Genomic DNA, 57671 nt, shown 5'->3' on the forward strand with positions numbered 1-57671 from the left:
GCCGGCCAGCAACGTGAGCCGAATTTCCAAAGGTGCGGCACAGGCTTTGCTCGGTAAGGTTTACCTGCAAATGGGCGGTTGGCCCCTGAAGGAAACCGACAAGTACGCCGCGGCCGCCGACCAGTTCGGGGCGGTGATCGCCAGTAACGAGTACGCCCTGCTCGACGATTTCCAGCAAGTGTTCGACTACGAAAACGAGCTCAACGATGAGATGGTCTGGGTGGTCCAGCACGACGGACCCGGCGTAAACATCGACGGCACCCAGAACTCTAACCTCGGCACCTTTATGGGTCCGGCGGGCAGGCTCGAGGAAGGAGCCGGCTGGGGTACCGCCTGGCTGGCGACCAAACTGGAAAATACCTTCGAACGCGAAGACCTGCGCCGTCGGGTAAGTGTAGCCTACGCTCCGGCTCCCCGGGTGATGGAGGGCGACAGCACCGAGGGCCCCAACCAGTGGAAGCCCTGGAAGTGGCAGAAGCCCAACCCCAACAACTGGGGCAACGATACGCCCTTCGACTACCCGTACATCCGCTACGCCAACGTGCTGCTCGGCTTTGCCGAAGCGGATGCCCGCGCCAACGGAACGGTTACCCAGGAAGCCGTGAATGCCATCAACCTGGTACGTGCCCGCGCCCGCGGCGATGCCGATCCCACCAAAGTGTTGATCCCCTACACCACGGCCATGCCCCTGGAAGAATTCGTCGACGCCGTACTCGAGGAACGCTACCTCGAACTCGCCTTCGAGGGTCACCGCAAGGGCGACCTGATCCGCACCGAACGGGCGGTGGAAGTGATGTCGAACCTGGAGAAACAAACCGCCGTCTGGCCCGGCCCCCCGGAGCCGGCGGAATACAAACTGCTATGGCCCATCCCACAGTCGGTCCTGGACCTCAATCCGGCCCTGGAGCAAAACCCCGGCTGGTAGTACCACCGACGCTCCCGCCCCGTATAGACGTCCCGGCAAATTCTCCGTAATTCGCCGGGACGTCTTTGTGTTATACTTTGAAGCTGAAAGTCGATCCGCATCCATGCTTACCCGCGCCGTTTACCTGCTCATATTCGTATGCACCGCCTGCCAGGCCGATCAACCCAATCAAGTCCCGGCACCGGACCGTGCACCCGCTACTACCTTCGCCCGCCACTCCCCCACCGAAAGCGGCATCGACTTTGTTAATCACGTCGAGGAAAATTTCACCAACTTCTTCGCCCGCTTTCAGTACGTGTACAACGGCGGCGGCGTGGCCATCGGGGACATTGACGGCGACGGACTGAGCGACATCTACTTCACCGCCAACGAAACCGAAAACCGGCTCTACAAAAACCTGGGCAACCTGCGGTTTGCAGACGTTACCCAACGGGGCGGGGTCGCGGGAGCCGGCGGATGGGACAACGGTACGGTCATGGCGGACGTCAACGGCGACGGCCACCTCGATATTTACGTATGCCGGGGAGGCTCGAAGGATAACAGCCCGGAAGCGGACCGCCGTAACCTCCTTTACCTCAACGACGGCAGCGGTAAATTCCGGGAGGCCGCCGCCGAACTCGGGCTGGACGACGCCGGCTACTCCCTGCAAGCCGTCTTCTTCGACTACGACAACGACAACGACCTGGACGCTTACATCACCAACCGCCCCGACACCTACTTCATCCCGTACACCGAGGTGCTGAAGGCAAAGCAGGCGCAGGACCCCGCCTTCAGCGACCAATTGTACCGCAACGACGGGGGCCGCTTCGTCAACGTCACCGAGCAGGCCGGCATCAGCGGCAACTTCGGCTACGGTCTGGGGCTGGTGACGGCCGACGTCAACGGCGACGGCTACCAGGACATTCTCGTCTCCAACGACTACCTCGAAAGCGACTACCTCTACGAAAATCAGGGCGACGGCACCTTCCGGGAACGTATCGCCGACTATACCAACCACACCAGTTTTTACGGGATGGGCATCGACGTCAGCGATCTCAACAACGACGGGCTGGAGGACATCATTCAGCTCGACATGTCGCCGGAAGACTACGTACGCTCCAAAACCACCATGGCGAGCATGAACGTCGAGATGTACCGCACCATCATGGCCAGTGGCTTCCACAGTCAGTACATGCACAACACCCTCCAACTCAACCGGGGCAACGGGCGCTTCAGCGAGATCGGCCAACTGGCGGGCATCGCCAAGTCAGACTGGAGCTGGGCCTGCCTGGGCGCGGACTACGACAATGACGGCTGGAAGGAGATCTTCATCACCAACGGATACCGCCGCGACGTAGCCGATAAGGACGGAAACGCGGAATTTCGGGCATACCTGCAGAGTGAGGAGCGAGCGAACCGGACGGACGAGGAAAATGCCGCCCACGTCATCAGCCTTTTCCGGTCCGCCCCCCAGCAGAACTACCTGTTCGACAACAATGGCGACCTGACCTTCACCTCCGTTGCCGAGCAGTGGGGACTGAGCGAAGCGACCTTTTCCAACGGAGCCGCCTACGGGGACCTCGACAACGACGGGGATCTCGACCTGGTCGTGAATAACCTGGAAGCGGAGGCTTTCCTCTACGAAAACGAATGCAAGGGGAGCAACTATTTGCGGGTATCCCTGTCCGGCCCCGACGGCAACCGCTTCGGGATCGGCGCAACCGTGACCCTACGCACCGGCGACAAGATTCAGTACCAGGAGATGCGGACCGTGCGGGGCTACCTCTCGTCGGTAGAGCCCATCCTGCACTTCGGCCTGGGGGAGGATAGCGAAATTGGTGAGCTCATTGTCCGGTGGCCCGACGGAAAACAGCAAACCATCACAGCTCCCGCCCCCAATCAGACGCTGGAGATAGCTTACGGTTCCGCCCTCACTGCACCCGCGTCCCCGCCCGAGACCGAACCACTGCTGGTGGAAGTGACGGCCGAACGGTTCGGCACGCCGATCGTACACCAGGAAAATGAATTTGACGATTACCGCAGTCAGATCTTACTGCCGCACGCACTTTCGCAACAGGGTCCGGCGCTGGCCGTAGCGGACGTGAACGGGGACGGGCGGGAAGACTTTTACGTGGGGGGTGCCAAGCGCTTTGCCGGCAGACTTTATCTGCAGCAAGCGGACGGAAGCTTCGGGGAGGTAAGCTATCCCGGTGGACCGGACACCAACTCGGAAGACGTAGGCGCTACCTTTTTCGACGCCGACGGAGACGGAGATCAGGACCTCTACGTCGTCAGCGGCGGCAGCGAATTCCCGGAGGGGTCCCCGGATTTTCGGGACCGCCTGTACCTGAATGACGGGAGCGGGCGATTCAGGAAGTCGGACGCGCTGCCCGAGATCACCAGTAGCGGTTCCTGCGCCGTGCCCCACGATATGGACGGCGACGGCGACCTGGATCTCTTCGTCGGCGGCCGTCTGGTGCCGGCCCGCTACCCCGCCGCGCCGCGCAGCTACCTACTGGAAAATCGCGACGGAAAGTTTGTCGACGTCACCGCCGAACGCGCGCCCGGCCTTGCCGACATCGGCATGGTAAGCTCCGCCGTCTGGAGCGATCTCGACGGAGACGAACGGGCGGAACTGATCGTGGTGGGAGAATGGATGCCGATTACCGTCTTCACGGACGGGGGGAGTAGCTACGTCAACGTCACCGAACGGTACGGGTTGGAGCATACGAACGGGTGGTGGAACAAGATCGTCGCGGCGGATTACGACGGGGACGGCGACACCGACTACCTGGTCGGTAACCTGGGGCTGAACTATAAATTCCACGCCAGCAAGGAACACCCGTTCCTGGTGTTCGCGAGCGACTTCGACGAGAACGGCAGCAACGACATTTTCCTGGCCAAGGAGAACGACGAGACCCTGGTGCCCGTGCGCGGTCGGGAGTGCTCTTCCCAGCAGATCCCCGCCATCGCGGAGCGGTTTCCGACCTACGAGGCCTTCGCCCACGCCGACCTTTCCGAAATTCTTGACGGCAAGACCGAGAGCGCGCTGCGGTACGAAGCCAAGGAATTTGCCAGCCTCGTGTTGATCAACGACGGCCGGGGTGGCCTGAGTCCGCGGCGCTTGCCCGTGGAGGCACAGTTTTCGGTGGTCAACGGCATCGTGGTCGAAGATCTCAACGGTGACGGAACGCCGGAACTCATCACGGCCGGCAACAAGTACGAGGTAGAGATCGAAACGACCCGGGCCGACGCCGGCCTGGGGGTGGTGATGACCCACAACACCACGGGGGAGCTCGTTGCCCTGTCGCCGAGCGCCGCCGGACTGTCGCTGCACGGCAACGTGAAGGATCTGCGGCCGATCCTGCTGGGTGATCGGGATCGTTTCGGGTTTCTGGTGGCCGAGAACGGAGGGGCCGTGCGGTTATTCACGCTTAGTAGCAGTAGACAAAAGATAGGGAAATAGGGGGTTTCGGCGGATTTAGCCATGAGTGATAGACTTCGCAACATCTGTTGCGTGGCCTCCGGGAGCCGGTGATGACATTTACCACTAATCATGCAAGCCGCCCTTACCCTACTCCTGGCCTGCGACACTCCTAATCACTGGTCTAGATGAAGTCAATTGCTCCTCCCCGTTTCACCCACTTGATTGTCGGTCTGTTGGCCGTTTTCATTGTCTCCCTATCGTCCTGCGTGGAAGACGACGATTTTTACAATTTCCGGCCGGTCACTTTCATCATCAAGGCGGACTTCCTGACCGTAGAGGCAGGTAAAAGCATCACCTTCCGGGACAGCTCGATCGACGCCCGCAGTCGCAGCTGGACCTTCCCCGGGGGAACCCCCGAAAGCTCAACGGATCCGATGCCAACCGTGCGGTACGATTCGGTCGGTATCTACAATCCCACCGTGACTACCACCTTCGCGGACGGCACCTCCCAGACGCGGACCCTGGAGGTTACCGTAGTGGCGACCATCGAGCCCGACTTCCGGGCGAGCGCCGTGGAAGCTTTACCCGGCAGCAGGATCGACTTCACCAACGAGACTCGGGGAGTCGGCGATATCCCACCCACGATGATCGATTCGAACGTGATCTACAAGTGGGTCTTCGAGGGGGTATCGAGCGACACGATCATTGGGAATAACCCGAGCGTCGTCTACGATGAACTTGGAACCTACGACGTATCGCTTACCGTCATCAGAAGGTCGACCAGTTCGCGGGTGACCGTCGTAAAGGAGGATTTCATTCAGATCGTATCCGCCCTGCGGATCGACCCGGACAGAGTGGAATTCAATGAAGAGGGCAGCCAGTTGGTACTCACGTTCCGGGAACCCTTATCTACGCCCGACGCGGCGGATATCAGTAAACTCAGCCTCATGGCGGGCGACGGAAGTTCGGTGACCATAAACTCACTGGAGGCCAGTGGAAACAACCTTGTTCTGAACCTCGCCGAGGGATCGCTCATCGACGATGAAACGTACAAATTGTCGTACAGCGGCGGCACCCTGGGTTTCGCGAGCGGTGCGATCGTTTCCGACCTGGACGAGCTGGAAGTGACCTACTACGGCGCCTACAGTTGGGTACCGGTGGACTACAGCACCGCCAACGGAACGCGGGACGTAATAGTCAACGGAAAGACCTTCGAATGGACGACCGCGGACGTCAGGGGTGGCTTCAAGGCTAACGGAGCCATCAGTTTGCTCCACCCAACCGATCCAAACTATTTCGTGCTGACTACCGAAGTTGGTCCCAAGGCCCTCACCCTACAGGTTACGCCGAAGGATGGTGCCAACTTCGGCGACCTCCGGGCCATTGCCCTCGAATTGTACAATATGGGCCCCGCCGGCACCACCTACACCTTCAGTCATCCGGTGCGGGTGATCCAGACGTCGGCTCCCGATCATCCGGACACCCCCCTGGTAACGAGTCTCAGCGAGGGAGGAAAGGTCGTGACCCTGGACAGCACGCCCGGCCGCTTCCCGACCGTCCGCATGGTCGTACTGCTGGAAAACCCGGCCGATGCGGCGAATTTCACCATGACCAGCAGCCACGGCGAGCCGACGATCGCCTACCCGACCCCCTCCGGATTCTAAACCCACGAATATTGCATGTTTACATTGATCGATAGTTTTACGAGTCGCCGTAGGTTGGTGAAAGCCGACCTACGGACTCCTTCTCATCGATAATCCAGCACCCATGTACTCCAAGTTTTTCCCCTTCGCCGGTATACTATGCTGCTGCCTCTTCTGGGGTTGCGGCGAAGCGCGGGAGCCGTCAGGGGACGAAGAAAAGTACAACGTACTATTTATTTTTTCCGACGATCAGACCTTCAACACCGTCGGTGCCTTCGGAAGTACCACGATCCACACCCCCAACCTCGACCGTCTCGTCCACAGCGGGACCACCTTCACCCACGCCTACAACATGGGCGCCTGGAACGGCGCCGTTTGCCTGGCCTCCCGGGCCATGCTCAACTGCGGGCGCAGCGTCTGGCACGCCGACCGGTTTCGCCAGGGATGGATAGCCGGAGATTCTACCGCGTTTCAGCAGAGTTGGGGGCCGCTGATGGCCGACGCCGGCTACGCCACCTACATGACCGGCAAGTGGCACATCGATGCCCCCGCGAGTGAGTTTTTCGAACAAACCGGAACCATACGGGCGGGCATGCCCGAAGACGCCTGGGCCCATGCCGGCATGGGGAAGGCCTTCAGAGAGCTCGGTGACGGCGACCCCGCAACCATCATGCCGGTCGGCTACAACCGGCCCCTGGGCCCCGACGACCAGAGCTGGAGCCCTACCGATACCGCCCGCGGCGGCTTTTGGAAGGAGGGGCGGCACTGGAGCGAAGTGGTGGCCGACGAGGCCCTCACCTTTATCGAATCCATCCCCGAGGACCCACGCCCCGACTTCCTCTACGTCGCCTTCAACGCGCCCCACGACCCCCGTCAGGCCCCGCAGCGGTTTCAGGAGATGTACCCCGTCGATAGTATGGCCGTACCGGCTTCCTTCCGTCCCCTCGACCCGGACCGCCTGGCCATGGGCGCGGGCCCCAGTCTGCGCGATGAAGCCCTCGCCCCGTTCCCGCGCACCCCCTACGCCGTGCGGACGCACCGCAGTGAGTACTACGCCCTCATCACCCACCTCGACGAGCAGATCGGTCGCGTGCTCGATGCCCTGGAGGAAAGCGGGGAGGCGGAGCGGACCATCATCATCTACACTTCCGATCACGGACTGGCGGTCGGCAATCACGGACTCATCGGCAAGCAGAACCTGTACGACCACAGCATCCGGGTGCCCTTCATCATCGCCGGGCCGGGCATTCCCGCGGGGAAGCGAATCGATCAGGACATTTACCTCCAGGATGCCATGGCAACGGCCCTCGACGTGGCCGGGATCGAGCGCCCCGACTACGTGGAGTTCAATTCCGTGCTCCCACTGATCGACGGAGAGGAAAGCAGCTACCCCGCCATCTACGGCGCCTACACCAAGACCCAGCGCATGATCCGTAAGGACGGCTATAAACTGATCGTCTACCCCCGCGCGGAGAAGTTCCTGCTCTTCGACCTCACAACCGACCCCGAAGAGATCCATGACCTGGCCGGCGATCCCGCCCACCGCGATCGGGTGGAGTCCATGTTTTCCGACCTACTGGCGCTGCAACGGGAGATGGAGGATCCCCTCGACCTGACCACGCTCAATCCCGCCAGATGAGAGTGCTGGTCGTCATCCCGGTAGTGCTAAGTCTGTCGCTCTGCGGTCAGACCTTTACCGAGGTGGCGGCGGCGGCCGGAGTGCGTCACCGTACTCACGATCCACACCTGATCGCCGGCGGCGTGGTATGGTTCGACTACAACGGCGACCGCTACCCCGACCTCTTCCTCACCGGCGGGGGCGGCAACAACCACCTGTACCGCAACAACTGGGACGGCACCTTCACCGACGTCACCGTGCGGGCGGGGCTGCACAAGGGCGGGCGGTCCGTGGGGGCCGTAAGTGGCGACTTTGACGGCGACGGCGACCCGGATCTGTTCGTCACCACCGATGCCGGGGAACCCAATTTGCTCTTTCGTAACGGAGGAGACGGCCGGTTTACCGAGGTACACGAAGTTAGCGGAATCACGCAGGCCTCCTACTCCACCGCCGCGACCGTCGGTGACTTCGACGGCGACGGGCTGCCCGACATCTACGTCGCCAACTACCTGGCCACTCACGAACCACGCGACGGCGGGCTGCCCAACTTTTACTACCACAACGAGGGCGGCTTCCGGTTTACGGAGCAGGCCGCCACGCTGGGGTTGGACGACCGGGGCTGCGGATTGGGGGCCGTGCTGACCGACCTGGACGACGACGGCGACCGGGACCTCATCGTCGCCAACGATTACGGCTACCTCGTCAGTGCCAATGAAGTATGGCTCAACGAATCTCCTCTGCACCCGCGCGCCGCCGCCCGCACCGGCCTGAATGCAACCGTAAACGCCATGGGTGTCGCGGTGGGCGACTACGATCGCGACGGGGACCTCGACTACTACATCACCAACATCCGCGATAATCTGCTGTACGAAAACCTGGACGCGGGCGAATACTTCGCCTTTCAGAGCAACCGTACGGGCACGAGCCTTGCCGAACGGACGAGCTGGGGGGCCGCCTTCGCGGACTTCGACAACGACGGCTACCCGGACCTCGCCGTCGCCAACGGACAGATCGTGGAAAACGGAGAGGTGGAGCAGGCTGACGTGCTTTACCGGGGGTCGGCGTACGGCAAGTTTACCGACGTATCCGACGCGGCCGGCTTCACCAGCGTGACCCGCGGCCGGGGTCTGGCGGCGGCCGACTACGACCTGGACGGGGACGTGGACATTGCAATCAACGTCGTCTCCCCCTCCGCCACGGCGGCCGATCCCGCACTGCTCTACCGCAACGATTCCGCCCCGGGAAATTGGCTTACCGTGCGCCTGCAGGACCCACAAAACTATGAGGGCAAGGTGACGGCGTACGTTGACGGTACTCCGATTCTCCGCGAAGTCGATGGCGGCAGCAGCTACCTGTCGCAGGCCAACGCGCCCCTCCACTTCGGACTGGGTGCCGCTACCACGGTCGACAGCATCGTGATCCGGTGGCCGGATAAAACGCTTACCTGCTTGAAAAATATCGCGGCAAACCAGCACCTGGAAGTCAGAAAGGACGGCCGTTTCCACCGATACGCCCACCGCAACTACGGCAATGGATCGGACTTCACGTTTCGGACCGAGATGATCACGGCCACCGACGGCACCGACAGTCTGCTGCTCATCACCCGGGGAGACGCCGCAACGGTAGCCACCGACGTCCTGAGTGACGAATTCGTATTCCACGTAAGCCCGAATCCCGCCAGGGACGTGCTTACGATCACCCACGGGCTAACCACGGCGAGCCGGCTCCATCTCTTCGACCTGAGGGGCAAACAGCTTCTTCAGGAGTCGCTGCCGGGCGGCCTTTCCCCCTTTTCCATCGATCTGTCGGACTTACCACCGGGACTTTACCTCTGTCGGATCACCAGCGGCAGCCGGGCCTTCACCCAAAAAATACTCCACCTGTGAGAACACTCACCCTCCTGCTGTGCGTACTGGCGGCATTTGCCCTCTACCGATGCAACACCGCTACGGCGGCTACTGCAGTGGCTCCGGGGGCGGCTCCGCTGAACATTATCTACATCATGTCCGACGACCACACCACCCAGGCCGTCGGTGCCTACGGTAGTCGGCTGGCTCCGCTCGACCCGACGCCCAACCTCGACGCCCTGGCCCGGGAGGGAACCCTGTTCACCAGCGTGTTCTGCACCAATTCGATCTGCACCCCCTCCCGCGGCAACATCATGACGGGGCAGTACAGTCAGACTAACGGCATCCGCATACTCGACGACACCCTGCCCCCCGCGCGTCAGTACCTGCCCCTGGAAATGAAAAAGCTGGGCTACCAGACCGCCATGATCGGTAAGTGGCACCTGAAGGCCGAACCCGCCGCCTACGACTACTACCAGGTGCTGGAAAGCCAGGGGCACTACTTCGATCCGGAATTTCGCAGCAGCACGGCCGGCACCTGGCCCGACAACATGGTCTCCTACACCGGGCACTCGAGCGACGTGATCACCGACATCACCCTCGACTGGCTGCAGAACAAGCGCGACAAGCAGCAGCCCTTCTTCCTGATGCACCACTACAAGGCCCCCCACGACGACTTCGAGTTCGCGCCCCGCTACGCCGACTACCTCGAGGACACCTACATCCCGGAGCCCGCCAACCTCTACCCCCGCAACGAACCCGGCTTCGGCTCCGAGGCCACCCGCGGAAGCCACGACAGCCTGATCCACGAGATCGGAACCTCGGTCAGCAGCCGCCATACCTACCGCAATTACGTCCATCAGTACGGCATCGATATCGAGCCGAAAGACGCCGCCACGAGCGCCGGCTACCAGCAGTACCTGAAGAATTACCTGCGCTGCGTCAAGGGGGTCGACGACAACCTTAAACGCCTCTTCGACTACCTGAAGGCCGAGGGACTCTGGGATAACACCCTCATCGTCTACACCGGCGATCAGGGCATGATGCTCGGCGAGCACGACTACATAGACAAGCGTTGGATGTACGAGGAGAGCATGCGTATGCCCTTCATCGTGCGCCATCCAGGCGGGGGCGCGGGAGCAACGTCCGACCTGTTGATCAACAACACCGACTTCGCCCCGACGCTGATCGAATGGGCCGGCGGTACGCCCCCCGACTACATGCAGGGAAAGAGCTTTGCCCGGTACATCGACGGCAGCGAACCGGCCGACTGGCGCACCGCTACCTACTACCGCTACTGGATGCACCTCACCCACCACGACGTACCGGCGCACTTCGGCGTGCGGACCAAACAGTACAAACTGATCTTCTACTACAGCCAGCCGTACCGGCAGGAGGAGATCGGTCGCCAGTCGATGTCATGGATCGACGAATCTTATAAGATCCGTCCGACCCCCGTCGCCTGGGAATTTTACGACCTGTCCAAGGACCCCTACGAAACCTTCAACCGCTACGGCGACCCGGCCTACGCGAAAACCATCCGCGAGCTAAAGGCCCAGCTGAAGCAACTCCGTACCGACCTCAACGAAACCGACCGGGACGCCCCGGACCTTCAGCGCATCATCGACGCCAACTGGGACGCCTGAGCGGCGGGAAATTATCACGACCAAAAATCACCGCACCATGTATAAAATATTGCTCCCCCTCTTCCTGCCGCTGCTCGGTTTGCTCTTCCTGTACGGCTGTGCGGAAGCGAGTTCCGCCACCGCGGTCAACCGGGCTTCCAGTCCGGGCACGGAAACGTACACCGCCGACTGGGAGTCGCTGGAAAAATATAATGAGTCGCCCGACTGGTTCGCGGATTCCAAGCTCGGCATTTACGCCCACTGGGGCCCCTACAACGTACCGGCCTTCGGGAGCGAATGGTACCCCCGCAATATGTACGTGGAGGGCAGTAAGGAATTCGAGCACCACAAGCGGACGTACGGCGACCAGTCCGAATTCGGCTACCACGACTTCATTCCCCGGTTCACGGCGGAAAATTTCGACGCGGAGGAATGGGCCCAACTTATGCAGGATGCCGGGGCGCGCTGGGGCGGCCCGGTCGCCCAGCACCACGACGGCTTCGCGATGTGGGACAGCGAACTCAATCCCTGGAACGCGGCCGATATGGGCCCCAAGCGCGACATTACCGGCGAGCTTACCGCCGCCCTGCGCAAGCGCGACATGAAGGTGATCACCTCCTTCCACCACGCCCGAAACCTGCAGCGCAACGCCGCCGACCGGGAGCACTGGGACGGCTGGTCGAGCCACTACCCCTACAATCCCGCCTACGCCACCGGCTCGGAAGACCCGAAGCTCCGCTGGCTCTACGGCAACGTGCCGGAAAAGGAGTGGTACCCCTACTGGCTCGGGCAGCTCGAGGAAGTGATTGACCAGTACAACCCGGATATCATCTGGTTCGACGTCTGGCTCAACCTGATCCCCGAACAGTACCGCAAGGAGTTCGTCGCCTACTACTTCAATCACGCCACGGCGCGCAACCAGGAAGTCGTGATCGCGCACAAGAAGGACGACCTGCCCATCGAGGTGAGCGTCCTCGACATCGAGCAGGGCGGCAAGACGGACGTCTCGGAGCGGGTCTGGCTTACCGACATCACCCTCAGTAACAAGTCGTGGAGCTACGTGGAAGGACAGACCTACAAGGATCCCGCCCTGGTGCTGCGCAACTTCATCGACGTGGTGTCCAAAAACGGCGTCGTACTGCTCAACATCTCTCCCCGCGCCGACGGCAGTATCCCCCAGGAACAAAAGGACGTACTACACACCATGGGCGACTGGCTGAAAAAATACGGAGAGGCCATTTACGACACCCGCCCCCGCTCGAAGTACGGCTTCGGAAACGCGAAGAGCAAGGAAAACCGCTTCGGCGGGCAGACCGCAACGATCGAGTACTCCGCCTCCGACGTGCGCTACACCGAGTCGAAGGACCACAAGGCGATCTATGCCATCTTCCTCGGTGCTCCCGAACCGGGGGAAGTAGAGTTGGACGGCCTCGGAGCGATCGATTTCCCCCCGAAAACGCCGGTAAAGCGGGTGACGGTACTGGGCACCGATACGGAGCTCGAGTTTGCCTTCGACGTCCACGATAACTACATTGTCATTCCTGCCGGCGTACCCTTCAACGAGATCGCTACGGTAGTCAAACTCGAAATGGAATAATATGGACCTCGGACTAAAGGATAAAGTCGTCGTCATCTCCGGCGCCGCCGGCCACCCCGGCAGCATCGGCGAGGTGATGCTGCGCGCGCTGGCCCGCGAGGGAGCCATACCCGCCGTGGTGGACCGCAACGCCCGCGGCTTCGGCTACGTGGAAGAACTACAGGCCCAGGGCATCGACGCCCACTTCGCCCAGACGGACGTGACCGAGCCGGAGCAAATGGCAGCCGCGGTGAAGCAGATCGTCGGTAAGTATGGCCGCATCGACGCCGTGATCAACAACGTCGGCGTCAACGACGGCGTGGGGCTGGAGGGCAGCCTCGACGACTTCATGTACAGCCTCAAACTTAACATGGTCAGCTACTGGCTACTGGTCAAGCACTGTTTTCCCTACCTGAAGGAAAGTAAGGGCAACGTCCTCAACATCGGCTCCAAGGTCGGCTATACCGGGCAGGGGAACACCTCCGGCTACGCCGCGGCAAAGGGGGGCGTGCTGGCCCTCACCCGCGAGTGGGCCGTCGACTTCGTGAAGTACGGGATGCGTTCTAACGCCATCATCATCGCCGAGAGCTATACCCCGGCCTACGATACGTGGATCCGCGGACTGGAAAACGGCGAGGCCAAACTGAAGTCCATCACCAACCGCATTCCCCTAGAAAACCGGATGACCACCCCGGAGGAAATCGCTAACACGGCCCTGTTCCTCATCTCCGACCTCGCCTCCCATACCACCGGCCAGCACGTATTCGTCGATGGCGGCTACGTTCACCTCGATCGCGCCCTGCTCACCCAGGCCTAAATTTTCCTACATGTCCCAGTCGAGACCACCCGTGGTGGCCCGCTCCGTCCTCGTGCCCTTCATTATCGTTACCTCGCTGTTCGCGCTCTGGGGATTTGCCAACGATATCACCAACCCGATGGTCTCGGCCTTCAAAAAGGTACTGGAGCTCAATAACTTTCAGGCCTCCTGGGTCCAGTTCGCCTTCTACTTCGGCTACTTCACGATGGCCCTGCCGGCAGCGATCTTCGCCAAGAGGTATTCCTACCGGAAGAGCATCATTCTCGGACTGGCCCTCTACGCGACCGGGGCCCTGCTCTTTTATCCCGCGGCTTCCATGGAGAGCTACGGATTTTTCCTGCTGTCGCTGTACATCCTCACCTTCGGACTGGCCTTCCTGGAAACCACGGCGAGCCCCTACATCATGTCGCTCGGAGCGGAAGAGACGGCTACCCGCCGCCTCAACCTTGCCCAGGCCTTCAATCCGCTCGGCGCGCTCGGCGGCCTCATCGTCGCCAAGCAGTTCATCCTCTCCAACCTCGAGGTGGAACGCATCGGGCAGGAAGCCTACGGAGCCCTCGATGCCACGGCGAAGGCGGCGGTACGGACGACCGACCTTGCGATCATCCGCGACCCCTACGTGATCCTCGGACTGGTGGTGATCGTGATGCTGGTCCTCTTCGTCGTGGTCAATATGCCCGAAAAGGAGGAGTACGACGACGGCCTCGGCATGGGAGCGGCAATTAAGCGGCTGTGGCGCCAGGAGCGCTACGCCGGTGGCGTCATCGCCCAGGCTTTCTACGTCGGTGCCCAGATCATGTGCTGGACCTACATCTACCAGTACGCCGAATCCATCGGTATCTCCAACGCCGATGCCGTGCCCTACGGCGTCGCCGCCCTGGTAATCTTCCTGGTCGGGCGCTGGGTGGGCACCTACTTACTCAGTTACATCTCCGGAGGAAAGTTGCTCTTCTACTTCGCCATCGGCGCGGGCGTGATGACGCTGCTCACCATTTTCGTTACCGGCTACGTCGGTTTGCTCTGTCTGGTGGGCATTTCCTTCTTCATGTCGATCATGTTCCCGACGATCTACGGCATCGCGCTCGAGGGGCAGGGAGAAGACGCCAAGTTCGGGGCAGCCTTTCTCGTTATGGCCATTGTCGGCGGTGCCCTCATGCCCACCCTGCAGGGGCTTATCCTCGACGTAGGCGGATCGGCCTACACCGATACCCTGATCCTGGGCGTACCGGAAGTGAATTTCAGTTTCGTACTGCCGCTGCTCTGTTTTCTGGTCGTCGCCATCTACGGTCACCAGGTCTACTCTAAATATCCCGCTCCCCACGTCGATCCCGCCCCCCCGGCCCCGCCGCGCCCCTGAACCATTCGTACAATGACCCACTACCTGCTCTGCGACCTCAAGGACGACCTCCGACTCATCGCCGAATACGAAAGCTACCACGCACCCGGCAACGCCTGGCCCGAGATCACCGACAGCATCCGTGCCGCCGGCATTACCGACATGCAGATCTTCCGCGCCGGCAACCGCCTGGTGATGGTGATGGAAACCGACGATAGCTACTCTCCCGAGCGACAGGCGGAGTTGAATGCCGCCAATCCCAGGGTCAGGGAGTGGGAAGCACTTATGGACACTTACCAGCAGCGACTCCCCTTCGCGGAGCGGGGCGTCAAGTGGGTACCCGCGCATCGCATCTTTAAACTCTGACGCCATGACCATCGACGCCCACCAGCACTTCTGGCACTACGACCCGGTAAAGGACGCCTGGATCGACGAGACGATGACGGCCATCCGCCGCGATTTTCTCCCCGCCGACCTGGAACCCGTACTCGCCGCCAACGGCATCGAGGGCTGCATCGCCGTGCAGGCCAGTCAGTCGCTCGCCGAAACCGAATTTCTGCTCGATCTGGCCGACCGTCATGACTTCATCCGCGGCGTCGTCGGGTGGGTCGATCTCCGCGCTCCGGAAGTAAGCGATCAACTGGCCCGCTTCGCCGACCACCCCAAATTCGTAGGTGTACGCCACGTGGTACAGGCCGAAGCGGAGGGTTTCATGCTCGACCCGCACTTCCAACGGGGCATTGCCGCGCTACGGGAATTCAACCTGACCTACGACATCCTCATTTTGCAGCACCAGCTTGGTGAGGCCGGTGAGCTCGCGCGTACCTTTCCCGACCAGCCCTTCGTGCTCGATCACTTAGCTAAACCGCAGGTGAGCCACGGACTCGACCCCGACTGGGCCACCGGTATCGCCCGACTCGCCGAGTGCCCGAACGTACACGGCAAGCTCTCCGGCCTCGTCACCGAAACGACCGACTGGGAGTGGACAGTTGACGACTTCCGCCCCTTTATCGATCACGCACTGGATGTTTTCGGACCGGATCGCCTTCTGTTTGGCTCTGACTGGCCGGTGTGCCGACTGGCCGCCAACTACGGGCAGGTCAGAAAGATCGTCGAAACCGCAGTAGCCGAGCTACCGGAAGCGGAGCGGTTAGCAATCATGGGGAGCAACGCCCGACGTTTTTACGGCTGCTAGGGCGGGGACGCGGGAGCAATATATCCGGTAAAATAGCCGTCCTAACCCGACCTTAGCGCCATGATTGTACAGTTGCACTCCCCCACCCTACGGCTTTACGAAAGCGCCCTGATGCGAACCGTAACCTCCCTGGTCGTGGGCGATGAGTATTTGCTCCTGGTCGATCCGAACTGGCTGCCGCAGGAAGTCGATTACATTCACTTCGAAACCGAAGCCCTCCGTGAGGGCCGCGAATGTTACCTGCTCTTCACCCATTCCGATTACGATCACATCATCGGTTACGGTAAATTTCCGGAGTTCATGACCATCGCCTCCGCCGCCTTCGTGCATAACCAGCAGCGGGAGGACACACTGGAGCAGATCCGGGCCTTCGACGACGATTATTACCTCACCCGCGACTATCCGATCAACTACCCCCCGATTGTACACCCCATCGGCGGGGATGCGCGGGAGCTGACGATCGGAGAGGACCACTACGTTTTTTACCAATCTCCCGGCCATAATGCCGACGGTCTGCTTACCTTCAACCGGAGCCGGGGCATTCTGATCGTGGGCGATTACCTGAGCAACGTGGAGTTTCCCTTCATCTACCATTCCCTCCCCGATTACCACGCGACCCTGGATAAACTGGCCCGCATCGTGGCGGAGGAAGATGTAAAAGTGCTCGTCACCGGTCACGGTGACCATACGAGTGACCGGGAGGAGATGCGTCACCGCATCGCCGAATCCCGGGCCTACCTGAATCGCCTGGAGCGCAGCGTGCGCCGCAACGAAATCTTCGACGCGGCCGAACTGACCGAACGCTACGGCTTTCCCCGGCTAATGCGAAAATACCACGAAGCGAACCTGGAGCTTGTCCGGCAATCGGCAGCGGACTTACCTTAACGGTCATGACGTCCTCCGCTCCCGCGTTCCCCGCCCTGCTACACTACGAGGTGGCCCACCGCATTCTGACGGGCTACATGAGCTATTACTACCGCTTCAAGCTGATCACGAAGCGCGCCCGCATCCGCTTTGAGACGCGGGACTGGCACGGTACCCAGGCGGACGCCCGCAGCCGCATCACCCTGTACCGCGAGGAGGTCGCTGAGACCACCCGCCAACTCGACGAGCTCATGGACCGACGCGTCGATCCGGCGTTCTGGCGAAAAGTGCGTGACGCGTTCGCCGAGGATATTGCCCACTTCAACACCCGCAACATCGCCGAGACGTTCTTCAATTCGGTGTACCGTCACACCTACGGCATCGGAGCCGACCCCGGGGTAATGTTCGTGGTACGGACGGGCAGCTACCGGGAGTACGGGGGCATGTCGCCGATCAGCCACTCCTTCGTGCTGCACCAAAAACCCCTGCTCCAGACGGTGGCGGATCTGGTGGATCACTTCCCCTTCGACGTCGGGTGGGAGGACCGCGAGCGGGATATTCGGCTGGTCACCGACCGTTGGCAACGCTTCATCGACGATCACGGCGGACCGGAGGCGACCGACCGGCTGGAGGTTCTGCACTCGGTTTTCTTCCGCAATAAGTCGGCTTACATCGTCGGCCGCTTCATCAAGGGCAACCAGGTGCATCCCTTTATTCTTCCGCTGTTGCACCCGGCCAATCGAGGCATGCTGATCGATGCCCTGCTGCTGGAGGCGGACCAGGTCGTCAGTATCTTCAGCTACCACCGCTCGTACTTTCTGGCCGACATCAGCGTCCCGAGCGAGATGGTTGACTTCCTGCAGACCTTCATGCCCAGTAAGCGGGTCAGCGAGCTGTACAACGCCATCGGATTCGAAAAGCACGGAAAGACGGTGTTCTACCGCGAGTTGCTGCGCTACTTCAACCACAGCGATCCGCAGACCGATGCTTTCATCAGTGCGCCGGGCATTGCCGGTATGGTAATGTACGTCTTCACGACGGAGGGACTCAATATGGTCTTCAAGGTGATCCGGGACCGGTTCGCGCCGCCGAAGCAGGTTACCGCCGCAATGGTCAAAGAGCGCTACGACCTGGTCAAACGACACGATCGCGTGGGGCGCATGGCGGACAGCTACCTCTTCGAAAAACTTTCCCTGCCCCTGAACCGCTTCAGCCCGGAATGTCTGCGGGAGCTCCGGGAGACGGCCCCCTCGAAGGTCGAGATCCACGACGACTGCGTGCTCATCTCCCACGTCTACGTCGAGAAAAAGATGACGCCCCTCAATCTGTTCCTCCAGACCGCCGACGAAGCCATGGCCCAGAAGGCGCTGCGCGATTACGGAAGGGCCATCAAGCAACTCGCCGCCGCCAACATTTTCCCCGGAGACCTGCTGCTGAAAAACTTCGGCGTCACCCGGGTCAACCGCGTGGTCTTCTACGATTACGACGAAATCGAGCTGGTGACGGATTGCAACTTCCGCCACATCCCCGAAGCCCGCACCCCGGAGGAGGAGATGTCCGGTCAGCCCTGGTACTACGTGGGGCCGCACGACATCTTTCCGGAAGAGTTTCCGGGGTTTCTCATGCGCTCAGGACCTCACCTCACGTATCTGCGGCAGCAACACGGGGAGATCTTCGACGCAGACTTTTGGAACGACATCAAACGCAGACTGCTTGCTGGGGAAATTATGGACGTGTTTCCGTACCGGACGGGGTGGAGGTTTTTGCAGTGAAGGAGTAGTCGGTTAGTAGGTTAGGCGGTTAGTAGGTTATTACGTTAGGCAGTTAGTGCGTTAGGCGGTTAGTTCGTTAGGTGGTTAGTCGAGGTCGAAGGTCTGGCCTTTGGTGGGGAAGGGGACCGGGGTGGCGGGTTCCTCAGCGAAGTAAACGTAGACGATATTCAGGTTCCGGACCTGGCTGAAGGGAACGGCGAGGTAGTCGCCCTTCATCTCGTAGGTGGTGTGGGGGGAGGGTTGCCAGGGTTGGTCGCGGGAGCCGGTGATTTTGAGGTTGCCGCGGCGGATGGCGCCGCTGATGAACAGCTGGTCGATGTTCTGTTCGCTGTTGAGGGTGTAGGCGTCGAGGGCACCGGTGTAGACCACGAGTTTGCCGCCGCCATCGACCAGTAAGTCGACGCGGATGAAGTGGAGGCGCCGGCGTTGCTCGTGGGTGAGAACGTAGCCGCTAAAGTAGCGGTCCCAGTCGTTGAAGACCTGGAGGGCCTTGTGCTCCTTTTCGTAGCCGGCCCGGATGACCAACTGCTGCAGTAAGTAGCCGATCGTAGCGGCGGCGGCGCAGATGAGCAGGAGATAGAAAACGAATCCGTGGTATCCGGATTCGAAATCGTCGTAATCGACCGTCTGCAAGTCGCCTCCGGTGCTGAGCAGGTAGATTAGGTGCAGATTGGGGTCATGCCCCAGTAAACGGACCACGGCCATCCCGGCCGAATGGAGCAGGAGGGCGGTAAAAAGCATGATGACCGCCTCGCTGAGCAGGCTGAAGTTGAGGCTGCGGCGGATGGAATGGCTGCGAATGTAGGCGTAACGGAAGGCGATGCCGGGCAGGAGCAGCAGGATGATGAAAAGGGCACCGACCGCGAAGTTCATCGTCAGGCGGGGCGTTCGACCTTAGCGGTCGTGACGGTTACTTCTTCGAGGGGTACGGCCCGGTAGTACTTCCCCCCGTGCTCGAATACCTCCTCGAACCCACTCTCGGGATCCTGTATGGCGATCGACGACTTCAGGGCGGCCCGCTTCGCCCCGGCGGGCAACTGACGAAACGCTTTGGACTGGTAAGCCTGCATGGGAATAGTTTTACGGAAGATAGGGCATTTATCACGTATCTCCTACCTTGAACGCCCCGGCCGGTGGGCGGGTTGTTGATCCATGTCCGTAGACCATTTACTCAAACTGGCTCCCGATGCCAAGTCACTAGAAAGTGGGCGCCGCCTCTTCTACAGCCGGCGGTGGCGGTTGCTGGGGGGCGACGGGGAGTGGCTCTGGGGGGAGTTCGACGTAGGGGCCAAGCGTCCTATTCAGTCGGCCGTACAGGTGGTCGAGGGCCGGTTCAGCTGTAGCTGTCGCGCCCGGGCCCGTCCCTGTGCCCATGGGCTGGCGTTGGTTCTCCTCCTGGCCAATAATCCGGACCGGATCACGGTAGGACAGCCGCCGGACTGGGTGCGCTCCGTACAGCACCAGTCATCCAGGATACCGCGGGTCGTGAAGGACGTAAGAAAAGTGGGCGACCGCTTCGCCGACCGGCTGGACCTCATGACGGCGGGCATTGACGAGCTCGAGTTACGCCTGCTCGACGTGGCCCGCCGCGGGATCGCCGACACCCTCGAGCAGGGGCCGGAAGTGTGGCAGGCGGCGGCCGTGAGCCTTACCGACGCCAAACTCCCCGGGCTGGCCGGCCGCCTGCGGCGATTAGCAACGTTGGGCACCGACGGCACGGAAGCCGAGATCGCCCGGGCGCTCGGTGATCTGTACCTCTTCGTACGCGCCTGGCGCAAACACGACGAACTGCCGCACGCCCGGGGTCAGGAACTCTACCAGATCGCCGGCGTGAGCACCAAGCGCGATGATCTCCTCCGCCGCGAACCGGTCCGGGATCACTGGCTGGTACTGGGAACCGTGGAGGGGCGGGAAGAACGCCTGCGCTACCGACGGGTGTGGTTGCGGGGCGAGACCACCCGGCGCTTCGCCCTCCTGCTGGATTTCGCCTTCGGGGATATGGCCTTCGAGCAGTCGTGGCCGCTTTCCGGGTCCTTCGACGGCAGCGTACACTACTATCCGGGCAGCTACCCCCAGCGCGCCATCCTGGCTACACCGAAGGCCGGCGGGCGGCCCTACGATGGCCTGAAGGGTTACGATACCTTCGACGATATGCTGGATAATTACCGGAGGGCGCTGGCCGTCAATCCCTGGCTGTTGCAGTATCCCGTATACCTGAACGCGGTACGGCCGGTACGGGACGGCGGAGAATCACTCCTGATCGACGAGCGGGGCGTTGCGCTGCCCGTACATCCGGAATATTCGGGCTTCTATCGCCTGCTGGCCGTAAGCGGTGGAGCCCCTACCGCCTTATTCGCCGAGTTCGATGGGTACCAACTCTCCCCGCTGAGCCTGCTGACGGAACTGGGACTGGTAGAAGCCTAGCCGAGGATGGCCCCGATCATGCGCCACTTGCCCTGGAGATCACGGCGGCGTTCGATGGAGCCGTAGCCATTACTTTCCAGCAGCCGTGCGACCGCTTCGCTGTTGTGTTCGTTCGTTTCCATGTACAGCCGTCCCCCGCTTTGCAAGCTCACTTTGCCTAATTCGGCGATGCGCCGGTAGAACAACAGCGGGTCCTCTTCCGGCACGAACAACGCGATGTGGGGTTCGTGACTAACCGTAGATTCCCCCATGCGGGCGGTCTCGGAGGGGGGTATGTAGGGGGGGTTGGATACGAGAATATCCACCCGCGGTCCCGGCAAGCTAAAGCTACTTTCGAGTACGTCATCCACGACGAAGGTGACGTCGCCACCGAGGCGATCCCCGTTTTCGCGGGCAACGTCGATTGCCGCTGGACTCACGTCGACGCCGTAGCACGTCCACTGCGGACGTTTGCGTTTGAGGGCCAGGGGGATGCAGCCCGAACCGGTACCGATGTCGACGACGGTTCGGTCGGTGGTGGACGGGTGGTCGGCCAGTATCCATTCCACCAGTTCTTCCGTCTCCGGACGGGGAATCAGCACGGCGGGGGAAACGTGAAGTTGTAAGCCATAAAAGTCCGCTATTCCCGTCACGTACTGCACCGGCGTCCCCGCCCGTAACTTACTCAGCGCTTCCTGCGCGAGTTGTGGTTCTTCCTGCGTCAGTTCCCGGGGCGCCCCACCCTGCCGACAGGCAAACAGGTCTTCCATGAGTAGCCGGGTAGTGGACCGGGCTTCGCGCTCGCCGAGCAGGGGCGTCAATTCCGTCCGGAAGTGGCGAGCGAGATCATCGGTGTTCATGGGGCAAGTCGATTAAGTAAGCTAACGAGCGAAGCGAGCATCCACGCAAATTAAAAATGGACATCCGTAAATTGTAAATGGTAAATCCCAACCTCCTCGTCGGACGAGCCCAAACGAGCGAAGCGAGCATCCACGCAAATTAAAAATGGTACATCCGTACATTGTAAATGGTAAATCCCAACCTACCCGGCCGTCGAAGCTAAAAGCTATTCTTCCACATCATCGACTCCATGGGGCGGTCGCTGACGGTATTGTACTTCGCCCCGGGCTTCTTGTTGTAGTAATTTTCGATGTCGCCTTCGACCGCGAAGTAGATCAGCTGGCCGATCGGCATGCCGGCGTATACGCGTACCGGGTGGGTACAGCTGATTTCGAGGGTCCAGTGGTTGCAGAAACCCACATCGCCCTTACCGGCCGTGGCGTGAATGTCGATGCCCAGGCGGCCCACGCTGCTCTTCCCCTCCAGAAAGGGCACGCTGCTGTGGGTCTCGGTATACTCCAGGGTCACGCCCAGGTAGAGGGTATTGGGGTGGAGTACGAAGCCTTTCTCCCCGATCTCCATCTCCTCGATGGCGTTGTGCTTGCGGGCGTCGAGAATGTGGTCCTTGTAGCGGGCGAGATGCTTGCCCAGGTGGACGTCGTAGCTGTTCGTGCCCAGATTGGCGCGGTCGAAGGGTTCGATGACTATTTCGCCGCGGTCCATGGCGGCCAGAATCTTTTTGTCGCTCCAGATCATGGGCGGCAAGGTAAGGAATGAACGACGCTTGGGGAGGGCGTCTATGGCAGCATTAGTAGTGAATGTAGCAGTTAGTGGCGCAGCGGGTGCAGCTGAGGTGGCGTAGATGTAAACAGATTAGCCTCTACCCTAGGACATACCTGATGTGGCCTCCTCTTTAATGTATCTAGTAAGCATGCGGTAATCCTCATCCTGCAAATACCCGGCAGTATAGTATATTCGAAGGTCGTCTAGAATTGCTCTCCCCTTGAATCCGTTGTCACGCTCAATGACCTCATTAAGTCGCCGGCCGAGGTGCTGTTGAAGTTTGGAACGGGTGTCTTCTATTTTGGTCATCAGGAAAGTAAAACTGGTATTAGTGAGTGCTCCACTTTGGAAGTCCTCATTGATCTCATCGGTCAAGAGAAGTATCTGCTGTAATCCAACGATGATCTTATCGATTATGCCATTTTGATCGTCCATGACCCTGGGACGCCGGAAGGGCAAGTCGATATGTTCCGGTTTTAAACCTACGGGGTAGTTGTTGTTTTCCAGTTCGGTGTTAGCGGGGAAGGAGGCATTAATGACCTTTACGATATCATGGAAGTACTTAGATTGTTTTCGGTACGATAGTATGTACAATAGGAAGGAAAATACGATCACAAGCGACACTATGAACGTGGAAGCAAAAATCAGAATCGCCTTCCATTCGCTGATGTTGACCCGATCGTGTTTAATTTTATAGAGTTCGTAAAAATTCATTTCCTTGAGCGGGGAATGCTCAATAGTGGGATTCTCGACTCCCAGATTCTCGGCTACGTTCACCGTGTTCTTTTCAAGATGCTTAAGAACCGTCAAAATATCCCGGCTAGGTACGCCCTTAGATGAAATGAGCCAGGCGTAAGAACCTAGTGCCGAAACGCCGGAAGAATTGTGATAGATTCCACGTGAAATTCCGTCCTGTGAATACTTGAAATCCGTAAGCCGTAGGTTAATTCCGTTTTTGGCATTTAGGGTAGATACAAAGGATGGATCAATACTCACAAGCATGTACTGCTCGTCCGTCAACATGGTCTTTAAATCCCGGATCGGCGCACCTGCAATAGTGAACAAGATGTCAATTTTGTCAGGTTCATTATACTCCTCTCGAATGTTCGATAGACCATCCTTCATGGACAGGTTCAGCACCTGCTGATTTTCAATAATTCCCTTTTCCCTTATCTGATTGTTTAGTTCTGCCAGTATATAGCTTGCGATAACAATTGAGCCGCTGCCGACAGGACCGGTGCTGATCCGTGCATTGGCGAAAAGATCAAGTACGTCATCCGCAGTATTGGAGGAGAGGACAGGAGGATTGATGTAGGTAAAATTACCGGACCGCCTAACTCTTTCATCTACCCGCAACACGATATGCATTCGCTCGACATACAGTGGTGTGATATAGTTCAATTGTTGACGGACAAAATCGTCCTTGTTCACAGTTTCCTCCTGGACGAGTCCGAATGAGTTCGGCGTAGTTAATACCTTAATTGCATTCTCGGATCCCCCACTCGTGATTCGATTGGTTATGTTAAAAGTAGCGCCCTCGCGTTCTATTCCAGACTTAAGGGTCGAAACAATCGTAAAGTAGACGCCCTTTTCCCCACCCGAAAAGAAGTTATAATTTGGCGTTCGGAAGAGCCTTTTTACTGATAGAACTACATTGCTGTTGGGGTCAATGGTGTTGATTATGGTTACGTAAATTCCAACCGATACGACTATACTTATAAAGTATAATACCAATTTCCAACTCAAATTTAGTTTCCCCTTGAGAAGTTGTCCGAACCCCTCAAAAATGTTTTTATTCAACTGATCCACAGTATAAATTTAGGTGTTTCACTAAATTTAGGAATGATATCTGACAAATTGGTTATTTAGCCGAATTTATTATTGCATATATGGCAAATGTACCCGCCAACAGTTTATACACGGCAACGATATATGACCTCCGTCAGAGTGACTGAGCTGGAACATAGTAAGGTATTGGCCAAAGTCTTCCCTACACAGAAACTTCGTACTCTCCTATCGGATCAAAAGCTTCGAGCCAGTAGTCGGTAGACAGGAGGGTAACAGTAAACGATTGGTCGTCAATAGAAATGGATTCAACAGACCAGATGATATTAGCCGCAGCCGGGAAGGGACCGGACTTAAGCTCGTCTTCATAGAGGCGGTGCAGCAGGGCGTGACTGTTCATCGCGGGGGCGAGCAGGCGCAATAGAAAGGCGGGTGTGGGCTGCTGAAGAAGTTGGGCGCCCTCTTCATTTTTGGCGGTGATGTTGACGACAACTTGCCGACCGTCGGGCTTGGGGTGTCCGCCGTTGTAGGCTGCGTAGAGGAGGCTGCCGACGCGGAAGAAGTTGCGGTGGTGCTGCGGCTCGGGGTATTCTTCCCAGAGGCGCTCGGTGTCCATTTCGTGGCTGGAGTTCTGGATCTGGCCGGGGGTAAGGGCATCCTTTGGGAATACGTAGTCGATCAGCAGCTTGGCGGCCTCCGGTTTTTCCAGATCAGCTATGGACATGAAGGTCATTTCCTGGATCTCCTTGTTGGATAGGTCGGAGGTGTCGCCGTATTCGGTCAGTTCGAGGAGTTTGCGGTAGTCGTCAGTGGTCCAGTCTCCCGGAAGCTCTTGTAGCTCTTCGGAGGAGACGGGGGTAATCGTAAATTGTTGGCTCATTGTATCCAAACGTGGGCCGTGGGGCGTTGTGCGTTGTCGGGTTCATTGCTCCTGCGCGCCGCCGCCGCCCTGTGCCGCAACACCTGTCGCGTCCGAGTCGTTAACCCCCTACAAGCTTTCCCCATGTTCCGTAAACTACCGATCCTCGTCCTGCTGCTGACCCTTTCCGTTGTCGGTCGTGCCTCGACCATCCTCATCCCGATGGACGATACCCAGACCGATCACCTAAAGGCCTACGGCATCACCTACTGGGTTCTCAACAATAACATCGAGGCTTGGTGGCTGCTCAACTACCGCGGGGGAAGCTTCGCCTTTCAGCACAGTCGGGCCTTCGAGCGGGAGTGCCTGACGCGGGGGGTGAAGTACGAAGTGATCGCCGACGCCCGCTTCAACGGGATACTGGAGGAGATCGCCGATCCCGAGCGCAACATGGACGCCATGAAACTCGAGAAGGCGCCGAAGATCGCGGTCTATACCCCCGACTACAATTTCCGGGAAGGGACCGAAGTACAGCCCTGGGACGATGCGGTGACCCTGGTGCTGACCTACGCCGAGATCCCCTACGAAACCGTCTACGACAACGAAGTACTCGAGGACAAACTGGCCGAGTACGACTGGCTGCACCTGCACCACGAGGACTTCACCGGTCAGTTCGGTCGCTTCTACCGCAGCTTTCAGAACGCTCCCTGGTACCGGCGGCAGGTCGCTTACCAGGAGGAACTGGCGGCCAAGAACGGCTACGAGAAGGTCAGTCAGCTCAAACTCGGCGTGGTCAAAAAAGTACGGGACTACGTGGGCGGCGGCGGCTTCATGTTCGCCATGTGTTCGGCTACGGACAGCTACGACATCGCCCTCGCCGCCAACGGTACCGACATCTGCGCCGAATACTACGACGGCGACGGAATCGATCCCAATGCCCAGTCGAAGCTCGATTTCAGCCAAACCTTCGCCTTCGAGAATTTTCAGCTGGAGCGCAATCCCCTGGAGTACGAATTCAGCGACATCGACCACAACCCGCGACAGGTGACCGAGGAGCAGGATTACTTCACCCTCTTCGACTTCAGCGCCAAGTGGGACCCGGTGCCGACCATGCTCACCCAGAATCACGTCCGGAGCATCAAGGGATTCATGGGGCAGACCACCGCCTTCACCAACGACCACATCAAGAGTGACGTGCTGGTGCTCGGGGAAAACAAACCCGCCCGGGAGGCCCGCTACCTCCACGGTCAGTACGGACAGGGCTTCTTCACCTTTTACGGGGGCCACGACCCGGCCGATTACCGGCACCTGGTCAACGATCCCGAAACGGATCTGAGCCTGCATCCGAAGAGCCCCGGGTATCGGCTAATCCTGAACAACATCCTCTTTCCGGCGGCGAAAAAGAAAAAGCGGAAGACGTGATCCGTGCGGGGTCTTTGGTCCAGAGTGGATGGCGAATTGCCTATGTTTGCGGGCTTAAACCGAGCTTGTGATACAGATCTTCGTTACCGGCGGCACCTTCGATAAGGAGTACGACTTCGTGACCGGCAAGTTATTCTTCAAGGATAGTAGTCTGCCGAAAATGCTGGAGGTGGGCCGATCGACGCTCGACGTGAGCATCCGCACCCTGATGATGCTGGACAGTCTGGAGATCACCGACCAGGACCGGGAAAACATTGCCAACAACTGCCGGTCGGCCAGCACCGATCAAATCCTGATCACCCACGGCACGGATACCATGACGGAAACGGCGCATTATCTGGCGCGGGAGGACATTCGGGGGAAAACGATCGTCATCACGGGAGCCATGATACCCTATGCCTTCGGAAGCTCTTCGGATGGTTTTTTTAACTTGGGCAGTGCGCTGGCCTTCGTACAGTCCTTGCCCGCGGGGGTGTATATTGCCATGAACGGCCGGTACTTCAGCTGGGATGGCGTGAAGAAGAACCGCGCCACCGGATTTTTCGAGCCCCTATAATTCTTTAGTTATGATGCCCGCCTGGCTTGCCCGTTTGCTGCTCCGCTTGAACGGAATGCGCGTAGTGGATCATAACGACGGCAACTGGCCGGATAAGTGCGTGGTACCGACCGGTCCCCATACCAGCAATCGCGACTTCCCCTACGGCCTGTACGCGCGAGCGGCGGTGGGGAAGTACATTCAGTTCGTGGCAAAATCTACCCTGTTCCGGGGGCCGGTAGGTGCCGTTATGCAGTGGACGGGCGGCGTACCGGTGGTGCGGGAGAAACGCACGAACTTTACCCAGGCCGTGGTGAAACTGTTCGAGGAGCGGGAGAAGTTCTACCTGTGCATCGCGATGGAGGGTACCCGAAAGAAGGTCGACCGGTTCCGTACGGGCTTTTACTGGATCGCGCGGGAGGCCAGGGTGCCGATGGTGTTCGCCAAGTTCGATTTCGGTAACCGGGTGATTGAATTTTCTAAGCCTTTCTATCCCAGCGGGGACGTGCGGGAGGATTTTGACTTTATCTACCGCCACTTTGACGGGGTGAAGGGCTTGGAGCCGAAGAATAGCTTTGAGTATGACCCGGCTGTTTTGGAGGAGCTGCCTGCGGGAGAGGGTTCAACACAGATTCAGACGGATTAGGGCACTGATCCACGCAGATTACGTGATATAGCGTTTGACTCCGGTTTGGTAGTTGTCACCACGGATTTTCGCGGATTTGACACGGATAATAGGACATACTGCTTGATTCCGATTTGTGCGGTTCAAATGATAGTCACCACGGATTTTCGCGGATTAGACACGGATAATGGGACATACCGCTTGTTTCCGGTTTGTGCGGTTCAGGTAATAGCCACCACGGATTTTCGCGGATTTGACACGGATAATAGGACATACTGCTTGATTCCGATTTGTGCGGTTCAGGTAATAGCCACCACGGATTTTCGCGGATTTGACACGGATAATAGGACATACTGCTTGATTCCGATTTGTGCGGTTCAGGTAATAGCCACCACGGATTTCCGCGGATTTGACACGGATCAGAGGACATAGCGCTTAATTCCGGTTTGCATGTTTTGCGTATTGAAGTTCATCAGGAGCCCTACCCGGATTTCGGATAACTTCAAGTAGGTGAGCAGCTGTGCGGTGTAAATTGGAAGGAACTTTTCGACCGACTTGATTTCTAGAATTATACTGCGATCTACCAGCAGGTCGATGCGGTAGCCCACATCTAAACTTACATTGTTGTATTTGAGGGGAAGGCCTACTTCCCGCTCAACCAGGTGCCCCCTTTGGCTCAATTCATATGCCAGACACTGCTGATAAGCGGATTCCAGAAGGCCCGGCCCCAGGGCACGATGAACCTCAAATGCAGCGCCACGGATGGCATAAGTGGTATGTTCTTGTATCATACCACAAACATTCGACGCACCACTCTACCAGGAGTGGAGTACCGTTAAATCCGTGTAAATTCCATGCTAATCCGTGGTGAAATCACAGTGCCTTGACCACCACCACGGAAGCTATTCCACGAGTGCAGTACCATCTAATCCGTGAGCCATCCGTGCCCATCCGTGGTGAAATCATAGTGCCTCGACACCACCTAAGAAGCTATTCCACGAGTGCAGTACCTTCTCATCCGTGAGCAATCCGTGGGGCATCCGTGGTGAAATCATAGTGTCTCGATCACCACCGCAGAAGTTATTCCACGAGTATAGTACCATCTAATCCGTGAGCAATCCGTGGGCATCCGTGGTGAAATCACAGTGCCTCGACCACCACCGCAGAAGCTATTCCACGAGTACAGTACCATCTAATCCGTGGGCAACCCGTGCCCATCCGTGGTGAGATCATAGTGCCTCAACCACCACCTCGGAAGCTATTCCACGAGTGCAGTACCTTCTAATCCGTGAGCCATCCGTGGTGAAATTATAGTGCCTCGACCACCACCGCGGAAGCACCCCCGCCCCCGTTACACAGCGTCGCCAGCCCGTACTTGCCACCGCGGCTGTGCAGGGTATTGATCAGGGTAACCAGGATGCGGGCACCGGAAGTTCCCAGGGGGTGACCCAGCGAGACGCCGCCGCCGTGTACGTTCATATTGTCTCCCTTCAGCCCGAGTTCCTTCGCGAAGGCCATGGGCACGACGGCGAAAGCTTCGTTCACCTCCAGGTAATCCATGTCGTCCATGGTAAGTCCGGCGCGTTCGACCGCCAGGGGGGCGGCTTTGGTGGGAGCGGTAGTGAACCACTGCGGCTCGTGGGCGGCGTCGGCAAAGGAAACGATCTTGGCCAGGGGCTTGAGACCGAGTTCGTCGACCACGCGCTGACTCACCAGCACGAGGGCCGCGGCACCGTCGTTGATGGTGCTGGCGTTGGCGGCCGTGACCGTTCCCTCCTTCGAGAAGGCGGGGCGCAGGGAAGCCATTTTATCGAACTTGACCTTCTTATATTCCTCGTCTTCGTCGACGATCAGATCATCACCGCGGCGCTGGGGGACGTTCACGGGCACGATCTCGCGTTTGAACGTTCCGTTGCTGGTAGCTTCGGCACTGCGCTGGTAGGACGTAGTGGCATACTCGTCCTGCTCCTCCCGGCTGATTCCGTATTTGGTCGCGGTAGCGTCGGCGCAGGTACCCATGGCGTTCTGGTCGTAGGCATCCGTGAGACCGTCTTTGGTAAGACCGTCAATCAACTTCCGGTCACCAAACTTCGCTCCCCAGCGGGCATCGGCAACGTAGTAGGGAATATTGCTCATACTCTCCATACCGCCGGCGACGACAATGTCATTGTGGCCCAGCATGATCGATTGTGCGCCCAGCATGACGCTCTTCATCCCGCTGCTGCAGACCTTGTTGACCGTGGTACAGGGAACCGTGTTGGGAATACCGGCACCAAGGGCCGCCTGGCGGGCGGGTGCCTGGCCGAGGTTGCTGCTGACCACGTTGCCCATCAGGACTTCCTGGACCCGGTCGGCCGGCACCCCGGCGCGTTCGAGTGCTCCCTTGATGGCCGTACTGCCGAGCTGGGTAGCGGAAAGCGACGAAAGGACGCCCCCGAAAGAGCCGATCGGCGTACGGACGGCGGAGACGATGTATACGGGGGGGTGCTGGTGGGCGGGCATGAGCGATTAAATTTTGGCAAATATAGTTGTCAGGCTAACAATACCGTCGTGGTAAAAGGTTTGCGGCGAGCGCGGGAGCCGTGCACGGAGGAAGCGAGCAACGTCTTTCGTAGGTTTGCCCCATGAAAGATATTTCCGAACTCCTTTCCCTGCTTGACCTCGAACGACTGGAAGTTAATCTCTTTCGGGGGGAGAGCCGCTCCGTGGGTAACGCGCGGGTGTTCGGCGGACAGGTACTGGCCCAGGCGCTGGCCGCGGCCATGCGCACGGTGCCCGAAAATCGCTTCGTCCATAGCTTGCACGGCTACTTCGTCCTGCCGGGCGACCTGAACGTGCCGATCGTATTTGAGGTCGACCGCATTCGGGACGGCGGCAGTTTTACGACCCGGGCCGTGAAGGCCATTCAGAACGGTCAGGCCATCTTCCACCTCACGAGCAGTTTTCAGCTGGACCAGGAAGGTTTCGACCACCAAATCGAGATGCCCGAGGTACTTCCCCCGGAGGAACTGGTGAGTTACGAGGGCATGGCCCGGCAATTCGGGGATACCCTGCCGGCGAACATTAAGAAGATCCTAAGTATCGAGCGCCCGCTGGAGTTTCGGCCGGTGGAATTTCTGAACCCCTTCGCCCACGAGAAATACGCACCGACCCGCAACGTATGGTTACGCACGAAGGGGGCCATGTCGGCGGATCGCCGCCTGCAGGCCCTGGTGCTCGCCTACACGAGCGATTATAACTTACTGACGACGGCCCTGCTGCCCCATGGTCGGGCGACGGATTACCGGAATTTGCAGATGGCCAGCCTCGATCACGCCATGTGGTTTCACCGACCATTCCGGGTAGATGAATGGTTGCTCTACAGTATGGACAGTCCGAGTGCCAGCGGCGCCCGGGGCTTCACGCGGGGAAACATCTTCGACACTACCGGAAAACTCGTAGCCAGCGTCGTGCAGGAGGGTATGTTGCGCGAGAAGAGGGGATAAGAGTAGCTTCACCACGTATGCGGTAAATTGGCGGGAAAGCCGGGCTCACCGGTGTACATAAATGCAACGGATTTTATGGACGTACCACCCGCTATAATCGGACTCATGGTAGTCACGGCGGTGGCGGTGGCGTGGCTGATCTATTATTACCTGAAGAACCGCAAGGTTGGAACGGACACCCAGCGGATCCTCAGCGACCGCGACTTGTTGCAGCGCCTTTCCCGCGAACCGGACGGCTTTCTCACCCCCGACCGCCTGTCCAAGACCAGTCAGCTCACCAAGTCACAGGCGCGTATTCGGTTACAGAAACTGTCCATGGCGGGTATGGTGGACCAGGCGTACAACAAGCGGTTGAAGGCTCACTATTCCCTACGGCATCCCATCGCGGAGCGGGAGCAACCCGTGCTTTCTTCCGATCCCTTTCTGACGGTTGAGGACCTACTCACCATATTCGAGCTTTACGACTACCGGCCCCGTGATCAGGACCTCATCATGAGTACCGGTCTGCCCCTCGCCCTGATCCGGCGGGAGATGAAATACTTCTCCGGTGCGGGTATTGTCGACATACTGCATATGTCGGAGGGTTACGGCAAGCAGTCCCAGCGGATATATGTATTGGTCGAACCCTACCGCAGTCGGCCGGAAGAGTTCCGATCGCTGGCGGACCGCTGCGATCTTGAGTTACGTACCCTTTTGCGTAACGACAATTTTATCGTCTAGGCGCAACCTCCCCGCCCCCCTTATTCCGATCGCGCTGAGGAGTTTAGCAACTCAGGTCGGCAATTTGTACCTTTGCGGCCGCTAAGCCGAGTTTTCCGGCGCGCGCCCCAATCTTGTATCCTATGCTAACCGCCACCGGTATCTACCAACAGTACGGCGATCGTATTCTCTTCGACCGCGTGACGTTCACCGTCGGCACCCGCGATAAGGTCGGCCTGGTCGGGCGCAACGGCGCGGGCAAGTCCACGATGCTGAAGATCATCGCCGGGGATCTCACCCCCGATGAAGGCAAGGTGCAACGGGAAAGCGGTTCCACCCTCGGGTATTTGCACCAGGAGATGGACATGCCCACCGGCAATACCGTCATGGAGGAAACCCTCACGGCCTTCGCCCACATCCAGGAGATGGAGGACCGGCTGGAAGCCCTGAACAAGGAGATGGAAGTTCGGACCGATTACACTTCCGACTCCTATTCGAATATGCTGGAAGAATTTACCCACCTGACCGAAAAATTCGCTCTGGTCGGTGGCATCACGATGGAAGCGGAAGCCGAACGGGTACTGAAGGGGCTGGGCTTCAAGAACGGTGATTTTAACCGGCAAACCACCGAATTCAGCGGCGGCTGGCAAATGCGGATCGAACTGGCCAAAATGCTGCTGCAACGGCCGGACTACCTGTTGCTCGACGAGCCGACGAACCACCTCGATATCGAGTCCATCATCTGGCTCGAAAATTGGCTGGCGTCGTACGCCGGGGCGGTCATTACGATCAGTCACGATAAGCAGTTTCTTGATAACGTGACCAGCCGGACGCTGGAGATCGAACTCGGTAACGTTTACGATTATAAAGCGGGGTACAGCAAGTACGTCGAGCTCCAGGCCGAACGGCGGGAAAAAGCCGAAGCCGCCTACCTGAATCAGCAAAAGGTGATCGCGGACAAGGAGCGCACCATCAGTCGCTTCATGGCGAAAGCCACCAAGACGAAGATGGCGCAGTCCATGCAGAAGCAGCTCGATAAGATCGAGCGCATCGAATTGGACGTGACGGACAATTCGGTCATGAACCTGCGTTTTCCCCCCGCGCCCCGTTCCGGCGCCATCACCCTGCAGGCCCGCAAGATCACGAAGACCTACGGCAACCTCAACGTGCTGCGCGGCGTCGACCTGAAGGTGGACCGGAAAGATCGCGTCGCCTTCGTCGGGCAGAACGGGCAGGGAAAAACGACCCTGGCCAAGATTTTGATCGGTAACATTCCCGCGACCGCCGGAGAGGTGGAACTCGGTCACAACGTCAGTGTCGGCTACTACGCTCAGAACCAGAGCGATGCCCTCGACGGCAACAAGACGTTGCTGGAAACAATGGAGGAGGCCAGTCCGCCCGAAATGCGCACCCGCCTGCGCAGCGTCCTGGGGGCTTTCCTCTTTACCGGTGAAGATCAGGACAAAAAAGTGATGGTCCTCTCCGGTGGGGAGCGCGCCCGGCTCGCTCTGGCCTGTATGCTGCTGCGCCCCTTCAATCTGCTGGTGCTGGACGAACCGACGAACCACCTCGACATGGCCAGTAAGGATATGCTGAAGTCCGCGCTGATGGAGTACGACGGCACCTTGCTGGTGGTCAGTCACGACCGGGAGTTCCTTGCCGGTCTCACGGATCGCACCATTGAGTTCCGCGATCACCAGCTCTACGAGCACCTGGGTGACGTGAATACCTTCCTTGAGAAGCGCCAGCTGGACGATATGCGCAGCGTGGAGTTGGAGAAGCCGAAGAATGGAACGACTTCCCCGGACACGGTCAGCAAACCCGCCCTCCAACTCAGCAACGAAGAGGTGCGCAAACTGCAGAAAGAAGTTGCGACCGCCGAGCGGAAGATCGAACGCCTGGAGCAGGACATCGAGAAGCTTCATCTCCGGATGTCCGACCCCGATTTTTACAACGACCAGGCCCGGGTTGACCGCACCACCGAGGAGCTCAAACGGAAGCAGGCGGACCTCGCCGAAGTAATGGAAAGCTGGGAAACGGCCAGTGAAGCCCTGGGGGAATAAGGGCAGCCACAATTTAAAATTCCGCCGCCCGCCGACACGGGTTTAAAAAATTCTTAATTAGCTCCCGGGGGCTATACTTTTCCATTGCGGCAAACGTATATTACGTATCAAGCTACCGGGGTGTTCACTCCCTCCCCCCGACGGCCGTAATTCGAAACAAAGCCCCCCATGAAAATTGTCGTCGCCAGGCTCGTTGCTCTCGTGCTGTGCGTCCTGGCCTTCGCGAACACGAACCTCACCAACCTGGGCAATCCCGCCAGCTACCAGCGCTTTTCCATTCCGTTTTACGCGCAACCGGTTTCCGTCACTTACGATCCGAACATGCTGATCGCCGAGCCGACCGTTCTCAACAACCAAGCGATCCGTAGTGCCTACAATCAGCTACAGCGCCGCCCCACCCAGGTGCTGCTGAACCACTTGCTGGACGCGAAGGGTCGTTTCGGACTTAATGACTTCCTCTTCTTCAAACTCGCGCGCAACACCGTCAACACCATTTACCGGGGCACTTCTCCTTCCGCCCAGACGATCACCCTGTACAAACTGTTGATCGATTCCGGCTTCGACGCACGGCTCACCTTCCGGGGCGATCAGGTGTACCTCAACGTTTATACGAAGGAAGAACTGTTCGAAGTGCCCATCATCGAATCGGACGGGCGCCCCTACGCCAACATCAGCTGTCTCGACGGGGAGTGTGAGGGCCGGCAGCGGCTGTACATCTTCAACGATCACCCCAATCCCCGGGGCAAGTCCTTCGGCTTCCAACTCAATAGCTGGCCCAAACTGGCGGAGCAACCCACCGCTAAGGACCTTACCTTTAATTTTCACGGCGTACCGCAGGCCATGAGCGTCACCTTCGACAAGACGATGGTGGACATCATGACGGATTATCCCTTCATCCACGAGTACTGCTATCTCGAAACGCCCCTCTCCCCCACCCTGACCAAAAGCCTGCTTCCCCAGCTGCGGCAGCTGATGCGCGGTATGGATGTCCAGCAGCAACTGGAGCTCCTGACCAGTTTCACCCGCTCCGCTTTCGCCTACAAGGAGGATAACGAATACTTCGGCCGGTCCAAGCCAATGGTACCTGAAGAACTGTTCGGGTACAGCTATTCGGACTGCGAGGATCGCTCCGCACTTTTCTTCGCCCTCGTGCGTGACCTGCTCGACCTGCCCATGGCCGTCATCGCCTACGACGACCACCTAACGGTAGCCGTCGGTGGTGACATGCCGGGAGACTCGTTCAATTACCGCGGACAGCGCTACGTCTTCTGCGACCCCACCGGCCCCCGCAACAGCAGCCGCATCGGTCAGGTTCCTCCCGGCTACGAGGACAAAAACTTCACCGTCATCGGCACTTACAATTAATTGCCCCTCAGCCTCTTACATCCTGATTACATCCTTGATCTCCGGAGTGTCCGCGAATTACTACATTTGCCGCCTCAACGAACGGGAACAATTCCCGCGCTCGCGGCTTTTTTAGGTACTTAAACACAGTTAGCATGTATTGGACCCTCGAACTCGCTTCACATCTGGAGGATGCCCCCTGGCCCGCCACCCGCGACGAACTGATCGACTTCGCCATCCGCTCCGGTAGCCCCCTCGAAGTGATCGAGAATCTGCAGGCCATGGAAGACGAAGGCGAAACCTACGAAGCCATCGATGATATCTGGCCGGACTATCCCCGCAAGGACGACTTTCTGTTCAACGAGGACGAGTACTAGCCAGCTTCCCCCGCCGGACCGGTCCAGCCGTCTCCGCGCACCGGACTACTACCTCCGCGCTTCATCCAGCGGCGAAAGCCGGCAGCCGCGTGTTGCCGGCTTTCGCCGTATTATGCCGACCCCCCGGCAAACTTTTCCAATCCGTGATTTCCGTGGCAAATCCCCGACTTACCATCGCCATCGACGGCTATTCCGCCTGTGGCAAATCCACCCTCGCCCGCGCCCTGGCCAAACGTCTGGGCTACAGCTACATCGATACCGGAGCCATGTACCGGGCCGTTACCCTGTACTTACAGCGCGAGGGAGTGGATATCGGCGACCAGGAAGCGATCTCGGACGCTATGGATGGACTTCGCATCGCCTTTCGCCCCTCCGACAATCACGTACTGCTGAACGGGGAGGACGTGGAACGGGAGATCCGGGGGCTGGCCGTCAGTAAAATGGTCTCCCCGGTGGCGGCCCTGTCCGCGGTACGGCGAGCCATGGTCGATCAGCAAAGAAAAATGGGGGCCGCCGGGGGAGTTATCCTCGACGGTCGGGACATCGGCACGGTAGTCTTCCCCGATGCCGACCTGAAACTGTTCGTCGTCGCCGATCTGGATACCCGGGTAGATCGCCGCCTGCGGGAACTGGTCGCCGCCGGGCGGGAAGTTCGCAGAGAAGACGTTGCCGCCAACCTGGAGGAGCGCGATTACATCGACAGCCACCGGGCCGATAGTCCCCTGCGGCAGGCCGAGGACGCTATCCTACTGGACAATACCCACCTCGACCTGAACCAACTCGTGGAGCGGGGGGTAGAACTCGTGGAGGACCTTAGAAAAGACCCAGAATAAGTTCGAAGATCTTTACCGTAACCCATACGAGGACGATCATCAGTACCACGATGGCCGCGATCACGGCTAACACCACCGGCCATACGCTGCCGCGGTGCTTACCCTCCTCGTAGTATTCCTTCATCAACTGGGCGTTGCGGTAGTTGGCCTTGTACACCAGGTCGAAGAGGTTACCGAGGATGGGTATGGCACCCACGAAGGCATCCAGTACTACATTGACGAGCATCCGGGCTACGAGCATGGGACTGGCACCGTGGCGGGCCATCGTAGCGACCAGCGTACCCGACATGCCCAGCGAAATGATGTCTCCGGCACCGGGCACCAGACCGAGAATGAAGTCCAGTCCGAAGCGGAGGTCCGTGCCCGGAATGCGGAATTTGGTGTCGAGCACGCGACTGAAGGAGTCTACCCACCGCAGTTGGGGGACTTGGCGTTGCTGCTCGGTAAGGATAGGATGGTCGGGGGTATGCATCGGCGAGATTTATGACCGGAGTGGTCACCGACTTCAATCGCAGGAACGGCCGGCAGGTTCGTTTACCCGGAAGGATGGCTTGACGGAAATACCGTTGCTCCCGCGTCCCCGCCTACCGATGTTCGGGGGAGGGAGAAAAGTGATCCGGCGGCAGGGCGGGGTTAAGTTCGACGTCGGTGATCGTCATGCGCATGCTTTCCCGGCCGGCAACGCGTTGCCGCAGCGAGGTGGGGAGCAGCAGCCCGTCAAACCTCCGGTAATCGTCGAAGTAGGTTTCCACAACCGTGGTACGCCCGGTAGCGCCGCGCGACTTGGCGATCTGGCAAACCGGCAACAGGCTTTTCTTCCCGAAGTAATGCGTCTGATCGTAACCCGAAGCGTGGGTCACGTGAATGCCGTACACGGGTACATTCTCCAGTACCGTATCGGCCACGGTTTGCAGCCGGTAGCCCCGCCGCGCGTAGTCGATAAACACGTTGAGAAAGGGATGATCGCGTACGGCCGCCAACTCCTCTCCTTCCAGCAACCGGGGTTCCGTAATGCCCTGCATGGGGAAGGTCATCCAGGCGACCCGGCCATCGTAGGCCTGGATCATGGGACTGTCCCGGATACCAACCTCGATCCGCTGCTTCCCGCCCGCGGCGGTGGTGATCGACAGGGGGAATTCCAGACCCTCCACGACGGTGGTACCCTGCATGCGCAGCGACCGAACGGCCCGCCAGGCCTCCGCACCTCCGATGCTGTCGACGTAGCCGGCCGCGATCCCTTCCGCACCCTTTTCCTGGGCGTTGGCCGCCGGGCTATATGCCAGGAGAACAACCAGCGACAGTAGCGCCGCGAATCTGGATAAAAAAGGTATGTCGGGCACGGTAAATTGTTGTCGGTGAACGGTCATCCAATATACGGCCCCGATATCCTACGGTAAACCACCCGTCCTGCTATCTTTGCCCAAAGTCCGCTTAGTGCACCCGGAAACACGATTCGCCAACTACTTCAAATCTGCCTTCACCGTTGACAGCGTCATCTTTGGTTTTGACGAGGGTGCCCTGAAGATTCTGCTCATCCGCCGGAGCGAGGAGCCCTTCGACGATTACTGGGCGCTCCCGGGCTACTTCGTGCGCCAGGACGAGGACCTCGACGAGGCCGCCCAGCGAACCTTGCGGGAAACCACGGGCCTGGAGAACGTCTACCTGGAGCAGGTACACACCTTCGGTTCGCCGGGGCGCCACGAATTCGGCCGCGTCATCACGGTCGCCTACTACAGCCTGGTGAAGATCGCCGACTTTACCCCGCGGGCGGACGGACTTTCGCGCGACGTGAAGTGGCACGACCTGGACGCCGTAAGCGGTCTGGCCTTCGATCACGACGAGATCGTCCGCACCGCTACCGAGAAACTGAAGCGGAGCATCCGTACCCGTCCGGTGGGTTTCGAGCTACTGCCGCCGGAGTTTACCCTGACGGATCTGCAGCACCTCTACGAAGCGATCTGGGAAACCCGGCTCGAAAAGCGCAACTTCCGGAAGAAGATTCTGTCCATGAAGCTGCTCGTCGACCTCGAACGCATGCAGGAAGGCGTGGCGCACCGGCCCGCGCGACTGTACCGCTTCGACGAGGACCGCTACCACGAACTCACCCGCGAGGGCTTCAATTTCGAACTCCGGGAGGGCAAAAGTCGCTGACTCCCCCACCCCGCCGTGGCAGGATCGGGCGGATTGACCTGACAAAGTTTCCGCAATACACCGGTGGTCCTACATTTGCCCCGTACCGGGGTGTTTAAACTATTTAAGAAGATGAGTAAGAAGAACCCCGATCAGCCCATCGTGGACGACGAAATGTTGAACAACAGCGATGCGTCGCCGGAAGAGCACGTACTCGACCAGGATCTGAAAACCGACGAAAACCTGCAGGAAGACCTGCCCGATACGGTCGACGTCTCGGAATTGCGTAAGCGCCTGGAGGAAAAAGAAGATCGTTACCTGCGCCTGTACGCTGAATTCGACAACTACAAACGTCGGACCCAGCGCGAACGCCTGCAGATGATGGAAACCGCCGGCAATAAGACCATGCAGGCGCTGCTTCCGGTTCTTGACGACTTCGACCGCGCCGCCCAGGTAGCCGAGCAGGACGAAGCGGCCTCGGAAGTCTGGAACAACGGCATCGGCCTCATCCACAAGAAGATGTTGCAGGCGCTCTCGTCTCAGGGGCTTCAGCCCATGGACAGTACCGGCAAGGAATATAATCCCGATCTGTTCGAAGCCGTCACGGAAGTGCCGAATCCCGACATGAAGGGTAAGGTCGTCGACACTATCGAACGCGGTTACACGTTGAATGGCCGCATCATTCGCCACGCTAAGGTGGTCGTGGGCAGGTAAGCAGGAGCTGCCCCCACACAAAACAAGCAAAGCCTAATGGCAAGAGATTATTACGAAATTCTCGGCGTATCCAAGGATGCCGACACCGATACGCTGAAGAAGGCCTACCGCAAGCTGGCCATGAAGTACCACCCCGACCGCAACCCCAACGATGCGGCCGCGGAGGAGAAATTTAAGGAAGCCGCCGAGGCCTACGACGTCCTGAACGACGGCGACAAGCGCGCCCGCTACGACCGCTTCGGTCACGCCGGCGTGAACGGGCAGGGCGGATTCGGCGGTGGCCCGGGGGGTATGACCATGGAGGACATCATGTCCCAGTTCGGCGACATGTTCGGCGACGGCGGGGGCGCCTTCGGATCCTTCTTCGGCGGTGCCGGCGGGGGCGGCGCGCGTCGGCAGGCCCGCGGGGAACGCGGTTCCAATCTGCGCATCAAAGTCCCCCTGACGCTGGAAGAGATCGCCGAGGGCGTGACCAAGCGCATCAAGGTCAAGCGACAAAAAGTCTGTGACGTTTGTGACGGCAGCGGTGCCAAGGACGAAAGCAGCGTGGAAACCTGTCGCACCTGCGGCGGTGCCGGCGTAGTGCGTCAGGTGCGTTCGACCTTCATCGGTCAGATGGCCACCACCACGACCTGCCCCACCTGCGCGGGCTCCGGCACCCAGATCAAGGCAACCTGCAACAATTGTAAGGGCGACGGTCGGGTGTACGGAGAGGACACCATCGAGGTGAACATTCCCGCGGGCGTAGAGGAAGGCATGCAACTCAGCATGCGCGGCAAGGGCAACGCCGGCCGCCGTGGTGGACCTCCCGGTGATCTGCTCATCAACATTCAGGAGAAGGCCCACGACGAATTGCAGCGTGACGGGCAGAAGCTCATCTATGATCTCTACCTAAACTTCGCCGATGCGGCACTGGGCACCTCCGTGGAGGTCCCGACGATCGCGGGCCGGGTAAAGATCAAGGTGCCCCCCGGCACCCAGTCGGGTAAGATCTTCCGTTTGCGCGGTAAGGGATTGCCCGCTCTGCAGAGTCACGGACGCGGAGATCAGCTTATCCACGTCAACATCTGGACGCCGAAGAAACTGAGCCGGGAAGAAACCGAACTCCTCGAGCGGATGCGCGATATGGAAAACTTCGCCCCAAAACTCGAAAAGGGAGACAAGGGCTTCTTCGAGCGAATGAAAGAGTACTTCTCGTGATCCGGGCCAGCCTGCCCTACGGAATATTGATGTGTCTTCTCTTCAGTTCCTGCGGGCCGGAAGTAACGTTTCGGGAGGAGGTCAATTTTGGCAGCGGGCACTGGTCCTACACGGACAGTGTTGCCTTCGTCTTTCCGGTCGCGGATACCACCGGCCGCTACGATCTGGTCCTGTCCGTCGATCACGGCACCGAATTCGCCTACCAGAACTTTTACGTCAACTTGCGTACCCACCTCCCCTCCGGCGAAGTGCTCACCCAGAACCTCTCCCTGCAATTGGCCAACACTTTCGGGGAGTGGTACGGGGACTGCGGTGAAGCGGAGTGTACGCTCGACATTGCCCTACAGGAAGGTACCCGTTTTACGGAAACGGGAGAACACCGCCTCGTGGTAGCCCAGTATTCCCGGGACGAGCCGCTGCGGGACGTGAACGGGATCGGATTCAGAATCGTAAAAAACTAGCTTACCCGAGGTAGCTGCGCAGTAGGTTCTTATTGCGGCTGCGGCGCAATCTCCGGATGGCACGTTCCTTGATTTGCCGTACGCGCTCCCGCGTGAGGTCGAATCGGTCGCCGATTTCTTCCAGGTTCAGTTGATCCTCCCCATCGAGGCCAAAGTAAGCGGCCAGTACGGCGCGTTCGCGGGGAGCGAGCAGATTCAGATTAGCAATCACCTCCTTACTCAGCGATTCGCCCATGACCTTGAGGTCCGGATTGGAATCCTCGTCGTTGGCCAGGGTATCGAGCATGGTGATGTCGGAATCGTCGCCGGCGACCGGCGCATCGAAGGAGAGGTGGCGCATCCGTCCGCGCATTGCCCGTTCGACGTCGGCGACGGAGATTTGGAGTACTTCGGCCAGTTCGTCGGGTTCCGGGTCGCGCTCAAATTCCTGTTGGAAGCTGGCGATGGCCTGGGTGACCTTCGTATAGCCGGCGGCTTTGTTGTTGGGCATGCGCACGAGGCGGCTGTACTCAACGATCGCCTGCATGATGCTCTGGCGGATCCACCACACGGCGTAGGAAATGAATTTGAAGCCGCGGGTTTCGTCGAATCGCTTGGCGGCCTTGATCAGACCGACATTGCCTTCGTTGATGAGATCGGAAAGGCTGAGTCCCTGGTTCTGGTACTGCTTAGCCACGGAGACCACGAAGCGGAGGTTGGCCTTGGTCAGGCGTTCCAGGGCAGCCTGGTCTCCTTCGCGAATGCGGGCGGCCAGGCGGGCCTCGTCTTCCGGGGTGAGTAAATCGATTTTACCGATATCCGTCAGATATTTCTCCAGCGCGATGCTCTCGCGGCTGGTAATCTTATTGCTGATCTTTAACTGACGCATTCCAACTTACCTTTTCAAGACGTGTAATTTTGATTTTAAGCCTCCGTTTCTGAGTCCTAATATATAAAACTTTGCACGGTCCACCTATGTAATCACTCTGTATTCGACCAAACATAGACGATGTTACGGACGGCGAAATTGCCGGCCCGTATCCGGTTTCCCTTATTTATCCGTTTACCCCGCAAATGCACCCCGATGGCGAGTAAGTTTTACAGCATTTTTTCTTTAAAGTGCCCTACCTGTCACCGGGGTGATCTGTTTCCCACCGGGTCCTTTTCCTTCGACCGCCCCTTCGCCCAGTATACCCACTGCCCCGCCTGCGGTCAGCGGTACTTCCCGGAGCCCGGTTTTTACTACGGAGCGATGTTTATTTCCTACATCGGATCGGGCTTTTTTTGCCTGGGAGTCGTCATGTTCCTGCGCTGGGTCCTGGGGTGGTCCATGCTGGCCTCCTTCCTCGTGCTCATCGCGATCGTGGGAATCTTATTCGTCTGGTGGTTCCGGGTGTCCCGCTCGGCCTACCTCAATCTGGTGTACGGGTACCGCCCCGAAGTAGCCGCCTCCGTGGAGGCCGGCACCCTGAAGGTTGCCCCGCCGGAAACCGTTAACCAAACCTAGCCCCCCAATGGCCAAAAAGAATTACAACACGCCCAGCGCACCGGACAATCCCTTCGCCGCCCTTTCCGGCCTGAACAACTTGCCCCCGGCACCCGACAACCTTCCCCCGGAGGCCGAAGAGGATGCCGAGACGCAGGAAAGCCGCACGGATGCCCTGCGGGTGTACGTCGACCGTAAATACCGCCGCGGGAAGGCCGCTACCTTGGTCCGGGGGTTCACCGGTGACGAAGGGGCCCTGCAGGAGTTAGGCAAGACGCTCAAGGTAAGTTGCGGCGTAGGCGGCTCCGTCAAGGACGGGGAGATCATTATTCAGGGTGATCAGCGCGACCGGGTGATCGAGCTACTACTCGACATGGGTTACCGCAACACTAAACCCGCGGGCGGTTAGCGCCCGGACGTGCTATCCCCGGAAGCTTGACTTCAGGCCGACGGTCAGGTTGAAGACGGGCCGCGCCGGGGTCGAGTCCGGATCCACCGTAAAGTAGCCCTGCCGCAAGAACTGAAAGCTTTCCCCCACGGCGGCACCCTGCAGGGCCGGCTCGCCCTTGGCGGTGATCATGGTCAGGCTGTCGGGATTGAGAAACTCGATGAAGTCGCGGTCTTCGTGGTCCATCGGCGTAGGATCGGTGAAGAGGGGCTGATACATACGCACCTCGAGATCCACGGCCGCGGAGGCGCTCACCCAGTGGAGGGTCCCCTTCGCCTTTACCCCGCTGGTGTCCTCTCCCGACCTGGAATCGGGATAGTAGGTGCAGTTGATTTGGGTTACTTTGCCTTCGGCGTCCTCTTCGTGGCCGTCGCAGTGAATGATGTAGGCGCTCTTGAGGCGAACGTCTTTGTCGGGAGCCAACCGGTAGTACTTACGGTTCTGGGGCTCCTTGCGGTAATCCTCCCGCTCTACGTAGATCTCCCGCCCGAAGGGCAGCTGCCGGGTACCGTGACTGGCATCCTCCGGATTATTTTCCGTTTCGAGCCACTCGGTCTGATCTTCGGGATAATTCGTGATGACCAGCTTGACCGGATCGAGGACGGCCATGTAGCGGTCGGCGTCGCGGTTCAGGACTTCCCGCACGTTAAATTCGAGCAGATCGAGGGTTTGTTGGCTATCGCGGCGGGTCACGCCCGTATGCATGCAGAAATTACGGATGGCTTCGGCCGGATATCCCTTCCGGCGCAGGCCGGCAATGGTGCTCATCCGGGGATCGTCCCAGCCGGTGACCAGTCCTTCCTCGATGAGCATCTTGAGCTTCCGCTTGGAGGTGATAAAATAGTCGACGTTCATCCGGGCGAATTCGATTTGCCGGCTGGGAAATATTTCCAGTGCCTCGATCAGCCAGTTGTACAGGTCACGGTGGTGACGAAACTCTAGGCTGCACAGCGAATGGGTAATTCCCTCGATGGAGTCGCTCTGTCCGTGGGCAAAGTCGTAGAGCGGATAGATGCACCAGTCCTCTCCGGTGCGGTGGTGGGCTTCGTGCTTGATGCGGTAGAGCACCGGATCGCGGAGCAGGAGATTGGGGTGCGCCATGTCGATCTTGGCCCGCAGTACCCGGCTCCCGTCGGGAAACTCACCGGCACGCATGCGGGTGAAGAGGTCCCGGTTTTCCTCCGCACTGCGGTCGCGGAACGGGCTGTTCTTACCCGGCACCCCGATGTCGCCCTTCTGGGCTTCGATTTCGGCGGCCGTGGACTCGTCTACGTACGCCAGCCCCTTGTCGATGAGCTTGAGTGCCAGTTGGTACAACTCTTCGAAGTAGTCGGAAGCGTAGCGCGTTTCCCCTTCCCACTCGTAGCCCAGCCACCGAATGTCGCTCTGAATGTTTTCGACGAACAGCGTTTCCTCGGTGCTGGGGTTGGTGTCGTCCATCCGCAGGTTGGTCCGCCCACCGAACTTCCGGGCCGTCTCGAAATTGATCACGATGGCCTTGGCGTGGCCGATGTGGAGGTAGCCGTTCGGCTCCGGGGGGAAGCGGGTATGGATACGCCCGCCGTGTTTACCGTTGGCGAGGTCTTCGACAATGATCTCTTCAATAAAGTTGTCGGCGGTGTGCGTGGGGCTAGACATGACAATAGATAATTAAGGGCGCAAAGGTACGACGGGCGGCGGGGCCGCCACCGGGCCGACTACTTCCACCCGTCGCGCTCCAGGCGGGTGTACTTTTCCTCCACCGCCGCCCGCAGGCTTTCCTGGTAGTCCGCGACCTTACGGCGAATGCTTTCGTCGCCCGCGCCGAGGATCCGCGCGGCCAGCAGACCGGCGTTCTTGGCGCCGTCCAGGGCCACGGTCGCTACGGGGATGCCCCCCGGCATTTGCAGAATGGAGAGCACGGAGTCCCAGCCGTCAATGCTGTTGCGGCTCTTGATCGGCACCCCGATGACGGGCAGAGGGGTGAGGCTGGCGACCATCCCCGGAAGGTGGGCCGCTCCGCCCGCTCCGGCCACGATAACTTGGATCCCGCGCTCCGCCGCCCCCTTAGCGTAAGCGTATAGTCGGTCCGGCGTACGGTGGGCGGAAACTACCGTCACCTCCACTTCGATGCCAAAATCGGTCAGTACCTCCGCGGCGTCCCGCATCACCGGCAGGTCGGAGTCGGAACCCATAATTATTGATACCATATCGGTCGGATTGAGGCCGGCAAGGTACGCCGCAGGGGCTTACTCGCCCACGCGACTGGCCTCCGCCTCCAGCCCCGTTTTGCGCTTGCGGCTCTTAACCTTTTGGTTGCCAAAAGTATAGCTCAGGCTCAGGGCAATCCGCCGGCTGTCCCACCGGCCACTACCCTCACTGTACAGTCCGTCAAATTCGCTGTAGCCGTTCCAGCCGGCGGTGTAGAAGAGATCGTTACCGCTGAGCTTGACGTTGAGTTGGTCGTTCAGGAACTTCCGTTGCAGTCCGACGTTGAGGGCACCCAGTTCGTTGTAGCGAAAGACGCCCCCCCACACGCCGGGACCGGAGAAGTACCCGCCGATCTCCGCCGTGAAATCGCCCGGCAGGTTCAGGGTATTCTGCACGTAGAAACTGTAGCTGAACACCCGGACGTCGATGGTGGCCCCGTCGCCGTAGTCCGCCTGATTGTTGATGTGACTGGCCGAGGCGTTGACGTAGAGGTTCCAAGCCTCAGTCAGCTGTAGCGGCGCGCTGGCGTTGAACGAAAAGATCCGCTGGGAGGCCAGGTTGTCCCAGCTGACGAATCCGGCGCGGGGGTCCTGATCGTCGGGTCCGATGAGCCGGGTGATTTGGTTGGCCGTGTTGCTGTAGGCGAGTTTAAAGTTGTAGCGGTACTGCAGGGTATACCCCAACTCCAGGTTATCGACGATCTCGGGGCTCAGAAAGGGATTGCCGCGTTCGTAGCTCAGTTGACTGATCTGCTGGCGGAAGGGGTTGAGGACGTTGTAGTCCGGCCGGTTGATCCGGCGTCCGTAGGCCAGGTTCAGGGTGTTGCCCTTGCGGGCGTCGAGACTGTAGGTAAGCCCGGCGCTGGGGAAAAAACTGAGGTAATTGATCGCTACCGGTGGTTCCCGCAGATCTTCGCGGAAGGGAGCCAGCAGGCCCGTGGCATCCGTGAGCTCCGTGCGCAGTCCCGCCGAAAACTTCCACCGCTCCCCCAGACTCCCCGCGTAGTTCAGGTAGCCGGCGTAGACGTCTTCCGCGTAGTCGAACTGGTTGCTGCGGCGGTCGTCCAGCACCCGTTCGCCGGCGGCGCCGGGCACTACGGCGTAGAACAGGAAAGTATTGTAGGTACGGACCCGGGAAAATTTGCCGCCCGCGCTCAGGGTACCGCCCGCCAGGGGTTGCTCGTAGTCGGTCTGGGCCGTCCAGATGTCGATGTCCGTGGGCGTATCGAAGTAGTTGTACAGGCTGCTCAGCGGATCACCGCCCCGGTCGAAGTAGCGGTTGGACTGATCGGCAAGGTTATCCGTGCGGAAACGCCCGTAATCGAGGTCGACGTTCAGGGTTCGCCCCTCCGCGATCCGGTAGCGGTAGTTCAGATTAACGGTCTGTTGGTTACGGTCGCCATCACGCTGTCCCCGGGCCCGCAGGGTGCTGTCGAATACTTCCGTGCCTCCCCGCAGATCGAAGATGTCGATGTCATCGATCGTCCGCGATCCGTAATCGTTGAAGCGTCCGCCCACCAGAATGCCCAGGGTGTGGTCCTCCGCAAGCGTGATGTCGGCGCCCAGCCGGTAAGACACCGTGCGCGCCTCGGTGATGCCATGTATGTATTCGTCCATGCGCAGCCCGTTCTGGAAACCGTTGAAGAGGGTTGTATTGTAGAACGTGCCGTCGTTCACTCCCGCGTTGCCGAACAGGTTGAGCCAGCGGTTGCGGTAGTTGCCGTTTGCATCTACGCTGCTGCGGAAGTAGCGTCCCTGACTTCCGTTGAGGCTCAGGCTGCCGTTGGCCCCTTCATCTTCGGCCTTTTTCAGGCGGATGTCAATGATTCCGGCGTTGCCCTCCGCCTCGTAACGGGCTCCGGGGTTGGTGATGATGTCGATGCGGTCGATCTGCTCGGCGTTCAGGTTGCGCAGGTAATTGCTCAGGGCCTCGCCGGAGAGGGGCAGCCGGCGGCCGTCGACGTACAGTAAGACCCCCGATCGGCTCAGGACGTTGATGTTGTCGTTGTTGTCGACGGTGACCCCCGGAGCTTTTCGCAATAGGTCCAGTCCCGTGTTGCCGGCGGCGTTGATCGTGCCCTGCACGTTGAACACCGTCCGGTCGGGTTTCACCTCCACCAGGGCCCGGCGGGCGGTAACCGTGGCCTCGGTAAGTTCTACGGCCGCGGGGGCCATGGTCAGTACGCCCAGGTCGGCATCCTCCTGAAGGGTAAGGGCCGGGCGGCGCAGTTCCGGTGCTCCGATGAAGGTTACGGAGAGGTCGTAAGTTCCGTCGGGAACGTCGCGCATGCGGAACAGACCGGCCTCGTCCGTGGTCTCTACTTTGACCAGGCTGCTGTCGGCCGATACGTACAGGGCTACATTCGCAAAAGATACGGGCACGCCGTCAGCGTCCTGCACCTGGCCACGCACGCTCAATTGGGCGGAAACGCAGGAGCAAAGCAAAAGAAAAAAGAGCAGCGTACATGGGTGTTTCATCGGTTGCGATTTTCGTTTAAGTTGTTGACTGCCACAAAATTGCCGCTTCCACTCCCGGCAAGCATAAAGCCTTCGATGAACGACCACGAACGATGGATGAGCGTACGACCTAAGGGCGAATCGGCCGGCCGATGGTTGCTCACCCCCGGACGATGGCCGTTCATCGATTCCCCCGCCCTCCCCCGGTCGGTAGCCGTATACTTGTTCTGATGAAGGGAGCACGCGATTGGCCGTGGCGGAAAATTCTACTGGTGGGCGGGCTCTACCTGACCTTCGCGATCTTCTACATGTTGGCGCTCTACTTCGCCGTTCCTCCGGAGTACCGTCACGGGCTCAACTGGAGGATACTGTACCTCGACTATCCCCTCAAGGCGCTGTATACCCTGCCCATCTGGCTCCTTACGTTCCGCACCTTCGCCCACTGGAATCTGGTGTCGCGAGTCCTTCTCAATGTCGTCCTCCTTCCCGTGTGGGTGAAGGGCTGGCAGTGGTCGTACTACTGGCTCTGCGATGCTTACTTCGGGGGTGGCCACCTGGTGGGTTCCGGCGAGTGGTGGGACGTCTACATTCCGGCACTTTTTTACGTCCTACAGTTCGGCATTTTCCACTCGTGGACGTACTACCAGGACCTGCGGGTGGCGGAAGTGGGCCGGGCGGAAGCTTCCCGGATGGCCCTGCAGAGCGAACTTGACGCCCTGAAGGCACAACTCAATCCACACTTCCTCTATAATGCCTTCAACACCATCAGCGCGTCCACCGGTCCCGGGCAGGAGCGGACCCGCGACATGATCGCGCAGTTGAGCGATCTGTTCCGCTACCAGCTGCGGGCAAACCGGGAGCATCAGCTTACGCTGGCGTCGGAATTAGAATTCGTAACCGGCTACCTCGCCCTGGAACACGCCCGCTTCGGTGACCGACTGGCGTACACCGTCACGGTAGCCGATCCCGCGCTCTACCGGGCCCTCCTGCCCCCCCTGTTGCTCCAGCCCCTGGTGGAAAACGCCGTCCGTCACGGATTGTCATCCCTGGTGGAGGGGGGACACGTGTATATTGAAGTCCGGGCGAAGGCCGATCGTTTACAGTTCTCCGTCCGCGATGACGGGGCCGGTTTCGATCCCGCGCGGATCACCTACGGCTACGGCATTCGCAACACGCGTCGGCGCCTCGCTTTACTGTACCAGACCGACCTGAACGTCGTGAGTTCCCCCGGCCGGGGTACCCGCTGTACGTTCTCCATTCCTCTTGCCTATGCTCCGCAAAGTTTTAGTGATCGACGACGAACCACCCGCCCGCAGCCTCCTGCTGGAATACCTGAGTGACTACGCGGAGCTGATCGTCGTGGGGGAGGCCGCCAACGGAGTGGACGCCCTGCGCCTCATCGGGGAGCACCAACCGGAGATCATCTTTCTGGATATTCAGATGCCAGGTCTCACCGGCCTCGAAGTACTAGCCAGATTGGAGGAATTACCGATGATCATCTTCACGACGGCCTACGACCAGTACGCCCTCGACGCTTTTGAATTGCACGCAGTCGATTACCTCCTCAAGCCCTATTCCCGGGCGCGATTCGCGCGCGCCGTGGACCGGATCGCGGCCCGGAGTACCCTGCCGCAGGCCAACGTCGCCCGGCTGGCGCAACAACTGCGCGATGATTCCACGCGCTTCCCCGACCGCATCATGGTGCCGCGGGGCGGTAAATACGTCGCCCTGCCCGTCGCGGAGATTCTGTGCATCCGCGCCGACGGGGACTACTCCACGATCGTCACCCGGGAACGCAGCTTCCTGAGTCAGTACAGCCTGAAGGAAACCGAGGGGCGGCTGGATCCAACCCAATTCCTACGCATTCACCGTTCGGCCATCGTAAACCGGGATGCGATCGTGGAAATCTACCGGGAGGGACACGGTTACGACCTGGTCCTGCAGAACGGGGAACTCCTGCGGGCGAGCCGGAGCTACGCGGACGTGGTCAGGGATCTCCTCTTCTGACGCTCCCGTTTACTTGATCCGCCCGGCGGCCTCGTCGAGGCCCGTATCGCGACGCCGGCTCCTTACCTTCTGGTTACCGAAGTCGTAGCTCAGGCTGAGGCCCGCCCGGCGACTGTCGCGGCGCACGATCCCCTGGGTATAGAGGCCGTTAAAGTCACTTTCTCCCCGGATGATCGCGGTGTAGAAAATATCGTTGAACGTGAGCTTCGCGTTGAGTTGATTGCTCAGGAACTTGCGCTGCAGTCCCACGTTGACCACCCCCAGATCCTGGTACTCGAAGGTACCGCCGGAAATACCGGGTCCGAGGTACTGCCCGGTCAGCTCGGCCGTGAATCCCGCCGGGAGGGTGAAGGTATTCTGTAGTACGGCCCGGTAGTTGAGGAGCTGCACGTCGACTACTCCATCCTCGCCGTAATCCGCCTGATTATTGATGTGGCTCACGGCCGCGTTTGCGTAGGCACGCCACCAGCTCGTGAGCTGAAAGGGAGCGCTCGCGGTGAAGCTGTACACCTCCTGCTGGTTGAGATTGGCGTAAGTGATGAATCCGGCCTGGGGATTGATGGGATCCGGATTGAATAACTGAGCGATCTGGTTGCTGGTGTGGCTGTAGGCGGCCTTGAAGTTGTACCGCTTTGCCAGGTTGAAACCGAGTTCCAAGTTGTTGGCGATTTCGGGCTGCAGAAAGGGATTGCCCCGTTCGTAACTGAGCTCGTTCAGCTGGACCCGGAAGGGATTGAGGACATTGTAGTCCGGTCGGTTGATCCGACGGCCGTAACGCAGGCTGAGCGCGTTGCCCGACACGAAGGTGTAGCTCAGTCCGGCGTTAGGAAACAGGCTCAGGTAATTGAAGTCTACCGGTGCTTCCTGCCCGACGTTGGCGAAGGGAAAGAGTCGCCCGGTGGCGTCGGTGACCTCCGCCCGTAGTCCGGCATTGTAGCTCAGGCGTTCACCGAGGGTGCCGTTATAGGCCAGGTAGGCGGCGCTGACGTTTTCCTCGTAGTTAAAGCGATTGCTGTTGTCCGTGATGAACTCCCGGTTTCCCCCAACTACATCGTAGAAGAGGAACGCGTTGTCGGTGCCGACGTGGGTAAACTTTGCTCCCGCGCTCGCCGCCCCCTGCCCTAAGGGAAAATTGTAGTCGAGCCGCGCCGTGTAGATGTCAATGTCGATCGGGGTGTCGAAGTAGTTATCGGAGACGCTCAGCAACTCCCCGTCGGGGCTGAAGTAGCGGTTGGGCTGATCGATCAGGTTATCGTTGCGGTAGCGGCCGTAGTCGAGATCGACGTTCAGGTCGTGTCCGCCCGCGATGGCGAAATTGTAGTTCAGGTTGACCGTATTCTGGTTGTGGTCGCCGCGGTCTACTACCGAGGCCCGCAGGATGCTGTCGGGTAGTGCCGCGCCGCCGATGGGCTTTGCTCCCAGCGTGTACACTTCGGTGCTGTTGACGACCCGGCGGTCACCGTTCTGAAACTGGCCGGTGTAGAGGACGCCCAGCGTGTGCCGTTTGCCGAGATAAAAATCGGCGCCGGCCCGCACGGCGGGGGTACGGGTGGAGGGGCGGCTCAGCAGGTTATCCACTAGGTAGAAGCCGTTCTGGGTACTGCGAAAATCGTTGTCGGTGTAGCTGTCGCTGGAGGTGAAATTGAGGCTACCGAACAGGTTCATGCGGCGGCTGCGGTAATTGCCGCTCGCGTTGAGGGCGTAGACCGCGTACCGGCCCTGACTGCCCGAGGCGGAGAGCGTGCCGTTGGCGCCCTCGTTTTCCGCTTTTTTGAGCCGGATATCGATGATGCCGGCGTTGCCCTCCGCTTCGTAGCGGGCTCCCGGGCTCGTGATGATCTCAATACGGTCCACCTGCTCGGCCGTGAGATTGCGCAGGTAGCTCGTCAGGTCTCCGCCGCTCAGGGGCACGCGTTTGCCGTTGACGTAGAGCAACACGCCGCTGCGGCCGAGCACGCCGATCTTATCGTTGATGTCGACGTCCACTCCGGGGGCCTTACGCAGCAGATCGAGGGCATCGTTGCCGGCGGCATTGATGGTGCCCTGTACGTTAAACACGGTGCGGTCGGGCTTTACCTCGACGAGGGCGCGGGTAGCCGTTACGGTAGCCTGATCGAGATCGATGCCTCCCGGCAGCAGGGACAGGGTACCCAGATTTACATCCTGGCGGATGGCAAGGCCGTTGCGGTGAAGATCGGGGGCACCGAGGTAGCTGATGACGACGTTGTAGACCGCTCCGGGCAGATTATGGATCCCGAAGCCACCGGCATCATCGGTCGTTTCGGCCTTGAACAGCGTGGAATCGGCGGCAGTATAGAGGGCTACGTTGGCGTAGGCGACGGCCTCTCCGTTGGCATCCTCCACCTGTCCGGTCAGGCTGAACTGGGCGCGGACGCAGGAGCAAAGGAGGAAGGCAAAAACGAAGAAAAGGGTGGGTTTCATGTCGGTTTAGGTGTCAACGTCCAGCTGCAATGGGGATAAAGATAGACAAGCTAACCGTACTGGTGTACCAATTCAGGGATACCACGGTCGACCGATTGCTGATATATTAGTGGAATATTGTGCCGGCGTGGGCAGAGTTGTCGGTACTCTGACGAATTAAATAATTCCGCGGCCGAAGACTACTTTCGGCTACTGCAGTGTCATCAAAAGGAAATGGAATGACGGGCGTTCTGCGTGCTTAGCGGGTGTGGTGAGTGTGGTGTTATGCGGGGTTGGAGCCCCCCGGGGATGGTAAAGTAACGCTGGCTTATCTTGCCTCCGTGGACCTTAATACCTTTCTTACGTACTGCCTGACAAAAAAGGGCGTCACCGAGACCCTTCCCTTCGGCCCGGATACGCTGGTGATGAAGGTGGCGGGGAAGATGTTTGCCCTTACCGGACTGGACGAAACCGATTTTCGGCTCAACCTGAAGTGCGATCCCGAACGTGCCCTGCAACTGCGCGACCGCTACCCCGACGTGATCGTGCCCGGGTGCCACATGAATAAGAAACACTGGAATACCATCTACGTGGAGCGTGGGGACTTAGCCGACGATCTGGTGCGGGAGCTCATCGACCACAGCTATGATCTGGTCGTAGCGTCGTTACCGAGGAAAGTCCGGCGGGAATGGGATCTAGCCTAGCTTCCCGAGTTGCTTGACCATGGCCCGCATATCCTTTGGCAGGTCGACCTGGAAGTGCATCCATTCCTCAGTGACGGGGTGGGTGAAACCGAGGCGGGAGGCGTGTAGCGGAACCCGGGAAAGCAGCGGCCGCTCTACCTCGTGTTTGCCCTTATTGTAGCGACGTCCCTTGACCTCGGAGAGCAAAAACTCCGTCCGTTTGCCGTAGAAGGAATCGACGATCAGGGGGTGACCGATGTATGCGAGGTGGACCCGGATCTGGTGGGTACGTCCGGTGAAGATCTGTACCCCAACGAGGCTGAAGCGCCCGAGGGTTTCCATGACCTTATAGTCGGTGCGGGCGAACTTTCCGTTGCGGTTGGTGACCATCATCTGGCCCACCTTGCTGGGGTGCGGCGCGATGGGCTCATCGATGGTGCCTTCCTCCGGTTCGGGATTGCCGTCGACGAGCGCGAGGTACACCTTCTCTACATCGCGGGCCTCGAACTGCATGCTCAGTGACCGGTGAGCCTCCGGAGTACGCGCGAAAACCAGCACGCCCGTGGTGGGCCGGTCGAGCCGGTGAACGGGGATGATGTTCCCGAACCGCTCCGCCAGCAGATGCTTCAGATTCGGCAGATCGGGATCATGGCGATCGGGTACGGTCAGCACGTCGGCGGGCTTGTCAACGACGATGAGGTGATCGTCTTGGTGCAGAATGGACAACTTCATGCGCGCAAGGTAAGCCCCCCGGTTGGACGGCTATAGCGGTTGGACGGGGTGACACCGTTGGACGGTCCCCCACCGTCCGACGGCTATAGCGGTCCGACGGCTATAGCCGTCGGACGCTTAGTCACCCCCCAGCACCGCCCCCAGTACCCGCATCCAATTTCCCGACAGTACCTTCTCCCGGTCGACTCGCGCATAGCCCCTTCGCGCCAGTATCGCATCGAGGTGGCGCAGGTCGGCGATAGTATCCAGATCGCAGGGCGACTGCTCCGTTCCGAACAGACCGTCCAGGTCGCTACCAATACCCACGTGGTCGCAGTTGCCGGCCAACTGACAGACGTGGTCCAGGTGATCCACTACCCGTTCGAGCCGAATATCCAGCTGCCGGGGGTCATCGGTTCCGCGCACGTAGCCCGGATGCAGCATCCAGGCATCCAGGGCCCCGCCCAGTACGCCGCCACGGGCAATGACCTGGCGGATCTGATCGTCGCTGAACTGCCGCTGACCCGGAACAAGTGCCCGACAATTCTGGTGACTGGCGATAACAGGGCCGCCGTATAGCTCCAGAGCCTCAAAGAAGCCTTCATCGGTCAGGTGGGTCACGTCCAGCAGTATACGCAGGGTCTCCATTTCGCGTAGCAGCTCCCGGCCCGCCGGCGTAAGGCCACCGCCACCGGATCCCGTTCCCGCAGCGTACCGGCCCGGACCGAAGTGCGCCGGTCCTACGGACCTTAACCCCTGGGCATAGTACCGGTGCAGGTGGTCGAGACCGACAATCGAGTCCGCTCCCTCCAGGGCAAGGACGTAGCCGACGGGCTTCGTCTCATGATCCGCACCCTCCCACTGTGTGACGTGACTATCTAATCCGGCCCGGTCGGATATCTTTACCATCTCACCCTGCCGCTCCATCTCCCGGTACCACGCCACCTGCCGCTGCCCGTCCGCCCAGGCCTGCGCCGGTGAATGCCAGCCGGGCAGCCGCACGGAGGAAGTTCCCGTTTTGGGGTCGTCCACCCGGGCAATGATGGTAGCAAAGACCAGCCCCACCCCGCCCCGCCGCAATTCCGGCAGCGCGACGGTTCCCCGCCCGCGATCGGGGTGATCCGTATAGTCAAGTGCCCGCTCGCGCTCCCGAAGGAGGGCCACCGGTTGGGTCAGATCGCGGTTATACGCCAGGGCATTGGTCGCCAGGTCGAGGTGGGCATCGATGATCACGGGCTAAACGCTTATGCGCCGGTCCCGTGCCACGACCCGCCACGGCTCCCCCACCCGACCCTCGGTTACCGGCAGGATCTCTTCGTATAGATTGACCGTAGTGCAGACGTGGCTGGGCACCGCGTAAAAGGGATCTCCGACGGTGTAATTAGTAGTATCCGGTACGCGCAACACGAGGTGCTCCTCCCACTGCCCCATTACCTCGTAGCTCGGGATTTCGGGGAAGTACATACGGGGTTGCGCCTTGTCCGGCGACACCGCTTTCGACCCCAGATCAAAACAGAGCGTACGCTCGTCGACAACCGATAACACCCGCGTTATCACCAGGGCGGCCGGATCGAATTTCCATTCCCCGAACACTTCGCCGTACCCCGCATCCCAGAGGAAAAAGGTACCCGGACTGACCCACACCCGCGGCCGCCCGACGTAGAACGGAAAGTTGGGTGAGCCCGCCACGACGATTTCGAGTTCGGTACCGAGCAAGGCTTCCGCCGAAGCGCGCAGTTGCAGCACTTCGTCCAGGATCGCTTCCGCCCGGCGACGGCGGACACCCTCCTCCGCGTCCCGTAAATGGCCGTCGTAAACGTGGAAGCCTTTGATCATCAGACCGGTCAGACTTTCCATCCTCCGCAACAGTTCCGGTACATCAGAGGGTTTCACGCCGGTCCGGTCCATCCCGACGTTCAGGTCGAGGTATACGGGTAACAGATCATCCGCAAAACAGTCCGCGGCCACCCGGGCGCTGTCGGCATTATCGATCAGGCTCGCAAATTCCGTGGCCGGAAACAGTCGTCGCAATTGCCGCCAGCGGCGGGCCTTGGTCGCGGAGAGCTGGTAGCTCAGCAGCACCCTTTCGGCTCCGGCCTGACCGAGCAACTCCCCCTCACTTACGGTACTGCACTTGAACCGGGTTATGCCCCGGCCCAGCGCCATATCGGCCACCTCCCGGCATTTCACTGTTTTGATGTGGGGCTGCAGGCAGTGCCCTCCGTCCGTCGCCGTCAGGGTCAGGGCGCGATCGATGTTGCCGGCGATGACATCCGGAAACACCAGGAGCGCCGGCGAATCGATAGCCGCAGGGTTAGTTACCTTATAGCGTTCGTCCGGCACCCACTTCACGACCGCGGCAGCTTGGCGATCACGTCGATCTCGACCTTGATGCCGTTTTGGAGGCCGGACTGTACCGTCGTGCGGGCGGGTCGTACGCCGCTGAAGTAACTGGCGTACACTTCGTTGAACCGACCGAAGTCGTTGCTGTCCGCCAGGTGCACCGTACTTTTCATGACGTTGTCGAGCGTGCATCCCGCCGCCTCCAGGATGGCCTTAATGTTATCCAGCGTCTGCCGCGTTTCTTCCTCGATCGTCCCCAGCTGGTAGGTTTTGGTCTTGAAGTCGATGGGTGTTTGTCCGCTCACGAAGAGCAGGTCTCCGCACACGAGTCCGTCGGAATAGGCACCGGTACTAAAATCTTCCGCGCGGTCGGGATGGGTAATGCGTTGTTTTTCCATGGTACGATACTATTGGTAGGCTTTTACTTCCTGGCGGGAGCTGCCGAGGCCATCGATGCCGAGCTCGACTACGTCACCGGGTTTGAGGAAACGGTTGGGTTTCATGCCGAGCCCGACCCCGCTGGGGGTGCCGGTACTGATCACGTCGCCGGGCAGCAGGGTCATGAAGCGACTAATGTAGCTGATGCACTCCGGAATGTTAAAGATGAAATCGGCCGTCGTGCTGTCCTGCACTTTTTCGTCGTTCACCTTCAGCCACAGACGCAGGTTATGGGGATCGTCGATCTCATCGGCCGTGGCGATCCAGGGGCCGAGGGGCGCGAAGGTGTCGGCGCTCTTGCCCTTCACCCACTGTCCGCCGCGCTCGATCTGGAAGGCGCGCTCACTCACGTCATTGTGCAGCACGTAGCCGGCTACGTGGTCCAGGGCCGCCGCTTCGGAGACGTAGCTGGCGCGTTTGCCGATCACTACGGCAAGCTCCACTTCCCAGTCGGTCTTGGTGCTGTCCCGCGGTATGATGATGGGGTCAAAGGGGCCGGTAATGGCGGACGTGGCCTTCATGAAGATCACGGGTTCGGTCGGCGGCTGGGCGCCGGTTTCGGCGGCGTGGGCCGCGTAATTCATGCCGACGCACACGATCTTCGACGGGCGGGCGCAGGGGGCGGCCAGTCGCACGCCATCGTCCACTACCGGGCAGTTTGCTTCGTGCTGCTCCAGCCATTCCGTCAGGCGCCGGGGACCGTCGTTTCCAAAAAACTGTTCGTGGTAGTCTTCTCCGAAGCCGGAGACGTCGATGCGACTGCCGTCGGGACGGATGATTCCGGGGGCCGGCTGTCCCCGTTTGTCAATAAAGCGGATTAATTTCATAGCGCGAAAGATAGCATTCCCGCAAGAAGCCGGTGCCCAGAGCTCTTCCCGCTCATACCGCTCCCGCGACCCCGCCAAACTTTTAGTACAGGGGGGGCGGTACCGCAGGAGCAATAAATACCCATAAAGCAGTGCCACCACGGCAGCAGTCCGTATTCATAAACACCGGGACCGTCAGCGATCCGGCGCGTTCAATTACAGCGCAACCGTAGGATATTCCGGACCGGCAGCCTGGATCGTAAACGGCGTGCGACCCAGCACGGGCAAAGCCGAAAATAGCCGCCGATGCATTATTTTTTTCGCATTGATATTTGGGAAACACGGAGAAGTCTATCGAAAGCAGCATTAAATTTTATCACCCAAATTTACTTTTCTATAATTTAAATAAGTCTACCCGAAAGACTATACACGCAAGTAACAGTTACGACACATACATATAAATGCATGCCGCCTCGGACCCACTTGGCCAGGTTTTACGGTTACACTTTGTTATTTCTTGC

At 59.6% G+C, this 57671-nt stretch carries 52 protein-coding genes (1 of these 52 cut by a window edge); 32 read left to right on the forward strand and 20 right to left on the reverse strand.

Annotated features, from left to right (window positions below; all coding sequences use genetic code 11):
• The 13 genes from NMA52_RS07780 to aceK all read left to right on the forward strand — a co-directional run.
• Positions 1 to 925, forward strand: the 3' portion of a protein-coding gene (locus tag NMA52_RS07780; RefSeq protein WP_254827097.1) for a RagB/SusD family nutrient uptake outer membrane protein. The gene continues 614 nt to the left of window position 1, outside the view; only the last 925 of its 1539 coding nucleotides appear in the window; its start codon lies beyond the left edge, outside the window; the stop codon is at positions 923 to 925.
• Positions 926 to 1028: 103 nt separating this feature from the next.
• Complete coding sequence (locus tag NMA52_RS07785; protein WP_254827098.1) at positions 1029 to 4370, forward strand: VCBS repeat-containing protein; 3342 nt, start codon at positions 1029 to 1031, stop codon at positions 4368 to 4370.
• 146 nt (positions 4371 to 4516) lie between these two features.
• On the forward strand, positions 4517 to 5995 hold the full coding sequence (locus NMA52_RS07790; protein WP_254827099.1) for a PKD domain-containing protein: 1479 nt from the start codon (positions 4517 to 4519) through the stop codon (positions 5993 to 5995).
• Between the two features lie 103 nt (positions 5996 to 6098).
• Positions 6099 to 7613, forward strand: coding sequence for a sulfatase-like hydrolase/transferase (locus NMA52_RS07795; RefSeq protein WP_254827100.1), 1515 nt, complete (start codon positions 6099 to 6101; stop codon positions 7611 to 7613).
• Positions 7610 to 9478, forward strand: a complete 1869-nt coding sequence (locus tag NMA52_RS07800) for an FG-GAP-like repeat-containing protein (protein ID WP_254827101.1) — start codon at positions 7610 to 7612, stop codon at positions 9476 to 9478. Before NMA52_RS07795 ends, NMA52_RS07800 begins: the two co-directional genes overlap by 4 nt.
• Complete coding sequence (locus NMA52_RS07805; protein WP_254827102.1) at positions 9475 to 11085, forward strand: sulfatase-like hydrolase/transferase; 1611 nt, start codon at positions 9475 to 9477, stop codon at positions 11083 to 11085. Before NMA52_RS07800 ends, NMA52_RS07805 begins: the two co-directional genes overlap by 4 nt.
• 37 nt (positions 11086 to 11122) lie before the next feature.
• Positions 11123 to 12661, forward strand: coding sequence for an alpha-L-fucosidase (locus NMA52_RS07810; RefSeq protein ID WP_254827103.1), 1539 nt, complete (start codon positions 11123 to 11125; stop codon positions 12659 to 12661).
• 1 nt (position 12662) lies between these two features.
• Positions 12663 to 13457, forward strand: coding sequence for an SDR family oxidoreductase (locus NMA52_RS07815; RefSeq protein WP_254827104.1), 795 nt, complete (start codon positions 12663 to 12665; stop codon positions 13455 to 13457).
• Between the two features lie 10 nt (positions 13458 to 13467).
• A complete protein-coding gene (gene fucP, locus NMA52_RS07820; protein ID WP_254827105.1) occupies positions 13468 to 14814 on the forward strand; it encodes an L-fucose:H+ symporter permease in 1347 nt (448 codons plus the stop codon).
• 12 nt (positions 14815 to 14826) lie between these two features.
• On the forward strand, positions 14827 to 15159 hold the full coding sequence (locus tag NMA52_RS07825) for an L-rhamnose mutarotase (protein WP_254827106.1): 333 nt from the start codon (positions 14827 to 14829) through the stop codon (positions 15157 to 15159).
• 4 nt (positions 15160 to 15163) lie between these two features.
• Positions 15164 to 15988, forward strand: a complete 825-nt coding sequence (locus tag NMA52_RS07830) for an amidohydrolase (protein WP_254827107.1) — start codon at positions 15164 to 15166, stop codon at positions 15986 to 15988.
• A 60-nt stretch (positions 15989 to 16048) separates the two neighbouring features.
• Positions 16049 to 16873 (forward strand): MBL fold metallo-hydrolase, encoded by an 825-nt coding sequence (locus tag NMA52_RS07835; RefSeq protein ID WP_254827108.1) that lies wholly within the window; start codon positions 16049 to 16051, stop codon positions 16871 to 16873.
• Positions 16874 to 16878: 5 nt separating this feature from the next.
• Positions 16879 to 18624, forward strand: coding sequence for a bifunctional isocitrate dehydrogenase kinase/phosphatase (gene aceK, locus NMA52_RS07840; RefSeq protein ID WP_254827109.1), 1746 nt, complete (start codon positions 16879 to 16881; stop codon positions 18622 to 18624).
• 84 nt (positions 18625 to 18708) lie between these two features.
• Here aceK and NMA52_RS07845 read toward each other — a convergent pair whose 3' ends face one another.
• Both NMA52_RS07845 and NMA52_RS07850 read right to left on the reverse strand, forming a co-directional pair.
• Complete coding sequence (locus tag NMA52_RS07845; protein WP_254827110.1) at positions 18709 to 19497, reverse strand: DUF6338 family protein; 789 nt, start codon at positions 19495 to 19497, stop codon at positions 18709 to 18711.
• Between the two features lie 2 nt (positions 19498 to 19499).
• The gene (locus NMA52_RS07850) at positions 19500 to 19694 is read right to left on the reverse strand and encodes a hypothetical protein (protein ID WP_254827111.1); all 195 of its coding nucleotides are present in this window, start codon (positions 19692 to 19694) and stop codon (positions 19500 to 19502) included.
• An 82-nt stretch (positions 19695 to 19776) separates the two neighbouring features.
• Here NMA52_RS07850 and NMA52_RS07855 point away from each other — a divergent pair, with 82 nt between their 5' ends.
• Positions 19777 to 21048 carry a hypothetical protein gene (locus NMA52_RS07855; protein WP_254827112.1) on the forward strand — a complete coding sequence of 424 codons (1272 nt, stop codon included), beginning with the start codon at positions 19777 to 19779 and terminating at the stop codon, positions 21046 to 21048.
• Here NMA52_RS07855 and prmC read toward each other — a convergent pair.
• From prmC to NMA52_RS07875, 4 genes are all read right to left on the reverse strand, one after another.
• Positions 21045 to 21887: a peptide chain release factor N(5)-glutamine methyltransferase gene (gene prmC, locus NMA52_RS07860; RefSeq protein ID WP_254827113.1), complete on the reverse strand. Its 843-nt coding sequence runs from the start codon at positions 21885 to 21887 to the stop codon at positions 21045 to 21047. The genes NMA52_RS07855 and prmC overlap by 4 nt on opposite strands.
• 199 nt (positions 21888 to 22086) lie before the next feature.
• Positions 22087 to 22623: a dCTP deaminase gene (gene dcd, locus NMA52_RS07865; protein ID WP_254827114.1), complete on the reverse strand. Its 537-nt coding sequence runs from the start codon at positions 22621 to 22623 to the stop codon at positions 22087 to 22089.
• 129 nt (positions 22624 to 22752) lie between these two features.
• Positions 22753 to 24459: a hypothetical protein gene (locus NMA52_RS07870; RefSeq protein WP_254827115.1), complete on the reverse strand. Its 1707-nt coding sequence runs from the start codon at positions 24457 to 24459 to the stop codon at positions 22753 to 22755.
• Positions 24460 to 24640: 181 nt separating this feature from the next.
• Positions 24641 to 25315 (reverse strand): hypothetical protein, encoded by a 675-nt coding sequence (locus NMA52_RS07875; protein WP_254827116.1) that lies wholly within the window; start codon positions 25313 to 25315, stop codon positions 24641 to 24643.
• A 123-nt stretch (positions 25316 to 25438) separates the two neighbouring features.
• Here NMA52_RS07875 and NMA52_RS07880 point away from each other — a divergent pair, with 123 nt between their 5' ends.
• The 3 genes from NMA52_RS07880 to NMA52_RS07890 all read left to right on the forward strand — a co-directional run bounded on the left by NMA52_RS07880 (position 25439) and on the right by NMA52_RS07890 (position 27897).
• Complete coding sequence (locus tag NMA52_RS07880; protein ID WP_254827117.1) at positions 25439 to 26716, forward strand: asparagine synthetase B; 1278 nt, start codon at positions 25439 to 25441, stop codon at positions 26714 to 26716.
• A 67-nt stretch (positions 26717 to 26783) separates the two neighbouring features.
• Positions 26784 to 27272 carry an asparaginase domain-containing protein gene (locus tag NMA52_RS07885; protein ID WP_254827118.1) on the forward strand — a complete coding sequence of 163 codons (489 nt, stop codon included), beginning with the start codon at positions 26784 to 26786 and terminating at the stop codon, positions 27270 to 27272.
• 10 nt (positions 27273 to 27282) lie between these two features.
• The gene (locus tag NMA52_RS07890) at positions 27283 to 27897 is read left to right on the forward strand and encodes a 1-acyl-sn-glycerol-3-phosphate acyltransferase (RefSeq protein ID WP_254827119.1); all 615 of its coding nucleotides are present in this window, start codon (positions 27283 to 27285) and stop codon (positions 27895 to 27897) included.
• Between the two features lie 398 nt (positions 27898 to 28295).
• Here the strand turns inward: NMA52_RS07890 and NMA52_RS07895 are convergent, their stop codons facing one another.
• Positions 28296 to 28667, reverse strand: coding sequence for a GxxExxY protein (locus tag NMA52_RS07895; protein WP_254827120.1), 372 nt, complete (start codon positions 28665 to 28667; stop codon positions 28296 to 28298).
• Between the two features lie 517 nt (positions 28668 to 29184).
• Positions 29185 to 30378 carry an acetyl-CoA C-acyltransferase gene (locus NMA52_RS07900; RefSeq protein WP_254827121.1) on the reverse strand — a complete coding sequence of 398 codons (1194 nt, stop codon included), beginning with the start codon at positions 30376 to 30378 and terminating at the stop codon, positions 29185 to 29187.
• A 122-nt stretch (positions 30379 to 30500) separates the two neighbouring features.
• Here NMA52_RS07900 and tesB point away from each other — a divergent pair, with 122 nt between their 5' ends.
• The 6 genes from tesB to cmk all read left to right on the forward strand — a co-directional run bounded on the left by tesB (position 30501) and on the right by cmk (position 36677).
• Positions 30501 to 31361 carry an acyl-CoA thioesterase II gene (gene tesB, locus NMA52_RS07905; protein ID WP_254827122.1) on the forward strand — a complete coding sequence of 287 codons (861 nt, stop codon included), beginning with the start codon at positions 30501 to 30503 and terminating at the stop codon, positions 31359 to 31361.
• A 75-nt stretch (positions 31362 to 31436) separates the two neighbouring features.
• Positions 31437 to 32081 carry a hypothetical protein gene (locus tag NMA52_RS07910; RefSeq protein ID WP_254827123.1) on the forward strand — a complete coding sequence of 215 codons (645 nt, stop codon included), beginning with the start codon at positions 31437 to 31439 and terminating at the stop codon, positions 32079 to 32081.
• A gap of 122 nt (positions 32082 to 32203) precedes the next feature.
• Positions 32204 to 34123: an ABC-F family ATP-binding cassette domain-containing protein gene (locus NMA52_RS07915; RefSeq protein WP_254827124.1), complete on the forward strand. Its 1920-nt coding sequence runs from the start codon at positions 32204 to 32206 to the stop codon at positions 34121 to 34123.
• A gap of 168 nt (positions 34124 to 34291) precedes the next feature.
• Positions 34292 to 35488 (forward strand): hypothetical protein, encoded by a 1197-nt coding sequence (locus NMA52_RS07920; RefSeq protein ID WP_254827125.1) that lies wholly within the window; start codon positions 34292 to 34294, stop codon positions 35486 to 35488.
• A gap of 134 nt (positions 35489 to 35622) precedes the next feature.
• Positions 35623 to 35844, forward strand: a complete 222-nt coding sequence (locus NMA52_RS07925) for a DUF2795 domain-containing protein (protein ID WP_183494890.1) — start codon at positions 35623 to 35625, stop codon at positions 35842 to 35844.
• Between the two features lie 152 nt (positions 35845 to 35996).
• Positions 35997 to 36677 carry a (d)CMP kinase gene (gene cmk / locus NMA52_RS07930; RefSeq protein ID WP_254827126.1) on the forward strand — a complete coding sequence of 227 codons (681 nt, stop codon included), beginning with the start codon at positions 35997 to 35999 and terminating at the stop codon, positions 36675 to 36677.
• On the opposite strand, the gene NMA52_RS07935 is transcribed toward cmk, so the two are convergent.
• Positions 36658 to 37149 carry a DUF4112 domain-containing protein gene (locus NMA52_RS07935; protein WP_254827127.1) on the reverse strand — a complete coding sequence of 164 codons (492 nt, stop codon included), beginning with the start codon at positions 37147 to 37149 and terminating at the stop codon, positions 36658 to 36660. The two genes, cmk and NMA52_RS07935, sit on opposite strands and share 20 nt — an antisense overlap.
• Positions 37150 to 37261: 112 nt before the next feature.
• Positions 37262 to 38017 carry a hypothetical protein gene (locus NMA52_RS07940; protein ID WP_254827128.1) on the reverse strand — a complete coding sequence of 252 codons (756 nt, stop codon included), beginning with the start codon at positions 38015 to 38017 and terminating at the stop codon, positions 37262 to 37264.
• A gap of 94 nt (positions 38018 to 38111) precedes the next feature.
• Between NMA52_RS07940 and NMA52_RS07945 the strand changes: the two genes are divergently transcribed.
• From NMA52_RS07945 to NMA52_RS07960, 4 genes are all read left to right on the forward strand, one after another.
• A complete protein-coding gene (locus NMA52_RS07945) occupies positions 38112 to 38828 on the forward strand; it encodes an NUDIX domain-containing protein (RefSeq protein WP_254827129.1) in 717 nt (238 codons plus the stop codon).
• Positions 38829 to 38939: 111 nt separating this feature from the next.
• Positions 38940 to 39521 (forward strand): nucleotide exchange factor GrpE, encoded by a 582-nt coding sequence (locus NMA52_RS07950; RefSeq protein ID WP_254827130.1) that lies wholly within the window; start codon positions 38940 to 38942, stop codon positions 39519 to 39521.
• Between the two features lie 36 nt (positions 39522 to 39557).
• A complete protein-coding gene (gene dnaJ, locus NMA52_RS07955; RefSeq protein ID WP_254827131.1) occupies positions 39558 to 40721 on the forward strand; it encodes a molecular chaperone DnaJ in 1164 nt (387 codons plus the stop codon).
• Between the two features lie 29 nt (positions 40722 to 40750).
• The gene (locus NMA52_RS07960) at positions 40751 to 41182 is read left to right on the forward strand and encodes a gliding motility lipoprotein GldH (protein ID WP_254827132.1); all 432 of its coding nucleotides are present in this window, start codon (positions 40751 to 40753) and stop codon (positions 41180 to 41182) included.
• A gap of 1 nt (position 41183) precedes the next feature.
• On the opposite strand, the gene NMA52_RS07965 is transcribed toward NMA52_RS07960, so the two are convergent.
• A complete protein-coding gene (locus tag NMA52_RS07965; protein ID WP_254827133.1) occupies positions 41184 to 42050 on the reverse strand; it encodes an RNA polymerase sigma factor RpoD/SigA in 867 nt (288 codons plus the stop codon).
• A gap of 195 nt (positions 42051 to 42245) precedes the next feature.
• On the opposite strand from NMA52_RS07965, the gene NMA52_RS07970 reads away from it, so the two are divergent.
• Together NMA52_RS07970 and NMA52_RS07975 are read left to right on the forward strand one after the other, a co-directional pair.
• A complete protein-coding gene (locus tag NMA52_RS07970) occupies positions 42246 to 42668 on the forward strand; it encodes a DUF983 domain-containing protein (RefSeq protein WP_254827134.1) in 423 nt (140 codons plus the stop codon).
• Between the two features lie 7 nt (positions 42669 to 42675).
• Positions 42676 to 43056, forward strand: coding sequence for a translation initiation factor (locus NMA52_RS07975; protein ID WP_254827135.1), 381 nt, complete (start codon positions 42676 to 42678; stop codon positions 43054 to 43056).
• Positions 43057 to 43068: 12 nt separating this feature from the next.
• Here the strand turns inward: NMA52_RS07975 and NMA52_RS07980 are convergent, their stop codons facing one another.
• From NMA52_RS07980 to NMA52_RS07990, 3 genes are read right to left on the reverse strand one after another with little or no spacing between them, the layout of a single operon-like run.
• Positions 43069 to 44733 (reverse strand): glutamine--tRNA ligase/YqeY domain fusion protein, encoded by a 1665-nt coding sequence (locus tag NMA52_RS07980; protein WP_254827136.1) that lies wholly within the window; start codon positions 44731 to 44733, stop codon positions 43069 to 43071.
• A 59-nt stretch (positions 44734 to 44792) separates the two neighbouring features.
• Positions 44793 to 45284: a 5-(carboxyamino)imidazole ribonucleotide mutase gene (gene purE / locus NMA52_RS07985; RefSeq protein WP_254827137.1), complete on the reverse strand. Its 492-nt coding sequence runs from the start codon at positions 45282 to 45284 to the stop codon at positions 44793 to 44795.
• A gap of 39 nt (positions 45285 to 45323) precedes the next feature.
• Complete coding sequence (locus tag NMA52_RS07990; protein WP_254827138.1) at positions 45324 to 47762, reverse strand: TonB-dependent receptor domain-containing protein; 2439 nt, start codon at positions 47760 to 47762, stop codon at positions 45324 to 45326.
• Positions 47763 to 47971: 209 nt separating this feature from the next.
• On the opposite strand from NMA52_RS07990, the gene NMA52_RS07995 reads away from it, so the two are divergent.
• Positions 47972 to 49081 (forward strand): sensor histidine kinase, encoded by a 1110-nt coding sequence (locus NMA52_RS07995; RefSeq protein ID WP_254827139.1) that lies wholly within the window; start codon positions 47972 to 47974, stop codon positions 49079 to 49081.
• A complete protein-coding gene (locus NMA52_RS08000) occupies positions 49011 to 49748 on the forward strand; it encodes a LytTR family DNA-binding domain-containing protein (RefSeq protein WP_254827140.1) in 738 nt (245 codons plus the stop codon). The genes NMA52_RS07995 and NMA52_RS08000 overlap by 71 nt, the downstream gene beginning before the upstream one ends.
• Before the next feature lie 9 nt (positions 49749 to 49757).
• On the opposite strand, the gene NMA52_RS08005 is transcribed toward NMA52_RS08000, so the two are convergent.
• Positions 49758 to 52190 carry a TonB-dependent receptor domain-containing protein gene (locus tag NMA52_RS08005; protein ID WP_254827141.1) on the reverse strand — a complete coding sequence of 811 codons (2433 nt, stop codon included), beginning with the start codon at positions 52188 to 52190 and terminating at the stop codon, positions 49758 to 49760.
• Positions 52191 to 52510: 320 nt separating this feature from the next.
• On the opposite strand from NMA52_RS08005, the gene NMA52_RS08010 reads away from it, so the two are divergent.
• Positions 52511 to 52873 carry an MmcQ/YjbR family DNA-binding protein gene (locus NMA52_RS08010; protein ID WP_254827142.1) on the forward strand — a complete coding sequence of 121 codons (363 nt, stop codon included), beginning with the start codon at positions 52511 to 52513 and terminating at the stop codon, positions 52871 to 52873.
• On the opposite strand, the gene NMA52_RS08015 is transcribed toward NMA52_RS08010, so the two are convergent.
• The 5 genes from NMA52_RS08015 to NMA52_RS08035 all read right to left on the reverse strand — a co-directional run bounded on the left by NMA52_RS08015 (position 52865) and on the right by NMA52_RS08035 (position 57171).
• Positions 52865 to 53584, reverse strand: a complete 720-nt coding sequence (locus NMA52_RS08015; RefSeq protein ID WP_254827143.1) for an RluA family pseudouridine synthase — start codon at positions 53582 to 53584, stop codon at positions 52865 to 52867. The genes NMA52_RS08010 and NMA52_RS08015 overlap by 9 nt on opposite strands.
• Positions 53585 to 53701: 117 nt before the next feature.
• Entirely contained in the window at positions 53702 to 54796 is a 1095-nt protein-coding gene (locus NMA52_RS08020; protein WP_254827144.1) for a membrane dipeptidase, read from the reverse strand.
• A gap of 3 nt (positions 54797 to 54799) precedes the next feature.
• Positions 54800 to 55915 carry an alanine racemase gene (locus tag NMA52_RS08025; RefSeq protein WP_254827145.1) on the reverse strand — a complete coding sequence of 372 codons (1116 nt, stop codon included), beginning with the start codon at positions 55913 to 55915 and terminating at the stop codon, positions 54800 to 54802.
• Complete coding sequence (locus tag NMA52_RS08030) at positions 55912 to 56304, reverse strand: RidA family protein (protein WP_254827146.1); 393 nt, start codon at positions 56302 to 56304, stop codon at positions 55912 to 55914. The genes NMA52_RS08025 and NMA52_RS08030 overlap by 4 nt, the downstream gene beginning before the upstream one ends.
• 9 nt (positions 56305 to 56313) lie before the next feature.
• Entirely contained in the window at positions 56314 to 57171 is an 858-nt protein-coding gene (locus tag NMA52_RS08035; RefSeq protein ID WP_254827147.1) for a fumarylacetoacetate hydrolase family protein, read from the reverse strand.
• Between the last annotated feature and the right edge of the window lie 500 nt (positions 57172 to 57671).

This window comes from Lewinella sp. JB7, assembly GCF_024297185.1.
Lineage (GTDB): Bacteria > Bacteroidota > Bacteroidia > Chitinophagales > Saprospiraceae > Neolewinella.

Coding starts and splice junctions, on each gene's coding strand:
- NMA52_RS07830 (WP_254827107.1), top strand. CDS start 15,164: ATGACCATCGACGCCCACCAGCACTTCTGGCACTACGACCCGGTAAAG.
- NMA52_RS08000 (WP_254827140.1), top strand. CDS start 49,011: ATGCTCCGCAAAGTTTTAGTGATCGACGACGAACCACCCGCCCGCAGC.
- NMA52_RS07910 (WP_254827123.1), top strand. CDS start 31,437: ATGGACGTACCACCCGCTATAATCGGACTCATGGTAGTCACGGCGGTG.
- NMA52_RS07895 (WP_254827120.1), bottom strand. CDS start 28,667: ATGATACAAGAACATACCACTTATGCCATCCGTGGCGCTGCATTTGAG.
- NMA52_RS07855 (WP_254827112.1), top strand. CDS start 19,777: ATGTCCGTAGACCATTTACTCAAACTGGCTCCCGATGCCAAGTCACTA.
- NMA52_RS07990 (WP_254827138.1), bottom strand. CDS start 47,762: ATGAAACACCCATGTACGCTGCTCTTTTTTCTTTTGCTTTGCTCCTGC.
- NMA52_RS08005 (WP_254827141.1), bottom strand. CDS start 52,190: ATGAAACCCACCCTTTTCTTCGTTTTTGCCTTCCTCCTTTGCTCCTGC.
- NMA52_RS07845 (WP_254827110.1), bottom strand. CDS start 19,497: ATGAACTTCGCGGTCGGTGCCCTTTTCATCATCCTGCTGCTCCTGCCC.
- NMA52_RS07925 (WP_183494890.1), top strand. CDS start 35,623: ATGTATTGGACCCTCGAACTCGCTTCACATCTGGAGGATGCCCCCTGG.
- aceK (WP_254827109.1), top strand. CDS start 16,879: ATGACGTCCTCCGCTCCCGCGTTCCCCGCCCTGCTACACTACGAGGTG.
- fucP (WP_254827105.1), top strand. CDS start 13,468: ATGTCCCAGTCGAGACCACCCGTGGTGGCCCGCTCCGTCCTCGTGCCC.
- NMA52_RS07935 (WP_254827127.1), bottom strand. CDS start 37,149: ATGCATACCCCCGACCATCCTATCCTTACCGAGCAGCAACGCCAAGTC.
- NMA52_RS07975 (WP_254827135.1), top strand. CDS start 42,676: ATGGCCAAAAAGAATTACAACACGCCCAGCGCACCGGACAATCCCTTC.
- NMA52_RS07835 (WP_254827108.1), top strand. CDS start 16,049: ATGATTGTACAGTTGCACTCCCCCACCCTACGGCTTTACGAAAGCGCC.
- NMA52_RS07800 (WP_254827101.1), top strand. CDS start 7,610: ATGAGAGTGCTGGTCGTCATCCCGGTAGTGCTAAGTCTGTCGCTCTGC.
- NMA52_RS07920 (WP_254827125.1), top strand. CDS start 34,292: ATGAAAATTGTCGTCGCCAGGCTCGTTGCTCTCGTGCTGTGCGTCCTG.
- tesB (WP_254827122.1), top strand. CDS start 30,501: ATGAAAGATATTTCCGAACTCCTTTCCCTGCTTGACCTCGAACGACTG.
- dnaJ (WP_254827131.1), top strand. CDS start 39,558: ATGGCAAGAGATTATTACGAAATTCTCGGCGTATCCAAGGATGCCGAC.
- NMA52_RS07950 (WP_254827130.1), top strand. CDS start 38,940: ATGAGTAAGAAGAACCCCGATCAGCCCATCGTGGACGACGAAATGTTG.
- NMA52_RS07970 (WP_254827134.1), top strand. CDS start 42,246: ATGGCGAGTAAGTTTTACAGCATTTTTTCTTTAAAGTGCCCTACCTGT.
- NMA52_RS07815 (WP_254827104.1), top strand. CDS start 12,663: ATGGACCTCGGACTAAAGGATAAAGTCGTCGTCATCTCCGGCGCCGCC.
- NMA52_RS08030 (WP_254827146.1), bottom strand. CDS start 56,304: ATGGAAAAACAACGCATTACCCATCCCGACCGCGCGGAAGATTTTAGT.
- NMA52_RS07785 (WP_254827098.1), top strand. CDS start 1,029: ATGCTTACCCGCGCCGTTTACCTGCTCATATTCGTATGCACCGCCTGC.
- NMA52_RS07995 (WP_254827139.1), top strand. CDS start 47,972: ATGAAGGGAGCACGCGATTGGCCGTGGCGGAAAATTCTACTGGTGGGC.
- NMA52_RS07890 (WP_254827119.1), top strand. CDS start 27,283: ATGATGCCCGCCTGGCTTGCCCGTTTGCTGCTCCGCTTGAACGGAATG.
- NMA52_RS07810 (WP_254827103.1), top strand. CDS start 11,123: ATGTATAAAATATTGCTCCCCCTCTTCCTGCCGCTGCTCGGTTTGCTC.
- dcd (WP_254827114.1), bottom strand. CDS start 22,623: ATGATCTGGAGCGACAAAAAGATTCTGGCCGCCATGGACCGCGGCGAA.
- NMA52_RS07875 (WP_254827116.1), bottom strand. CDS start 25,315: ATGAGCCAACAATTTACGATTACCCCCGTCTCCTCCGAAGAGCTACAA.
- prmC (WP_254827113.1), bottom strand. CDS start 21,887: ATGAACACCGATGATCTCGCTCGCCACTTCCGGACGGAATTGACGCCC.
- NMA52_RS07880 (WP_254827117.1), top strand. CDS start 25,439: ATGTTCCGTAAACTACCGATCCTCGTCCTGCTGCTGACCCTTTCCGTT.
- NMA52_RS07825 (WP_254827106.1), top strand. CDS start 14,827: ATGACCCACTACCTGCTCTGCGACCTCAAGGACGACCTCCGACTCATC.
- NMA52_RS07795 (WP_254827100.1), top strand. CDS start 6,099: ATGTACTCCAAGTTTTTCCCCTTCGCCGGTATACTATGCTGCTGCCTC.
- purE (WP_254827137.1), bottom strand. CDS start 45,284: ATGGTATCAATAATTATGGGTTCCGACTCCGACCTGCCGGTGATGCGG.
- NMA52_RS08035 (WP_254827147.1), bottom strand. CDS start 57,171: ATGAAATTAATCCGCTTTATTGACAAACGGGGACAGCCGGCCCCCGGA.
- NMA52_RS07790 (WP_254827099.1), top strand. CDS start 4,517: ATGAAGTCAATTGCTCCTCCCCGTTTCACCCACTTGATTGTCGGTCTG.
- NMA52_RS07850 (WP_254827111.1), bottom strand. CDS start 19,694: ATGCAGGCTTACCAGTCCAAAGCGTTTCGTCAGTTGCCCGCCGGGGCG.
- NMA52_RS07980 (WP_254827136.1), bottom strand. CDS start 44,733: ATGTCTAGCCCCACGCACACCGCCGACAACTTTATTGAAGAGATCATT.
- NMA52_RS08015 (WP_254827143.1), bottom strand. CDS start 53,584: ATGAAGTTGTCCATTCTGCACCAAGACGATCACCTCATCGTCGTTGAC.
- NMA52_RS07900 (WP_254827121.1), bottom strand. CDS start 30,378: ATGCCCGCCCACCAGCACCCCCCCGTATACATCGTCTCCGCCGTCCGT.
- NMA52_RS07915 (WP_254827124.1), top strand. CDS start 32,204: ATGCTAACCGCCACCGGTATCTACCAACAGTACGGCGATCGTATTCTC.
- NMA52_RS07965 (WP_254827133.1), bottom strand. CDS start 42,050: ATGCGTCAGTTAAAGATCAGCAATAAGATTACCAGCCGCGAGAGCATC.
- NMA52_RS07960 (WP_254827132.1), top strand. CDS start 40,751: ATGTGTCTTCTCTTCAGTTCCTGCGGGCCGGAAGTAACGTTTCGGGAG.